Annotated in this window: 53 protein-coding genes, 1 tRNA gene and 6 pseudogenes; 30 read left to right on the top strand and 30 right to left on the bottom strand. The window is 72.3% G+C overall.

Annotated elements, in window-relative coordinates:
- Positions 1-295: 295 nt before the first annotated feature.
- Complete coding sequence (locus O1G22_RS36060) at positions 296-1,174, top strand: hypothetical protein (RefSeq protein ID WP_270085126.1); 879 nt, start codon at positions 296-298, stop codon at positions 1,172-1,174.
- Between the two features lie 171 nt (positions 1,175-1,345).
- On the opposite strand, the gene O1G22_RS36055 is transcribed toward O1G22_RS36060, so the two are convergent.
- Positions 1,346-1,528: a hypothetical protein gene (locus O1G22_RS36055; RefSeq protein ID WP_225098959.1), complete on the bottom strand. Its 183-nt coding sequence runs from the start codon at positions 1,526-1,528 to the stop codon at positions 1,346-1,348.
- Between the two features lie 320 nt (positions 1,529-1,848).
- On the opposite strand from O1G22_RS36055, the gene O1G22_RS36050 reads away from it, so the two are divergent.
- Complete coding sequence (locus O1G22_RS36050; RefSeq protein WP_270085125.1) at positions 1,849-4,722, top strand: DEAD/DEAH box helicase; 2,874 nt, start codon at positions 1,849-1,851, stop codon at positions 4,720-4,722.
- Entirely contained in the window at positions 4,719-6,062 is a 1,344-nt protein-coding gene (locus O1G22_RS36045; protein WP_270085124.1) for an SWIM zinc finger family protein, read from the top strand. Before O1G22_RS36050 ends, O1G22_RS36045 begins: the two co-directional genes overlap by 4 nt.
- Before the next feature lie 203 nt (positions 6,063-6,265).
- Here the strand turns inward: O1G22_RS36045 and xylA are convergent, their stop codons facing one another.
- The gene (gene xylA, locus O1G22_RS36040) at positions 6,266-7,432 is read right to left on the bottom strand and encodes a xylose isomerase (protein WP_270085123.1); all 1,167 of its coding nucleotides are present in this window, start codon (positions 7,430-7,432) and stop codon (positions 6,266-6,268) included.
- 121 nt (positions 7,433-7,553) lie between these two features.
- Here xylA and xylB point away from each other — a divergent pair, with 121 nt between their 5' ends.
- From xylB to O1G22_RS36000, 8 genes are all read left to right on the top strand, one after another.
- Positions 7,554-9,008, top strand: a complete 1,455-nt coding sequence (gene xylB / locus O1G22_RS36035) for a xylulokinase (protein ID WP_270085122.1) — start codon at positions 7,554-7,556, stop codon at positions 9,006-9,008.
- Positions 9,009-9,042: 34 nt separating this feature from the next.
- Positions 9,043-10,251 carry an ROK family transcriptional regulator gene (locus tag O1G22_RS36030; protein WP_270085121.1) on the top strand — a complete coding sequence of 403 codons (1,209 nt, stop codon included), beginning with the start codon at positions 9,043-9,045 and terminating at the stop codon, positions 10,249-10,251.
- A gap of 258 nt (positions 10,252-10,509) precedes the next feature.
- Positions 10,510-11,994: an APC family permease gene (locus O1G22_RS36025; RefSeq protein ID WP_270085120.1), complete on the top strand. Its 1,485-nt coding sequence runs from the start codon at positions 10,510-10,512 to the stop codon at positions 11,992-11,994.
- A 90-nt stretch (positions 11,995-12,084) separates the two neighbouring features.
- On the top strand, positions 12,085-13,098 hold the full coding sequence (locus tag O1G22_RS36020; RefSeq protein WP_270085119.1) for an acetamidase/formamidase family protein: 1,014 nt from the start codon (positions 12,085-12,087) through the stop codon (positions 13,096-13,098).
- A gap of 61 nt (positions 13,099-13,159) precedes the next feature.
- Positions 13,160-13,819 carry an N-acetylmuramoyl-L-alanine amidase gene (locus O1G22_RS36015; protein ID WP_270085118.1) on the top strand — a complete coding sequence of 220 codons (660 nt, stop codon included), beginning with the start codon at positions 13,160-13,162 and terminating at the stop codon, positions 13,817-13,819.
- Positions 13,820-13,933: 114 nt separating this feature from the next.
- Entirely contained in the window at positions 13,934-15,241 is a 1,308-nt protein-coding gene (locus tag O1G22_RS36010) for a GAF domain-containing protein (RefSeq protein WP_270085117.1), read from the top strand.
- A gap of 57 nt (positions 15,242-15,298) precedes the next feature.
- Positions 15,299-16,822, top strand: coding sequence for an aldehyde dehydrogenase (gene adh, locus O1G22_RS36005; protein ID WP_270085116.1), 1,524 nt, complete (start codon positions 15,299-15,301; stop codon positions 16,820-16,822).
- 43 nt (positions 16,823-16,865) lie between these two features.
- A complete protein-coding gene (locus O1G22_RS36000) occupies positions 16,866-17,291 on the top strand; it encodes an IS5 family transposase (RefSeq protein ID WP_270085115.1) in 426 nt (141 codons plus the stop codon).
- A gap of 121 nt (positions 17,292-17,412) precedes the next feature.
- On the opposite strand, the gene O1G22_RS35995 is transcribed toward O1G22_RS36000, so the two are convergent.
- The 5 genes and pseudogenes from O1G22_RS35995 to O1G22_RS35980 all read right to left on the bottom strand — a co-directional run bounded on the left by O1G22_RS35995 (position 17,413) and on the right by O1G22_RS35980 (position 21,265).
- On the bottom strand, positions 17,413-17,883 hold the full coding sequence (locus O1G22_RS35995; protein WP_270085114.1) for a pyridoxamine 5'-phosphate oxidase family protein: 471 nt from the start codon (positions 17,881-17,883) through the stop codon (positions 17,413-17,415).
- A 474-nt stretch (positions 17,884-18,357) separates the two neighbouring features.
- On the bottom strand, positions 18,358-19,596 hold the full coding sequence (locus tag O1G22_RS35990) for an IS256 family transposase (protein WP_270079380.1): 1,239 nt from the start codon (positions 19,594-19,596) through the stop codon (positions 18,358-18,360).
- A gap of 300 nt (positions 19,597-19,896) precedes the next feature.
- Positions 19,897-20,325 (bottom strand): thioesterase domain-containing protein, encoded by a 429-nt coding sequence (locus O1G22_RS44575; protein WP_333492431.1) that lies wholly within the window; start codon positions 20,323-20,325, stop codon positions 19,897-19,899.
- A 159-nt stretch (positions 20,326-20,484) separates the two neighbouring features.
- Positions 20,485-20,529 (bottom strand): annotated as a pseudogene (locus O1G22_RS44570) (hypothetical protein); the annotation flags it as partial.
- Between the two features lie 271 nt (positions 20,530-20,800).
- Positions 20,801-21,265, bottom strand: coding sequence for an EamA family transporter (locus O1G22_RS35980; protein ID WP_428986436.1), 465 nt, complete (start codon positions 21,263-21,265; stop codon positions 20,801-20,803).
- A 303-nt stretch (positions 21,266-21,568) separates the two neighbouring features.
- On the opposite strand from O1G22_RS35980, the pseudogene O1G22_RS35975 reads away from it, so the two are divergent.
- Positions 21,569-21,927 (top strand): annotated as a pseudogene (locus tag O1G22_RS35975) (DoxX family protein); the annotation flags it as partial.
- A gap of 659 nt (positions 21,928-22,586) precedes the next feature.
- On the opposite strand, the gene O1G22_RS35970 reads toward O1G22_RS35975, so the two are convergent.
- The 5 genes and pseudogenes from O1G22_RS35970 to O1G22_RS35955 form a co-directional block, all read right to left on the bottom strand.
- Positions 22,587-23,129, bottom strand: coding sequence for a DUF488 domain-containing protein (locus O1G22_RS35970; RefSeq protein ID WP_270085113.1), 543 nt, complete (start codon positions 23,127-23,129; stop codon positions 22,587-22,589).
- A gap of 22 nt (positions 23,130-23,151) precedes the next feature.
- Positions 23,152-23,484, bottom strand: a complete 333-nt coding sequence (locus O1G22_RS35965; protein WP_270085112.1) for a cupin domain-containing protein — start codon at positions 23,482-23,484, stop codon at positions 23,152-23,154.
- A gap of 787 nt (positions 23,485-24,271) precedes the next feature.
- Entirely contained in the window at positions 24,272-24,589 is a 318-nt protein-coding gene (locus O1G22_RS35960) for an SLAC1 family transporter (protein WP_270085111.1), read from the bottom strand.
- 100 nt (positions 24,590-24,689) lie between these two features.
- A pseudogene (locus O1G22_RS44965) lies at positions 24,690-24,992 on the bottom strand (SLAC1 family transporter); the annotation flags it as partial.
- Positions 24,983-25,321 (bottom strand): SLAC1 family transporter, encoded by a 339-nt coding sequence (locus O1G22_RS35955; RefSeq protein WP_270085110.1) that lies wholly within the window; start codon positions 25,319-25,321, stop codon positions 24,983-24,985. The pseudogene O1G22_RS44965 and the gene O1G22_RS35955, both read right to left, overlap by 10 nt.
- Positions 25,322-25,770: 449 nt before the next feature.
- Here O1G22_RS35955 and O1G22_RS35950 point away from each other — a divergent pair, with 449 nt between their 5' ends.
- Positions 25,771-27,087, top strand: coding sequence for a PP2C family protein-serine/threonine phosphatase (locus O1G22_RS35950; RefSeq protein WP_270085109.1), 1,317 nt, complete (start codon positions 25,771-25,773; stop codon positions 27,085-27,087).
- 260 nt (positions 27,088-27,347) lie between these two features.
- Here O1G22_RS35950 and O1G22_RS35945 read toward each other — a convergent pair whose 3' ends face one another.
- The gene (locus O1G22_RS35945; protein WP_270085108.1) at positions 27,348-27,710 is read right to left on the bottom strand and encodes a DUF488 domain-containing protein; all 363 of its coding nucleotides are present in this window, start codon (positions 27,708-27,710) and stop codon (positions 27,348-27,350) included.
- Between the two features lie 193 nt (positions 27,711-27,903).
- Between O1G22_RS35945 and O1G22_RS35940 the strand changes: the two are divergent.
- Together O1G22_RS35940 and O1G22_RS35935 are read left to right on the top strand one after the other, a co-directional pair.
- Positions 27,904-28,218, top strand: a pseudogene (locus O1G22_RS35940) (uracil-DNA glycosylase family protein); the annotation flags it as partial.
- Between the two features lie 58 nt (positions 28,219-28,276).
- A complete protein-coding gene (locus O1G22_RS35935; RefSeq protein WP_270085107.1) occupies positions 28,277-28,513 on the top strand; it encodes a hypothetical protein in 237 nt (78 codons plus the stop codon).
- Between the two features lie 54 nt (positions 28,514-28,567).
- Here the strand turns inward: O1G22_RS35935 and O1G22_RS35930 are convergent, their stop codons facing one another.
- On the bottom strand, positions 28,568-28,816 hold the full coding sequence (locus O1G22_RS35930) for a hypothetical protein (protein ID WP_270085106.1): 249 nt from the start codon (positions 28,814-28,816) through the stop codon (positions 28,568-28,570).
- 215 nt (positions 28,817-29,031) lie between these two features.
- Between O1G22_RS35930 and O1G22_RS35925 the strand changes: the two genes are divergently transcribed.
- A complete protein-coding gene (locus tag O1G22_RS35925; RefSeq protein WP_270085105.1) occupies positions 29,032-29,190 on the top strand; it encodes a hypothetical protein in 159 nt (52 codons plus the stop codon).
- A 419-nt stretch (positions 29,191-29,609) separates the two neighbouring features.
- Here the strand turns inward: O1G22_RS35925 and O1G22_RS35920 are convergent, their stop codons facing one another.
- Entirely contained in the window at positions 29,610-30,056 is a 447-nt protein-coding gene (locus O1G22_RS35920) for an SPW repeat protein (protein WP_270085104.1), read from the bottom strand.
- Positions 30,057-30,937: 881 nt separating this feature from the next.
- Between O1G22_RS35920 and O1G22_RS35915 the strand changes: the two genes are divergently transcribed.
- Complete coding sequence (locus O1G22_RS35915) at positions 30,938-31,267, top strand: hypothetical protein (protein WP_270085103.1); 330 nt, start codon at positions 30,938-30,940, stop codon at positions 31,265-31,267.
- A 559-nt stretch (positions 31,268-31,826) separates the two neighbouring features.
- Positions 31,827-32,027 (top strand): annotated as a pseudogene (locus O1G22_RS35910) (hypothetical protein); the annotation flags it as partial.
- Between the two features lie 99 nt (positions 32,028-32,126).
- Here the strand turns inward: O1G22_RS35910 and O1G22_RS35905 are convergent.
- The 6 genes from O1G22_RS35905 to O1G22_RS35880 all read right to left on the bottom strand — a co-directional run bounded on the left by O1G22_RS35905 (position 32,127) and on the right by O1G22_RS35880 (position 38,013).
- The gene (locus O1G22_RS35905) at positions 32,127-33,314 is read right to left on the bottom strand and encodes a vWA domain-containing protein (protein WP_270085102.1); all 1,188 of its coding nucleotides are present in this window, start codon (positions 33,312-33,314) and stop codon (positions 32,127-32,129) included.
- An 11-nt stretch (positions 33,315-33,325) separates the two neighbouring features.
- Positions 33,326-34,549 carry an AAA family ATPase gene (locus O1G22_RS35900; protein ID WP_270085101.1) on the bottom strand — a complete coding sequence of 408 codons (1,224 nt, stop codon included), beginning with the start codon at positions 34,547-34,549 and terminating at the stop codon, positions 33,326-33,328.
- Positions 34,546-36,339, bottom strand: coding sequence for an ankyrin repeat domain-containing protein (locus tag O1G22_RS35895; protein ID WP_270085100.1), 1,794 nt, complete (start codon positions 36,337-36,339; stop codon positions 34,546-34,548). Before O1G22_RS35895 ends, O1G22_RS35900 begins: the two co-directional genes overlap by 4 nt.
- Positions 36,336-37,469, bottom strand: coding sequence for a leucine-rich repeat domain-containing protein (locus tag O1G22_RS35890; protein WP_270085099.1), 1,134 nt, complete (start codon positions 37,467-37,469; stop codon positions 36,336-36,338). Before O1G22_RS35890 ends, O1G22_RS35895 begins: the two co-directional genes overlap by 4 nt.
- A gap of 109 nt (positions 37,470-37,578) precedes the next feature.
- Positions 37,579-37,651 (bottom strand) — tRNA-Arg (locus O1G22_RS35885).
- On the bottom strand, positions 37,642-38,013 hold the full coding sequence (locus O1G22_RS35880; protein ID WP_270085098.1) for a hypothetical protein: 372 nt from the start codon (positions 38,011-38,013) through the stop codon (positions 37,642-37,644). Before O1G22_RS35880 ends, O1G22_RS35885 begins: the two co-directional genes overlap by 10 nt.
- A gap of 131 nt (positions 38,014-38,144) precedes the next feature.
- On the opposite strand from O1G22_RS35880, the pseudogene O1G22_RS35875 reads away from it, so the two are divergent.
- The 4 genes and pseudogenes from O1G22_RS35875 to O1G22_RS35860 form a co-directional block, all read left to right on the top strand.
- A pseudogene (locus O1G22_RS35875) lies at positions 38,145-38,458 on the top strand (MFS transporter); the annotation flags it as partial.
- Positions 38,459-38,625: 167 nt separating this feature from the next.
- Positions 38,626-39,222 carry a hypothetical protein gene (locus tag O1G22_RS35870; protein WP_270085097.1) on the top strand — a complete coding sequence of 199 codons (597 nt, stop codon included), beginning with the start codon at positions 38,626-38,628 and terminating at the stop codon, positions 39,220-39,222.
- 97 nt (positions 39,223-39,319) lie between these two features.
- Positions 39,320-40,246 (top strand): hypothetical protein, encoded by a 927-nt coding sequence (locus O1G22_RS35865; RefSeq protein ID WP_270085096.1) that lies wholly within the window; start codon positions 39,320-39,322, stop codon positions 40,244-40,246.
- Between the two features lie 500 nt (positions 40,247-40,746).
- Positions 40,747-41,373, top strand: a complete 627-nt coding sequence (locus O1G22_RS35860) for a DedA family protein (RefSeq protein WP_270085095.1) — start codon at positions 40,747-40,749, stop codon at positions 41,371-41,373.
- Between the two features lie 14 nt (positions 41,374-41,387).
- On the opposite strand, the gene O1G22_RS44960 is transcribed toward O1G22_RS35860, so the two are convergent.
- A complete protein-coding gene (locus tag O1G22_RS44960; protein ID WP_428986435.1) occupies positions 41,388-41,495 on the bottom strand; it encodes a hypothetical protein in 108 nt (35 codons plus the stop codon).
- 182 nt (positions 41,496-41,677) lie between these two features.
- Here O1G22_RS44960 and O1G22_RS35850 point away from each other — a divergent pair, with 182 nt between their 5' ends.
- Entirely contained in the window at positions 41,678-41,926 is a 249-nt protein-coding gene (locus O1G22_RS35850; RefSeq protein WP_333492430.1) for a hypothetical protein, read from the top strand.
- A gap of 6 nt (positions 41,927-41,932) precedes the next feature.
- Here O1G22_RS35850 and O1G22_RS35845 read toward each other — a convergent pair whose 3' ends face one another.
- Complete coding sequence (locus O1G22_RS35845; RefSeq protein ID WP_270085094.1) at positions 41,933-42,655, bottom strand: DUF2625 family protein; 723 nt, start codon at positions 42,653-42,655, stop codon at positions 41,933-41,935.
- Positions 42,656-42,679: 24 nt separating this feature from the next.
- Positions 42,680-43,168: a hypothetical protein gene (locus tag O1G22_RS35840; RefSeq protein WP_270085093.1), complete on the bottom strand. Its 489-nt coding sequence runs from the start codon at positions 43,166-43,168 to the stop codon at positions 42,680-42,682.
- Between the two features lie 155 nt (positions 43,169-43,323).
- On the opposite strand from O1G22_RS35840, the gene O1G22_RS35835 reads away from it, so the two are divergent.
- Together O1G22_RS35835 and O1G22_RS35830 are read left to right on the top strand one after the other, a co-directional pair.
- Positions 43,324-43,683, top strand: a complete 360-nt coding sequence (locus O1G22_RS35835; RefSeq protein WP_225098930.1) for a DUF779 domain-containing protein — start codon at positions 43,324-43,326, stop codon at positions 43,681-43,683.
- Between the two features lie 131 nt (positions 43,684-43,814).
- Positions 43,815-45,005: a phosphodiester glycosidase family protein gene (locus O1G22_RS35830; RefSeq protein WP_270085092.1), complete on the top strand. Its 1,191-nt coding sequence runs from the start codon at positions 43,815-43,817 to the stop codon at positions 45,003-45,005.
- A gap of 11 nt (positions 45,006-45,016) precedes the next feature.
- On the opposite strand, the gene O1G22_RS35825 is transcribed toward O1G22_RS35830, so the two are convergent.
- The 6 genes from O1G22_RS35825 to O1G22_RS35800 all read right to left on the bottom strand — a co-directional run bounded on the left by O1G22_RS35825 (position 45,017) and on the right by O1G22_RS35800 (position 50,224).
- Positions 45,017-45,211: a hypothetical protein gene (locus O1G22_RS35825; protein WP_270085091.1), complete on the bottom strand. Its 195-nt coding sequence runs from the start codon at positions 45,209-45,211 to the stop codon at positions 45,017-45,019.
- A 101-nt stretch (positions 45,212-45,312) separates the two neighbouring features.
- On the bottom strand, positions 45,313-46,176 hold the full coding sequence (locus O1G22_RS35820; RefSeq protein WP_270085090.1) for a phosphatidylinositol-specific phospholipase C/glycerophosphodiester phosphodiesterase family protein: 864 nt from the start codon (positions 46,174-46,176) through the stop codon (positions 45,313-45,315).
- Positions 46,177-46,337: 161 nt separating this feature from the next.
- A complete protein-coding gene (locus O1G22_RS35815; RefSeq protein ID WP_270085089.1) occupies positions 46,338-47,411 on the bottom strand; it encodes an acyl-CoA dehydrogenase family protein in 1,074 nt (357 codons plus the stop codon).
- A complete protein-coding gene (locus O1G22_RS35810) occupies positions 47,408-48,589 on the bottom strand; it encodes an acyl-CoA dehydrogenase family protein (protein ID WP_270085088.1) in 1,182 nt (393 codons plus the stop codon). The genes O1G22_RS35815 and O1G22_RS35810 overlap by 4 nt, the downstream gene beginning before the upstream one ends.
- Positions 48,586-49,551 (bottom strand): NADPH:quinone oxidoreductase family protein, encoded by a 966-nt coding sequence (locus O1G22_RS35805; protein ID WP_270085087.1) that lies wholly within the window; start codon positions 49,549-49,551, stop codon positions 48,586-48,588. The genes O1G22_RS35810 and O1G22_RS35805 overlap by 4 nt, the downstream gene beginning before the upstream one ends.
- 97 nt (positions 49,552-49,648) lie before the next feature.
- The gene (locus O1G22_RS35800; RefSeq protein WP_270085086.1) at positions 49,649-50,224 is read right to left on the bottom strand and encodes a helix-turn-helix domain-containing protein; all 576 of its coding nucleotides are present in this window, start codon (positions 50,222-50,224) and stop codon (positions 49,649-49,651) included.
- A gap of 64 nt (positions 50,225-50,288) precedes the next feature.
- Here O1G22_RS35800 and O1G22_RS35795 point away from each other — a divergent pair, with 64 nt between their 5' ends.
- The 5 genes from O1G22_RS35795 to O1G22_RS35775 all read left to right on the top strand — a co-directional run bounded on the left by O1G22_RS35795 (position 50,289) and on the right by O1G22_RS35775 (position 55,181).
- Positions 50,289-51,233, top strand: coding sequence for an NAD(P)/FAD-dependent oxidoreductase (locus tag O1G22_RS35795; RefSeq protein WP_270085085.1), 945 nt, complete (start codon positions 50,289-50,291; stop codon positions 51,231-51,233).
- Positions 51,234-51,452: 219 nt separating this feature from the next.
- Entirely contained in the window at positions 51,453-52,991 is a 1,539-nt protein-coding gene (locus tag O1G22_RS35790) for an ATP-dependent DNA ligase (RefSeq protein ID WP_270085084.1), read from the top strand.
- Positions 52,988-53,461 (top strand): NUDIX hydrolase, encoded by a 474-nt coding sequence (locus O1G22_RS35785; protein ID WP_270085083.1) that lies wholly within the window; start codon positions 52,988-52,990, stop codon positions 53,459-53,461. Before O1G22_RS35790 ends, O1G22_RS35785 begins: the two co-directional genes overlap by 4 nt.
- A 75-nt stretch (positions 53,462-53,536) precedes the next feature.
- Positions 53,537-54,922, top strand: coding sequence for an NADP-dependent succinic semialdehyde dehydrogenase (locus O1G22_RS35780; protein WP_270085082.1), 1,386 nt, complete (start codon positions 53,537-53,539; stop codon positions 54,920-54,922).
- A gap of 25 nt (positions 54,923-54,947) precedes the next feature.
- Complete coding sequence (locus tag O1G22_RS35775; RefSeq protein ID WP_225098918.1) at positions 54,948-55,181, top strand: DUF6213 family protein; 234 nt, start codon at positions 54,948-54,950, stop codon at positions 55,179-55,181.
- Positions 55,182-55,397: the final 216 nt, after the last annotated feature.

Genomic DNA, 55,397 nt, shown 5'->3' with positions numbered 1-55,397 from the left:
CCGAAGGAGGCTCAACTCTACGGTGAGTGACGACATGTGAATCGTCGGCGACGGCGGCCCTGGGCTCGATCAGGGCAGCGGAAGGGGCGTGCGCACAAAGTGTTCGAGGCAGTGCTGCTGGGATCCGTGCTCTCCTCGGGCCGTCCACACGCCATCGGACACCGTGCGTCCATCATGGACGTTTCGCCCCCGTCCAGGCGGAAACCTGCAGCTCCGCGTGGTGTGGGGAGTCGTGACAACGGGCTTCCGCTCGCACTAGGGTGCGCGCCGTTGGACGAACCACTGGGAGGCTGGGATGGCCGGGACGGATGATGAGGCCGTCGCCGCCGCAGACGATGCGCTGTACGTGCTGACGGCGGTACTGCTGACGCCGGCGCAGTTTCCGAGCGTTCTGGGCGACGACTATCCGGAGGCATGTGCCGCACTGGGACTCGCGCCCCGTGCCGACGGGTACGGCCTGGTGCTGGGCCAGGACGGCGCCGGTGCCCGCTGGACGGTCGTCATCGACGACGTCTCGCTGGTCGCCGTGGCGATCGCGTCCTGGGACTGCGGCATGGAGTACGAGCTGTCGCCGGACGAGCGCGCGGTCGTGGCCGCCCTGCCCGGCTGGCCCCTGGCGGTCGCCGTCGCGGCACCCGGCGTCCCCGCACCGCACGACCCCGCTCCCGACGTGGCCGACGGACCCCCGCTGAGCCCTCCGGACACCGGCATCTGGGGGCCGGCCCAGCGCCGTCTGGGCGCCGACGAGATCGCTCTGCAATGGGCGGCATGGCGGGAGCAGATCAACGACGAGGAGTTCACCACGCCAGGCCCGTCGGCAAAGGCCGCGGAAGCCTCCCCGCAGAGCAGGGAGACCGAGGAGACCGCCGAGCCCTTGGTGGAGGGCGGAAACGTACCGCACAGTGGCCATCGAGGGGTCCGGCGGGTGCTCGCGGAGGCGCGCGCCTACGTCGACTCGCCGCCGCCGCTCGGCCGGGTGCGCTCGTCGTTCGCCCCGGGTGACGCCCGGACGCTGCGGGCCGACGGCCCCGGCTGGTCGCTCGTGGCCCGAACCGACGACATCGCGTTCGTCCTGCTGGACGACGAGCCGGGCGAGGTGCTGCCGGTGGGCCGGGGCCCCGAGCTGCCAGGGCTGCTGGAAGCCCTCGACAAGATGGCTGTCCGGCCGAGCTGAGACCTGGCAGCCCTCGGCTGCCACCGGTCGCGCGCTCACCCGCCCCGTGGCCGCGCTGCGGGACAGCGCGGCCACGGGGCCGTCAGGGCCGCGCTGGGGGTCCGTGCAACCCGCCCCCGCCGTCCGGCATCCGTGCGAGCCGGTGCCGCGGACCGTCCGCCGCCGAACGCCTCAGCGGCCGAGTTCCTTGCGCGTCACCCTGCGGAGCCTGCGCCGCTGTGAGGGGTCCAGGGCCAGATACGCGGCCACCGGGACTCCGACCACGATCAGGAACGCCACCCACCAGGGCAGCCATATCAGCAGGATCAGCCCGACCGCCACACCTCCAGCGGCGATCTTCGCGTTCTTGGACATGAGCGTCGCCTCCTTCGCGGCCACTGCCGCTCTCTGCTCAGAAAACGGCCCCGGGCTCCCCGCGGTTCCGGGCCCCGACCCTGAGACATCCCCGAGGCCCGCCCCCTAATGGTCGCGCCTGGGCTCTGCTCGCAGTATCGCTCCGCCACGAGCCAGTTGTCGGCCGCGCGATGCGATGTCGTCCGCTGACGACGGCCACCGGTCGAACAGATTGTGAAGTGGCGCGGATCACGGCATCGGCACGAGGGGCTGTGCTCGGCGTTCCTGTACCCTCGGCGACTCCGAGACAGGTAGTCAAATTTGAGGAGTGCGCCATCCCTGTGCAGACTCTTCCCACGGAGCCGCCCTCCGAGCTGGCCGAACTGGCCTGCTGCTGCGCCGTGTTCCTGCCGTCCGACCCGGCTCGCTCGGGCCGGTTCGCCTTCTGGCGCCGGGACGGTGAAGCCCTGCCCGCCGTCGCCGACGGCTCCACGGCGGAGCTGGACATCGTGCTGCCCGCGGCGGACGGCGATGTCGAACAGGTCCGTACGACCGCGCTTCTGCTGCCCATACCCAGTGCCCTGTCGATGCTCACGCGCACGCGTGCGCTGTCACAGGGGCACCGCTCGGCCCGTTTCTGGCACGCCGCCTGCGAACTGGCCCTGCATTTCCTCGCCCGGGGCCTGCTTCTGCCGGGTCTCTCCCCGGGCGATCACGACGCCTGGCGGGTGGGCCCGCTGTCCGCCCGGGACGCGGAGTTGGTCCGCGAACTCGCCGCCGCCATGCCACCGGAGGCTCACGCGGTACCGCTCACGGCCGCGGAGCCGACCCGGCTGCCCGACCCGGAGCGGCTGCTGCGCGCCTTCCTTGACGCGCTCGCCGACGTGCTCCCGCGCTCGCCCGCGGCCCCCTTGGTGACCGGCGGCCCCGCGTACGCGGCGACCGAGCCGCGGCGCCTGCCCGAGCTGCGGGCCTGGGCGGACGACATCGCCGCCGGCCACGACGCGGGCGTACGGCTGTCGCTGCGCATGGAGGTCTCCGGTCTCGACGTGGACGCCACCGCGCGGGACGACGGCGGAGCCCGGTTCCGCGCGGTACTGCAAGTGCACGGTCCGAGCCGGGCGACGGACGTCCTCGACGCCGTAAGCCTGTGGACCGGTGCCGGGCACACGCACGAGACGTACGGTGCACGCGCGCGTGCGGACGCGCTGCTGGCGCTGCGCCGCGCGGTCCGCGCCTGGCCGCCGTTGACGCCGCTGCTCTCCTCCGCCGTACCGGACGCTGTGGACCTCGCCGACGACGAGATCGCCGAACTGCTGGGCGAAGGCACCCGGGCGCTGACCGCGGCGGGAGTCGACGTCCACTGGCCGAAGGAGCTGGCCCGCGACCTCACCGTGCACGCGACGATCGGACCGCGGGACGACGGCACGGCCGGTCCCGGAGAAGCCCCGGCTCCCTCGGCGCTCCTGTCGGCGGACACGACGGTCGCGTTCTCGTGGGGCTTTTCGCTGGGCGGGCGGGAGGTGTCCCGGGCGGAGCTGGACCGGCTGGCGGAGGCCAAGCGGCCCCTGGTGCGGCTGCACGACGGGTGGGTCCTGGTCGACCCACGGCAGGCGGACCGCGCCCGGATGCGGCAGGACCGTCCCGTCACGGCCGTCGAGGCGCTGGCCGCCGCTCTGACGGGCTCGGCGGAAGCCGACGGACAGCAGGTCGGCGTGCGCTCGACGGGCTGGCTGGAGCGGCTGCGGGAACGGCTCACGGACAGCGAACCGGTGCGCGTCGTCGGACCGCCGCCGAGCCTCGCCGCCACACTGCGGGACTACCAGCTGCACGGTCTCGACTGGCTGGCGCGCATGACGTCCCTCGGTCTGGGCTGCTGTCTGGCCGACGACATGGGTCTCGGCAAGACGGTCACGCTGATCGCTCTGCATCTGCACCGGCAGACGGACGCCTCGGCCATCGGTCCCACGCTCGTCGTCTGCCCGGCCTCCCTGCTCGGCAACTGGCAGCGCGAGATCGAGCGGTTCGCCCCGGGCCTGCCGGTGCGCAGGTTCCACGGGCCCGCGCGCGATCTCGGCTCCGTCGCGGCCGGGGAGTTCGTGCTGACGACGTACGGCACGATGCGTCTGGACGCCGGGCGGCTCGCCGGGGTGCCCTGGGGCCTGGTCGTGGCCGACGAGGCGCAGCATGTGAAGAACCCCTACTCGGCGACCGCGCGAGCGTTGCGTTCCCTCGGCGCACGCGCGCGCGTGGCGCTCACCGGCACTCCGGTGGAGAACAATCTCACGGAGCTGTGGGCGATCCTCGACTGGACGACCCCCGGCCTGCTCGGCCGCCTCGGCGCCTTCCACGCGCGGTACGCGCAGCCGGTCGAGGGCGGCCTCGACCCGGCCGCCGCGCGGCGGCTGTCGAAGCTCGTGCGACCGTTCCTGCTGCGACGGCGCAAGTCGGACCCCGGCATCGCCCCCGAGCTCCCGCCGAAGACCGAGAGCGACCGTCCGGTCCCTCTCACACCCGAACAGGCAGGCCTGTACGAGGCGTTGGTCCGCGAGACGCTGGACCGGATCGCGGCTGCCGGCCCCATGGTCCGCCGGGGCCTGATCGTGCGACTGCTGACCGGCCTGAAGCAGATCTGCAATCACCCGGCGCAGTTCCTCAAAGAGGACGATCCACGGCTCGCCGGCCGTTCGGGAAAGCTGGAGCTGCTGGACGAGCTGCTCGGCACGATCCTCACGGAGGGTTCGGGCGTGCTCGTCTTCACGCAGTACGTGCGCATGGCCCGCCTGCTCGAACGCCATCTGGCCGCCCGCGGCGTACCGTCGCTGCTGCTCCACGGCGGGACCCCGGTCCCTGCGCGCGAGGCGCTGGTACGGCGTTTCCAGGACGGTGAAGTGCCGGTGTTCCTGCTCTCCTTGAAGGCCGCCGGGACAGGCCTGAACCTCACCCGGGCCGAGCATGTCGTGCACTATGACCGCTGGTGGAACCCCGCGGTCGAGGCGCAGGCGACCGACCGTGCGTACCGCATCGGGCAGACCCGTCCGGTGCAGGTCCACCGGCTGATCGCCGAGGGCACTCTGGAGGACCGGATCGCGGACATGCTCGCCCGCAAAAGGGAGTTGGCGGACGCGGTGCTCACCACCGGTGAAGCGGCGCTGACGGAGCTGACGGACGCGGAGCTGGCGGCACTGGTGGAACTGCGCGGGGAGGCGCGATGAGCCCTTACGACGACGAGCACACGCGCGTGGCCGGCCGCACGTTCGCCGCGCAACCGCCGGTGCGTGGGGGCGGATTCGCGCGGAGCTGGTGGGGGCGCGCCTGGCTGCGGGCCCTGGAGGACGCGGCCCTGGACGGCGCGGCGGTCAAGGCGGGACGCCGGCTCGCGCGCGCGGGCGGCGTCGGCGCGACGACCGTACGTCCGGGCCGGGTCACGGCAGTCGTACGGGAGCCCGGAGGTGCCGCCCACCGGGCCGACGTCCTGGTGCCGGTGCTGTCCGAGGAGGAGTGGGCGCGGTTCCTGGACCTGGCCGTGGAGGAGGCCGGGCACATGGCCGCGCTGTTCGACCGGGAGCTTCCCCCGCACCTGATCGAGGACGCCGCGGTGAGCGGGATCGAGCTGCTGCCGGGCCTCGGGGAGCTGGAGCCCGCCTGCGACTGCGGAACGTGGGACCACTGCGGACACACCGCAGCGCTGTGCCACCAGGTCGCGCGCCTGCTGGACGACGATCCATTGCTGCTCCTGCTGCTGCGCGGGCGGGAAAGGGACGTGCTTCTGGCGGAGCTGCAGGTGCGCAGCGTCGCACCCCGCGCCGAAGTCACCCCGCCCGGACCCGAGGGCGTGGACGCGGCGGAGGCGTGGGCGGCCGGGGACATCCTGCCACCGCTGCCCGAGCTGCCCGGACTGCCCCGGACGCCCGGCACGCCGCCATCCTTCGACACCGGTGCGGCAGAGCCACCCGCGATCGATCCTGTGGCTCTGGGGCACCTGGCGGGCCGCACTGCCGTGGAGGCGTACCGGCTGCTCGCCGAGATCCTTCGCGGCGACCCGCAGGACAGCTCCACCACAACCGCCGCAACCGCCGCAACCGCCGAGCAGGACGCCGTACGCCTTGCCTGCGAAGCGCCCGTCGGTGCCGTCACCGAGCGGCTCGCCGAAGGGTCAGGGCGCGGCCGCGAAGGGTTGACGGCCGCTGTCCGGGCCTGGCGCGCCGGAGGTGCGGTGGCCCTGGCCGTGCTCGACGAGGAGCGGCCGGTGGAAGGCGCGGCGCTCGCACGCGCACGCGTGGTGCTGGACGCGGCCTGGGAGGAGGGCGAGGAGCCGTCGTTCGACCGGAGCGGCAACCGGTGGACCGTGGCCGGCGAAGGCGTTCAGCTGCGCCTGGACGCCGACGGGCACTGGTGGCCGTATCGCGCCGAGGCCGGCCACTGGATCCCGGTGAGCGGGCCGGACGACGACCCGGCCGCCGCTCTCACCGTGGCTCGTACCGGCACGGATCCGGAGGCCGCTCCGGCCGTGGCGCCGTCTGGCACGAAGTCGGAGGTGGACAACGAATTCTGACTGGTCGTCGCCGGGCTGCCTTCGCGCGTGCAGGTCTCCGCGCGGGCGAAGGCGCTTAACCCGGCACGTGTCCGAGGGGCTGTGACCGGTTTTCCGGCGGCTCCGCGGAACTCGATGAGGGCCGGGAGCGAGCGGCTCACGTCACCGCCGTTCGCCCCGGCCCCTTCTCACGCTCCGGTAACGGCACGCGCGCGTGGGGCCGTTCAGCCACGCGCCCCGAGCAGGTGGTCCATCGCCAGCTGGTCGAGCCGTTCGAAGGCCATGCCGCGTGCGGCGGCCGCCTCCACGTCGAAGTCCTCGAAGGCCGTGCGGTCGGCGAGCAGGGCCTGCAGGCCGTCGGCGGCGGTCGGCTGCGCCAGCTGGTCCAGCCGGGAGGCACGCAGCGCCTCCTGGACCTCCGGGTCGGCCCGGAAGGCGGCCGCACGCTCCTTCAGAATCAGGTAGTTGCGCATGCAGCCCGCCGCCGACGCCCACACGCCGTCGAGGTCCTCGGTCCGCGGCGGCTTGAAGTCGAAGTGCCGGGGACCCGCGTAGCCGGCGCTCTCCAGCAGGTCGACCAGCCAGAACGCCGCCCGCAGGTCACCCGCGCCGAACCGCAGGTCCTGGTCGTACTTGATGCCGGACTGGCCGTTGAGGTCGATGTGGAACAGTTTGCCCGCCCACAGGGCCTGCGCGATGCCGTGCGGGAAGTTCAGGCCGGCCATCTGCTCGTGCCCGACCTCAGGGTTGACGCCGTACAGCTCGGGGCGCTCCAGCCGCTCGATGAAGGCCAGGGCGTGTCCGACGGTGGGCAGCAGGATGTCGCCGCGCGGCTCGTTCGGCTTGGGCTCGATGGCGAAGCGGAGGTCGTAGCCCTGGGCGGTGACGTACTCGCCGAGGAGGTCGAAGGCCTCCTTCATGCGATCCAGGGCCGCGCGTACGTCCTTGGCGGCGCCGGACTCGGCGCCCTCACGTCCGCCCCAGGCGACGTAGATCTTGGCGCCCAGCTCGACCGCGAGGTCGATGTTGCGGATGGTCTTGCGCAGCGCGTAGCGGCGTACGTCGCGGTCGTTGGCGGTGAACGCGCCGTCCTTGAAGACGGGGTGTGTGAAGAGGTTGGTGGTGGCCATCGGGACGGTCATGCCGGTGGCGTCCAGGGCCTGTCGGAACCGCTTGATGTGCGACTCGCGCTCGGTGTCCGAGGCGCCGAAGGGGATCAGGTCGTCGTCGTGGAAGGTCACTCCGTGGGCGCCCAGCTCGGCCAGGCGCTGGACCGTCTCGACCGGGTCGAGGGCGCGTCGGGTGGCGTCGCCGAACGGGTCCCTTCCCTGCCAGCCGACGGTCCACAGGCCGAAGGTGAACCTGTCCTCGGGGGTGGGCTGGTAGCTCATGCCGCGGCTCCTTGCTGCGTTGCGACTATTTCGTCATGGCCGTTTACAAATTAGTATGCCCGCGCACCGCTGGGAAGAGACAAGATGCAGATACCGCACATCCGCGGAAGAGGAGAGCCCGATGTCAGCAGCCGAGGGTCCGCTCGTCGTCGGCGTGGACACATCCACCCAGTCCACGAAGGCACTGGTCGTCGACGCGTCGACCGGGCAGGTGGTGGCGAGCGGCCAGGCGCCGCACACCGTGTCCTCGGGCGCGGGCCGGGAGAGTGATCCGCGTCAGTGGTGGGACGCGCTGTGCGAAGCACTCAGCCAGTGCGGTGACGCCGCGCACGAGGCGGCGGCGGTGTCCGTCGGCGGCCAGCAGCATGGCCTGGTCACCCTGGACGAGCGGGGCGAGCCGGTGCGTCCGGCGCTGCTGTGGAACGACGTCCGCTCGGCGCCGCAGGCCCGCCGACTGGTCGACGAACTGGGCGGGCCGAAGGCCTGGGCGGAGCGCACCGGCAGCGTGCCCGGCGCGTCGTTCACCGTCACGAAGTGGGCGTGGCTGGCCGAGCACGAGCCGGAGGCGGTCCGCGCGACCCGGGCGGTACGGCTGCCCCACGACTACCTCACCGAGCGCCTGACCGGGCAGGGCACGACCGACCGCGGCGACGCTTCGGGCACCGGCTGGTGGGCGTCCGGAACGGAAGGCTACGACGAGGAGACCCTCGCGCACATCGGTCTCGACCCGGCGCTGCTGCCCCGCGTGGTGCGGCCGGGCGAGGTGGCCGGCACCGTGCGTGACAGCCATGACCTGCCCTTCTCCAAGGGCACGCTGGTCGCCCCTGGCACCGGCGACAACGCGGCGGCGGCGCTCGGTCTCGGTCTGCGCCCGGGCACCCCGGTGCTCAGCCTCGGCACGTCCGGCACGGTGTACGCCGTCTCCACGCACCGCCCGGCCGATCCGACGGGCACGGTGGCGGGCTTCGCCGATGCGCACGGGGACTGGCTGCCGCTGGCCTGCACCCTGAACTGCACGCTCGCCGTGGACCGCGTCGCGGCGCTGCTGGGGCTGGAGCGCGAGGCGGTGGAGCCGGGCGGCTCGGTCACCCTGCTGCCGTACCTGGATGGCGAGCGCACCCCGAACCTGCCGCACGCCTCCGGGCTGCTGCACGGCCTGCGCCACGACACGACCGGGGGCCAGCTGCTCCAGGCCGCGTACGACGGTGCCGTGCACGCGCTGCTCGGGGCCCTCGACCTGGTCCTGGACGAGGACGCGGACCGCAGCACCCCGCTGCTGCTGATCGGCGGCGGGGCCCGGGGAACGGCCTGGCAGCAGACGGTACGGCGGCTGTCAGGACGGCCGGTCCAGGTGCCCGAGGCCCGGGAACTGGTCGCCCTCGGGGCCGCCGCGCAGGCCGCGGGGCTGCTCACCGGCGAAGATCCGGCCGCGGTGGCGCGCCGCTGGAACACAGCCGCGGGTCCGGTGCTGGAGGCGGTGGAACGGGACGAGGCCACGCTGGAGAGGATCACCGGGGTACTCTCCGACGCGGCCCCGCTGCTGGAGCGGGGGACGGACACCGGGCCGCAGGCGTGACGCCGGGCGGCGGACACCGAGGATTGACGCAGGCATGACCGCACCGCTGCACACGCCACGCCCGCCGGGCGCCGGCCGCGCCCTGCCGGACACCCAGCAGGGCATGCGCCGGCGCAATCTGGCCCGCGTGATGCACGCGGTCAGCGCCGAGGGTTCGCTGTCCCGGGCGGCGGTCGCCTCGCGCATAGGGCTGACTCGGGCGGCCGTGTCGACGCTGGTGGACGAGCTGATCCGGTGGGGTCTGCTGGAGGAACTGGGCCCGGAGCGGCCGGGCCGGGTGGGCCGGCCCGGGTCGGCGCTCGCGGTGAGCGGCCGCGGTCCAGCGGGGATCGGCGCCGAGATCGGCGTCGACCACCTCGCGGTGTGCGCGATCGACCTGCGCGGCACGGTCCGCACCCGGGCCGTGCGGCGCGGGGCGAACCGGGGCCGGGCGCCTGAGGCGGTGACGGCGGAGCTGACGGCACTGGTGCGCCGCGTCGTCGCCGAGGCCGAGCGAGAGGAACTGTGGCCCGCCGGGCTCGCCGTCGCCGTCCCCGGACTCGTGGCCCGGGACAGCCGTACGGTCGTCCGCGCCCCGAACCTGGACTGGCACGACACCGACATCGGCGCCCTGCTGCCCGGCGAGTGGCCGCTGGCCGTGGACAACGAGGCCAACTACGGCGCCCTGGCGGAGCTGTGGCTCGGTGAGGACACCCCGCGCGACTTCCTGCATGTGTCGGCCGAGATCGGCATCGGCGCCGCGGTCGTCGTGGACGGCGGACTGCTGCGCGGGACCCGGGGCTTCGCGGGCGAGCTGGGTCATGTGCCCGTACGGCCGGACGGGCCGCAGTGCCCGTGCGGCGGCCGCGGCTGTCTGGAGCAGTATGCGGGCGAGGAGGCGGTGCTGCGTGCGGCGGGGCTGGAGCCGCGCGAGGACAGGGTGGGCCTGCTCGCGGGGCGCGCCGAGGAGGGCGACGAGAGCGTGCGGGCGGCCCTGCGCGACGCCGGCGCCGCGCTCGGCATCGCGCTGACCGGGGCGGTGAATCTGCTCGACCCCGAGACGGTGGTCCTGGGTGGCGCCCTGGCCGGCCTCTCCCCCTGGCTGCTGCCGTCCCTGGAGACGGAGCTGACGGGCCGTACGGCGGGCCCAGCCTGCCCGGTGTCCGTGTCCCGGCTGGGTCCGGAGGGCCCGCTGCTGGGTGCGGCGCACTCGGTCGTCCGGTCCGTGCTGGACGATCCGGCGGTCGTGGCGGAGCGGTCCTGAGGCTGCTCGTGGGCTTCCGACGGCCCGTACTCCCCCCGTCGATGCCCTGAAGTCACCCGATCGGGTGGCCGAGTTTTCCACAGGCGGCGGGCTGTCCACGGATCCTCCGCACACCCTTCTGCCCGACCCGCCCGCGCCGTACCGTGAATTCACGCGAGGCGCTGCCGACGGGCCGTCATGGACGCTGGCACGCTGGCGAGATGACGGTCTTTCACACACGTCGGGTGGCAGTGGACCGACACGTATCGGGGGACGGGTATGCACGGGGAGACGAGCGGGGCGTTGCGACGCGACGCGATCGGGTTGCGCGAGGTGCTGTTCCAGAGCGTCACGGCGATGGCGCCGGCCGCCGCGGTGGCCGCGTCGATCCCGTCCGGCGCCGCGTTCGCGGGCGGCAGCCTGCCGCTGGCGGTACTGATCGCGCTGGTGGCCTGCCTGTTCACCGCGTCGTGCGTGGCCGAGCTGGCCCGGGAGTTACCGGCTGCGGGCTCGGTGGCCACATACGCGGCACGGGGGCTGCACCCGGCCGTCGGCTTCCTCGTCGGCTGGGGCTACGTCTTCGTGGAGATGCTCGTCCCGCCCCTGCTGCTGTTGCAACTGGGCTTCACGGCATCCGGCACGCTGCACGAGGAGTGGTCCTCATATCCGGCCGGCCTGTGGTGGCCCTGGGCCCTGGCGGGTGCGGTCGTGATCGCCGTCACCGGTTACCTCGGCGTGCGGGCCTCGGCCCGCTTCGGGACCGTCCTCGGCATCTTCGAGATCGTCGTCCTCCTGGTGTTCGCGGGCCTGCTCATCGGCAAGGCGGGCAGCGCCAACGCCCTGTCGGTGTTCGGCACTTCACACACCGCTGACGGTTACGCCGGGTTCAGCGGCGTGTTCGCCGGTTCCGTCTACACGGTCCTGGCGTTCGCCGGGTTCGAGGCGGCGGCGCCGCTCGCCGAGGAGACCCGCGACCCCCGCCGGACCATGCACCGCGCGGTGCTCGGAGCGGCTCTGGGGATCGGCCTGTTCTATGTGATCACGACCTATGCGATGACCGTCTACTACGGCCCGGACCGCTTCGCGAAGTTCGGCGCGTCGGGTGCGGCGTCATGGGAGGGCGTCGCCCGGGCCTCGTTCGGTCTCTTCTGGGTGCTGGTGTTCCTGGCGGTGATCAACTCCACGATCGCCAACGCCAACGCGTGCGCCAACGTCTCGACCCGCACGGCCTTCGCCCTGGCCCGCATCCGGGTCCTGCCAAGCCTCCTCGCCACCCTCCATCCCCGGCACCGCTCCCCCGTGGCCGGTATCGCGGCGCAGACGGTCGTGGCGGTCGGAGCCGTGGTGGGGCTCGGCTTCGCCTATGACCCCATGACCGCGTTCCTCCTCCTCGCCACCGTGATCGTCACGGTCGTGGTCGGTGTCTACATCGTCGTGAACCTCGCCTGCGCGGGCTATTTCCTGCGGGCCGGCCGGGCCGCCATCAAGCCGGTACGGCATCTGCTCTTCCCGTTGCTGGGCATCGCCGCGTTCGTCCCGGCCCTGCTGACGGCCGCCGGCCTCCCGGTGTTCGACTTCGTGACCGCGCTGACGGCTCCGGTGTCCTACGCCGGTCCCGTTGTCGGCGTCTGGATGGCGACAGGCATGGTGGTGCTGCTCCTGCTGATACGGCGTCACCCCGAGCGAATAGCGCAGACCGCGCGGGTCCACCTCGACCAGTACGACCCGGGCGGCCACCGGCAGGAGGGGACTGTGCCCAGCTGACCCGCAACGGGCCGCTTCTCTTCACCGGCCGAAGCCTCCTCGGCTCCCCGTTCCCACGACCGCACCCTGTCAGAAGGGACCACCGCCACGATGACCGAACCCCGGATTCTCACCGTGCGCCCGGAACCGGACCAGTACGCCTGGACGTTCGGCGGAGCGGCGCCCGTCGCCCGGATCGCGCCGGGCACGGTGCTCGACCTGTTCACGGAGGACTGCTTCGCCGGCCGGGTCCGCTCCGAGAAGGATCTCGTCTCCGAGGTCTGTGAGTTCCCGTTCCTCAATCCGCAGACCGGCCCCTTCCACATCGAGGGCGCCGAGCCCGGCGACACCGTGGCCGTGCACTTCGTGTCGATCGAACCGGCCCGTGACTGGGCGGCGTCGACGACGGTGCCGCTGTTCGGTGCGCTCACCTCCACCCACACGACGGCCACACTCCAGCCCCCGCTGGCGGAGCAGGTGTGGATCTGGCAGCTGGACCGCGCTCGGCGCACCGCACTGTTCCAGGCGCGGGACAGTGACATCGAGGTGGAGCTGCCCATGGACCCGATGCACGGCACGGTGGGCGTGGCCCCCGCCAACCTGGAGGTGCGCTCGGCCCTGGTACCCGACGCGCACGGCGGGAACATGGACACGCCCGAGATGCGGGCGGGCGTCACCTGCTACCTGGGGGTCAACGTCGAGGGCGCGCTGCTCAGCCTCGGTGACGGACACGCCCGGCAGGGCGAGGGCGAAACCTGCGGGGTGGCCGTGGAGTGCGCCATGAACACCGTGGTGATCGTGGACCTCCTCAAGGACGTCGCCACCCCGTGGCCCCGGCTGGAGTCCGACACGCACCTCATCTCGACCGGCTCGGCCCGCCCGCTGGAGGACGCGTTCCGGATATCGCAGCTCGACCTGGTGCGCTGGCTGGTCCGCGACTACGGATTCAGTGAGCCGGACGCGTACCAATTCGCAACCCAGGCGGTCGAATCACCGTTGGCCAACGTGTGCGACACGAACTACACATGCGTGGCCAAGCTGCGTAAGGAATGGCTGCCCAAGCGCGAGACATACCGCGGCGTGCACGCGCGGCTGCGGGAGACCGCGCGAGCACTGCGCGGCTGACACCGGCGCCGCCCCCGACCGGCCTCTCCCCGCTCTTCCGACTCCTGAAAGGCATCCGACGATGGACAAGGCTCCGGCCCGCCCGGCAGAGCCGGACAAACCAGCACGGCCAACACCCCCGGCCCGCCCGGCCGCGTCGCTCCTCAGCCGGCGCCGGCTCCTGAGGGGCGCGGCGCTCGCCGCCGTGCCCTACGCGCTGCTCCCGGATCCGCGGGCCGGCGCACAGACCGAGCCCGTCGACTACCCGCCCGCCGAGTGGCAGCCTGCGAGCAGTTCCAACTACACGTCGTCCGACCGGCCCGGCAGCTATGCGATCGACCGTGTGATCATCCACGTCACGCAGGAGACGTACGCCAACACGCTGGCGATCTTCGCCAACCCGGCGAAGAAGGTGTCCGCGCACTATCTGGTCCGCTCGGCGGACGGGCACGTCGCCCAGTGTGTGCACGAGGCCGACATCGCCTGGCACGCCGGCAACTGGGACTACAACACCCGCAGCATCGGCATCGAGCACGAAGGGTGGGTGGACCAGCCGTCCTATTTCACCAACGCCCTCTACGAGCAGTCGGCCAGACTGACCGCGGCAGTCTGCGACACGTACGGCATCCCCAAGGACCGGGAGCACATCATCGGCCACTACCAGGTGCCGGGCACCGACCACACCGACCCGGGGCCGTACTGGGACTGGGTGCGTTACATCCGACTGGTCAACTTCGCCTAGCGGAGAGCACCGAAACCAAGCCGAACCAACGACGGACAGGTTGTCCGCAAGAACACTGCGAGTGACGATGGTCCCAGCCGTATCACCGCCCTTTCACTGTCCGGGGAGGCCGAGTTGACCGATCCGTGGGTGGCCTTGGAGCCGGGGACCGACCCCGCCGAGCGGGTCCGTGCGCTGCGCCGGGCGCACGAGACGTTCACCACCGTGGGTACAGTGCCCCGCCCGGTGCGGTCGGTGGTGGCGGAGTCGTGGCGGCGCAGCGCCCGGGCCGGTGTCGGACCGGACGGCGCCGCCAAGGTGGAGCTGGCCGACGGCGATCTCGGCGCCTACCGCGCGGAGCACCCGCTGGCCCGGGTGATGCCGCTGTTCCGTGAACTGATGGGCACCTTCGCCGCCGACGGCGAGCATCTGCTGGCGGTGTGCGACGCGCACGGCAGGCTGCTCTGGGTCGAGGGCCACCGGGCGACGAGACGCCGGGCGGACGGGATGAACTTCGTGCCGGGGGCGCGCTGGTCGGAGACCGCGGTCGGCACCAACGCGCCGGGTACCGCGGTCGCCGTGGACCGGCCGGTGCAGGTGTTCGCCGCGGAGCACTTCATACGGCGGGTGCAGCCGTGGACCTGCGCAGCCGCTCCGGTGCACGATCCGCGCACCGGCCGTGTGCTGGGCGCCGTCGACATCACCGGTGGTGACGGGCTGGCGCATCCGCACAGTCTCGGGTTCGTCCAGGCGGTGGCGCGGGCCGCCGAGGCCCAGCTCGCGCTGCTCGCGCCGCCGCGGAGCAGCACGGACGCGCCGATGCTCAGCGCGCTGGGCCGGGACGAGGCCGAACTCGTCCTGGACGGCCGCCGGACCCGGCTCAGCCGCCGGCACAGCGAGATCGTCGTTCTGCTCGCGCGGCATCCCGAGGGGCTGAGCGGTGACGAGCTGCTGTGTGCGCTGTACGCGGACGAGTCGGTGACCCCGGTGACCCTGCGGGCCGAACTGGCCCGGCTGCGCAGGCTGTTGGGGCCGGGGCTGCTCGCCTCACGGCCGTACCGGCTCACGGCCGCGGTCGAGTCGGACGTCATCGTCGTGGAGCGGCGGCTGGAGACGGGGGCGCTGACGGCGGCGGCGGAGGCGTACACCGGTCCGCTGCTGCCCGGTTCGCAGGCGCCGGCGATCGTACGGCTGCGGGAGCGGCTCGCCGACGGGCTGCGCACGGCGCTGATCGCGCACCGCGACCCGGACCTCTTGGCAGACTGGGCGCACGCGCCGTGGGGTGAGGACGACGTGGTGGTGTGGAGGGCGCTCGCCGCGGTGCGACCCACGGCTCCGGTGCGGGCCCGGCTGGCGGCGCTGGAGGCCGAACTGACGGCACCCGGCACCCGGCTGTCCCCGCCGGCCTGCGACGCAACGTACTTGCAACGTCGGCTTGCCTAGCCTCGCGCCCGACAGCTGCCCAACGGCGGGCAGCGCTGCACCGGGAGGCAGACCAGCATGACTCGTTACGCGGCGCCGGGCACCGAAGGCGCGATCGTCTCCTACCAGGCGCGCTACGACCACTTCATCGGCGGGGAGTACGTGCCGCCGGTGCGCGGGCAGTACTTCGAGAATCCGTCTCCGGTCAACGGGCAGCCGTTCACCGAGATCGCGCGCGGTACCGCGGAGGACGTCGAGCGGGCGCTGGACGCGGCACACGAGGCCGCGCCCGCGTGGGGCCGTACACCGGCGGCGGAGCGCAGCAACATCCTGCTGAAGATCGCCGACCGTATGGCGGCCCATCTGGAGGCGCTGGCCGTGGCGGAGAGCTGGGAGAACGGCAAGCCGGTCCGGGAAACGCTGGCGGCCGACATCCCGCTGGCGATCGACCACTTCCGGTACTTCGCGGGGGCGATCCGGGCGCAGGAGGGCTCGCTCAGCGAGATCGACGACGACACGGTGGCGTACCACTTCCACGAGCCCCTCGGGGTCGTCGCGCAGATCATCCCGTGGAACTTCCCGATCCTGATGGCGGCCTGGAAGCTGGCGCCGGCGCTCGCCGCGGGCAACGCGGTCGTCCTCAAGCCGGCCGAGCAGACCCCGGCGTCCATCCACTACTGGGTCGGCCTGATCGCGGACCTGCTGCCGCCGGGGGTACTGAACATCGTCAATGGCTTCGGTGTCGAGGCCGGCAAGCCGCTGGCGTCCAGTCCGCGGGTGGCGAAGGTGGCGTTCACCGGGGAGACCACGACCGGGCGGCTGATCATGCAGTACGCCTCGGAGAACATCAAGCCGGTCACCCTCGAACTCGGCGGCAAGTCCCCGAACATCTTCTTCGACGACGTGTGGGCGCACGACGACGACTTCCGGGACAAGGCGCTTGAGGGCTTCACCATGTTCGCGCTCAACCAGGGCGAGGTCTGCACCTGTCCGTCCCGGGCGCTCATCCAGCGCGGCCACTACACGGACTTCCTGGAAGCGGCGGTGGCCCGTACGCGGCAGATCAAGCCGGGGCACCCGCTCGACACCGACACGATGATCGGCGCCCAGGCCTCCAACGACCAGCTGGAGAAGATCCTCTCCTACCTGGACATCGGCCGGCAGGAGGGCGCGAAGGTCCTCACGGGCGGTGAGCGCATCGAGTACGACGGCGAACTGAAGGGCGGTTACTACGTCCAGCCGACCATCTTCGAGGGCGACAACCGCATGCGGATCTTCCAGGAGGAGATCTTCGGCCCGGTCGTCTCGGTGGCCTCCTTCGACGACTTCGACGACGCCATCAAGATCGCGAACGACACGCTGTACGGGCTCGGCGCGGGCGTGTGGACCCGGGACACGAACACCGCCTACCGGGCGGGCCGCGCGATCCAGGCCGGCCGCGTATGGACCAACTGCTACCACGCCTACCCGGCACACGCGGCGTTCGGCGGATACAAGCAGTCCGGGATCGGACGCGAGACGCACAAGATGATGCTGGAGCACTACCAGCAGACCAAGAACGTTCTTTGCAGCTATTCACCCAAGAGGCTTGGATTCTTCTAGGGTGCGTCTCATAAGTGGATCTTGATGTGTCAAGATCCACTTCATGGGGAGGCGCGATCTGACGAGCGCGCAGTGGGCGAAGCTGGAGCCGCTACTCCCGGTCGGGAAGAAGCCCGGGCGGCCACCGGTGCACACCAAGCGGCAGTTGATAGACGGCATACGCTGGCGCACCCGCGCTGATACTCCCTGGCGGGACGTGCCTGAGCGGTACGGCCCGCGGGGGACGGTCTACGGCCTCTTACGGCGTTGGCAGCGGGACGGCACCTGGCACCGCATCTTCGAGCAACTGCAGGCCCGAGCCGACGCCGAGGGGCTGATCACCTGGGACGCCTCGGTGGACTCGACCATCGCCCGCGCCCACCAGCATGCGGCCGGTGCCCGCAAAAAGGGGATCTGCAGGTCGAGCCGCCAGGCGGCGTCTTCACCGAGCCCGTCGACCATGGGCTCGGCCGCTCCCGGGGCGGACTGACGACCAAGCTCCACCTGGCGGTCGAGCAGGCCCAGAAGCCGACATCAAGCTCGCGGTCCGCTATGAGGCGACCATGCTGGTCACGGTCATCAATGAGTGGCTGTGACCCGTTCGAGACCCGCTAGACCAGCCACTTCCCGTCTCGCATCAGGGTCCGGCCGGCCATCTCGGGAACCGTTCCCCACGCCTGCAGCACCTGTGGGGTGACCCGGAAGAAAACATATGAGGGGTGGTCCTCGCGAGGGTCCCAGCCGTCCTTGGCGGCGAAGGCGTCGCCAACCTCGGCCGGAAGCTCTTCACGGGTCAGCATGCGCGCGGTGCCATGGATCAGGACCACGTCCCGGCTATGGCCGAAGCTGAGCCGGACCCTGCCCGAGGAGCACAGGTTACGCCCAGTCGGGTTGGTGTCGCGGGTGGACAGCCACACTGCCTCGCCGTCCCACCAGAAGGCCAGCGGAACGAGGCACGGCTCGCCGGTGGTGTCGGCCGTGGCGACCCATACGTCGTTGTCCCGTGCAAGCCGTGCAAGCGCCTCGCGCTTGCGCTGCTCCGAGCTACGGGCGCCGCTGGGATGAGAGTCAACTGCCGTCATGTGGGGAGGTTATGGCCTGCGGCGCTCGGCCACATCCGGCGGCGGACCTACGTCGCACGGCGGAGGGCCGCCCTTGTGCTGGGCGTACTCAAACAGCCCGACGCGGCAGCGGGCGCCAGCAGGATTTTCGATACAGGCCCAAGGGCGTTCGAAGTCGGCGCTGGCTGGGAATTCCCCCCCCGGACCAGTTACGGACCAGACAGCGGGCCAGACACAGGAGCTCGCTGACAGACTTGGAGACATCGCACACCGTATCCAAGCCGCCGACGCAAACAAGAAGGAGTCCTTCTACGAAGCTCTGATGGTCGTTGCGGTGGGTCTGACCCAGATATGCCCGGGCTCAGGATCACCCGGTACCTGCTCGACCGGGAGGGCTGCGGGCTTGCACCGGTCAGCTATGACGCGTCCGGCGCGGCGGGGTCACGTCCGCGGGAGTGGTGTATCGACGGCCACTCGGTGATCTCTTCTTTGAGGCTATGCGGTGAGTTCCGTCGGGATGACTGTGTCGTCGGTTTCTGACTCGATCGGGTGGAGGCGGGCCTTGGCCAGCAGGTCGAGTCCCATGTAGCGGCGGGCTTCGGTCCACTCGTCGTTCTGCTCGGCCAGCACCGCGCCGACCAGGCGGATCAGGGCGGTGCGGTCGGGGAAGATGCCGACCACGTCGGTGCGGCGGCGGATCTCCTTGTTGAGCCGTTCCTGCGGATTGTTCGACCAGATCTGCCGCCAGATCTCGCGCGGGAACGCGGTGAACGCCAGCACATCGCCCTGAGCGGCGTCCAAGTGGGCTGCCGCCTTGGGGAACTTGGCCTCCAATGCGTCCAGGACGTGCCGCATCTGGGACTGGACTGCATCGATGTCGGGTTGTTCGAAGACGGTCCGCAGCAGCGTGGCCACCCACGGCTGGGCCGACTTGGGCACCTGGCTCAGCAACGCGCGGGCGTAGTGAGTACGACATCGCTGCCAGCTCGCGCCGGGCAGGGTGGCCCCGATCGCGTTGACCAGGCCCATGTGCGCGTCTGAGATGACCAGTTGGACGCCCGATAGGCCGCGGGCGATCAGGGAGCGCAGGAAGGCCAGCCAGCCGGCGCCGTCCTCGGCAGTGGCCACGTCCAGGCCGAGAATCTCACGGTGCCCATCGGCGTTGACGCCGACCGCGATCAGCGCGTGGACGTTGATGATGCGGCCGCCCTCGCGAACCTTCTGCGTGAGCGCGTCCACCCAGACGAACGCGTAGGGGCCGGCGTCCAGGGGCCGGTTGCGGAACGCGGCGACCTGTTCGTCGAGATGCTTGGCCATGGCGCTGACCTGGGACTTCGACAGCTGGGTGACGCCCAGGCTCTCGGCGAGCTTCTCCACTCGGCGGGTGGAGACGCCGAGCAGATAGGCGGTGGCGACCACGCTGATGAGGGCCTGCTCAGCCCGGCGGCGACGCTCCAGCAGCCAGTGCGGGAAGTAACTGCCCTGACGCAGCTTGGGAACGGCGAGTTCGACGGTGCCCGCGCGGGTGTCCCACTCGCGAAGGCGATACCCGTTGCGATGGTTGACTCGCTCGTCGCTGACCTGCCCGTATTCAGCATTGCAGAGGGCATCGGCCTCGGCGGACATGAGCGCGTCCGCGAACGTCTTGACCATCGCGCGCAGCAGATCGGGACTCGCCGCTGCGAGGTTGTCCTCCGCGAGGGCGTGCAGGGGCAGACTGTCGGGTGCGGTCATCGTGCTGATCTCCTTCGTGACTCGACATCTCGAAGATCAGCCGGTGGCCGTTCATCTATGCGGGCGTCACCCCGACGCGGGAGCAAACCCCCGGATCAGGTCGAACCCGTACACCACTTCCCAGGACGCAACCCGCGGCGGTCAAGAGGAACAACAGGGTTGCCTGGGGCGAGTGGACGGCTTGACGACCCTCCGCTCACTCGGCACCTCGGGACAGCCGTCATCAGGTCTCCGCGCCGATATGAGTGATGCGGCTGATCAACTGCTGGCCGAGGCAGGGCAGTCGGTCGTGGACGAAGCTCACGAAGCTGTCCTCGTCCCGCGTGGCCGCGAGGCAGGCATCCACCTCCGGACCGCCGGCGGTGCCGGTGAAGACCGAGTACAGGATGGCGACGTCCACGGGTTGCGGTAGGTCGCCTCGCGGCCGAAGCGGTCCGCGCCGTCCGTGCGGACCTTGGGGTTGCCGGGGCAGATCAGCAGGAGGTGATCGACCTGGCGACCGGACTGCTTCAGCTGCCAGGCGGCCTCGAAGGCGACACGGGCACCGAAGGAGTAGCCCCAGAGGCTGTACGGGCCCTCGGGCTGGATGAGCAGGATCTCGGCCACGTCGGCGGCCGCCATCTCGCGGATGGTCGGGTGCGGTGTCTCGCCGGCGTTGATGCCGTGCGCCTGGATCCCGAAGGACGGCCGGCCTGCGCCGCTCTCGCGGGCCAGCAGGCGCAGGTTCATCGGGTAGCCGCCGAGGCCCGGCCGGCAGAACGCCGGGCGCCCGGTGCCCTCCGTGTACAGGGGGACGAGTCTGGCGAAGGGCGCGGCGCCGTTGTCCTCGATGCGGGCGGCGAGGTCGGCGAGCTTCGGGGGTTCGAAGACGATCTGGAGCGGCAGGCGCAGGCCGAACTCGCGATTGGCGCGGTTGACGAGCGCGACCGCGATCAGCGAGTTGCCGCCGGAGGCGAAGAAGTCGTCCCCCCACGGACACGGCGTCGTACCTCAGTGCCTTCGCCCACGCCTCGGCCAGCCACCGCTCCCGCCGGGGTGGTGGGCGCGACGTAGGGCCTGCCGGTGTCGGCGGACCGTACCTGCTCGGCGGCGGCCAGGGCCTTGGCGTCGGCCTTTCCATTGGCGGTGAGCGGCAGACGGTCGAGCACCAGGACACGGTCCGGGATCAGATAGTCCGGCAGTCGCTCGGACAGGTCGTCCCGGATCAGCTCAGACAGGCGGGGAGCTGCGCCGGGCGGATGGGCTCCTTCAGCAGCGCGGCGCCGAGGAGCAGTACGACCGTGGGCTGCACGGCGACGACCAGCGGCGCCACTCCACCGGGCAGGTGGTAAGCGGCCACGAACAGCAGGTAGAAGAAGATGCCTGTGTTCAGCGCGCCCAGGACCAGAGCCCGCAACCACCACGCGCCGCACGGTAGTTCGCGGCCGATCGCGAGCAGCACCGGCCCGGCGGGCAGCGACCGCATCGTGGAGGCCAGCAGCGGTCTGCCGGGCGGCAGCAGTTCCGTCGTGACCAGGTAGGTGCTCCCCCACACCGCGGGGCCGGCGCTGTGAGCGCGGCGTCGAAGGTCCGTGTCGGTCCGGGAGCCGGTGGGGATGCGCGCAGTGCAGAGGGCATGCGTGCTGGTGAGTGCCCGCTCGTCGGCAGGCAACGCCCTGCGGTCCGACACCAGCGTCCGATCACTCTTTCCCGCCGCACAACACAGGTGCCCGATCATCCCGTCCCTCCATAGCTGGGGTCTGCCATGGCCCTCGGACAATGGCATCGGCGCAAGAAATCCGCCGGTGGCGGTTTGCCCGAGTGGGGAGGCCTTTTGCAGTTTGGACGGGGCGGTTGCGGCTCACAACGACCCGTTGGTCAACGGGCGAGGAACCACGCATTCGACCAGGTCAGACTGGTAGCCGGTGATCATCGTGACAACCCGGCCCGAACGCCGGCGAGATGATGGAACACTCTCATGGACCGCTCTGACGGAGTGCTGGGCGGAGCCGTCGGAACGCACAGCGGGACGGTTCCGTCCGGCGCCTGGCCCGGATGGTGGGCGGCCGTCATCCAGCTGATCGCGGTGTTCTGATGGTCCTCGGCCTGCTCGCGCGGCCGGCGGCACTGATCTGCTTCGGATCGATGGCGTACGCCTACTTCACCGTGCACCAGCCGACCGGCCTGCTGCCGATCGAGAACAGTGGTGAGCCCTCTGCCCTGTACGCCTGGACGTTCCTGCTGCTTGCCGTCTTCGGCCCGGGTCCGTGGGCGCTCGAACGGCTCCTGCCGACCGCGCGGCGGGAGCCGCAGCCCTCGGCCTTCGCCGACCGGGTCGGGGCGAACGTGTAGCGGGCCGACCGGTTGCCGTGCGCCGGCTGCGGGCGCGGGCGCACGGCACCGCCCCTCTGATCCAAGACCGCCGTGTGCTGGTCCAGGCGGTCTTGGCCCAGCTGAATGGGCGTGGGGCGATTGGCGCACAGCCGCTTCGGCGTCGAAGGCACGGCACCGGTCCGTCTCAAGACCGCCGTCGCGTCCAGCCGTTCCGCCACCGCCGACGACCTGGCCCATGTCGGGGCATGAGTGTGAAGGAGGTCCAGCCACCTCGGTGTCCGGCCCGCAGCGCCCGCCTGCGCGAGGGCGCATTCGCCGGCTCGGATGGTGCCGGCGATCTCCTCCCTGGCTCAACCTCGTCGAGGCGCCGCCCTCGCCGCTGTCGTGATGACCGCCGTGGCCACCGGTGCCCCGTGGCCACCGGCGCCCCGTCCGGGACCGTCATCGCACTCGCCGCTCTCGCCGTGGCCGTACTGGCGGCCGCCCAGCTCACCGCCGTCCGACCACGGCCGAACCGGCGTTCCCATGCCGTGCTCGGGGCGCGGACCCGGCTCGGCACACCGCTCCCGCATCCACCTGTGCTACGTCGCGCTGGAGCTGGTGAAGGTCCGGATCCGCCTCTCGCTGGGCTGTCCGGTTCTGGCCGGGTGAGCCGAGCGTCGCCGGGCCCGCCTCGGTCAGTGCCGGTCGTACACCAGAAGGCCGTCTTCGCGGAGCCTGGCACCGGCCGTGGCCGGGTGCGGCGTGAGCCGACCGTCATGGGCCAGGTGCAGCACCGGTGTGCGGCGGGCCAGGACGGCGAAGTCGGCGATGATTCGCCGGTGGCAGCGCCACCATACGGTCTCGGCGCACATCACGGCGGTCCGTACCTGCGCGGCCTGCCGCAGGAGATCGTCCATCGCCGCAGTGAACTGAGGGTCGCGGGTGTAGCCGGCGTAGCCGCGGAAGGAGGCGTTCTCCCAGAACGTGTCGGGTGATTCCGGCGCGGCCCTGCGGAATCCGCCGAGCCGCGATTCCCAGCGGTAGGCGATCCCCTCCCGTGGCAGCCATCGCTCCAGGGCGCTGCGGAGCGCGTCCGGGTTGTGGCGGCTTCCGGGAGCGGTGCGCACATCGACCACGGCCTGGACGCCCGCGCCGTGCAGCAGGGCAGTCAGTTGCTCCCGGTCGGCCGTCCCGTGGCCGACGGTGAGCAGCGGCGCGGGACCGTCGTCGTGGATCATTTGGCGCCCTCGCGTGCACCGGTCACGGGTGGGTGGCGACGGTGAGCAGGACCGCCGCGTCCTCGACCGCTTGGAGGCTGTGCCGGGCCGGCGGGATGGCGATCAGGTCGCCGGCCCGGCCGTCCCAGGAGTCCTCGCCACTGGTGAGCCGTACGCGGCCACGCAACACCAACCACGTCGCCTCGCCCGGGTTCTCGTGTTCGGCCAGTGACGTCCCGGCGGTCAGGGCGAGGAGGGTCTGGCGCAGGGTGTGTTCGTGGTCACCGTAGACGGTCACGGCGCTGCGGCCCGCGGAGCCGGCGGCAGCGCGTTCCAGGTGTTCGCGGGCCTGGGCGTCGAGGGAGAATTTCTGCATGGGCTCCAGGCTTCAGTAAACGGTGTCCTGCCGCATGCCGGGCAGGAGCAGCCAGTAGCGCACGCCGATACGCCGCCGACGGCGGCCGCTCGATGCCGGGTCCGGTGGGGTGGGCCGCGGTCCGGGAGCAGTGGAGGACGAACGGGCGCCACAGGTACGACAACGGGACGCTTCAGGCGTGGACCAGCCGGGTGAAGGACTCGGGATGAGAATCCCCTGCACGGGGCCGGCGACGACCGCGAAGGTGCCGTGCAGGAAGAGTGGCAGGGGCTGCAGAGCGTGCCGAAGATGCCGGCCGACGGGGTGGAGTGGCCGTGGAGCGCTGGCGGAGGCGTTCGAGTCCGGCCCGGCACTGCGGCAGGATGCGGTGACCCGGCTCGGGAGCGAGGCCGGCGAAGTCCCGGACCCGCAGCCGAAGTCGGGCAGTCCCGCCTCAGGCGGTTCCTGGCCGGCCTTGACCTACTACCGGCACGGTGAGACCCGCGCCCGCGGTACGGTCCTGCTCGCTCTCGAACACGTCTACCGGCAAGCGATCAGCCTCCGCCGACTTGACAGCGCAGGTGAAGGGCTGGTGGGGGTGCAACGGCAGCGCCAGACGACCGTAGAGCGAGGAGATCGTCCCGCCGATCATCGACGGGTACCGTGCCGGTCCGCGTAGGACGGTGGCCCGAACCGCCGCTGCCGTGGCGGCACAGGGTCGACGTCGCGATCCGGGCACGTTCCGTCTTGGGGCCGACTGCCCGAACCTCAACCGGCCGATCGCACACACCGCCTCTCCCCTATCCCGTCACTCGGCTCCCGGCCGCTGGGAGCGAAGCAGCTCGGTGACGGGCTCGGCGAGCATGCCGGCGAAGCCCGCTGCCCACGCCGCCAGCGCCGCCCAGGCCTCGCCGGTGCCGGTCGCGGTCATCCATCCCCAGCCTGCCGCCTCGCCCGGCTCCCGTGTCGCCACCCCGTACATGCCGATCGGGAAGACCATGCTCCACAGGCTCGTCTCGTACCGCAACGGAACGCGGTGCAGCACGTGCCGCCACACGCCCAGGGCGAGCAGGAGCGGGATCAGCCAGGTGCAGAACGACCACGCCACGACCAAGACACCCAGCACGAACGCCCCGGTCAGCAGGGCGTCCGCGGGCGGGACGGAGGAGCTTCGCGCCGGTCAGCACGCTGATTGCGGCGGCGCCCATGAACACCCAGTAGGGCGGGATGAGTTCCGTCGCTTCGACGGGCTCCAGCAGGAGCCGGGCCAGTGCCAGCGCGGCCACCAGCAGGTACTGCAGCAGTCCGACGCCCCAGCACACCCACGCCAGGACGCCCGGGGCCGGGCCGCCGGTGTGCGGGGCGAGTGCGGTGATGGCGACCGCGACGGACTGCGTGCCCACCACCCAGATGAACCAGGTGCCATTGACCTGACGCAGCGACAGGGCATGCCTGGAGCAGACCAGCAGCAGCGGCTCGCCGTAGCCGAGCACCAGCCAGCCGGCAGCGCCGATCACGGTCAGTGCCATGGTGGCGCCGTAGTGCGGTCGAGGGCCGGTCGGCCGGCCAGCACGTCGGAGGCGGCGACAAGGGTGAGGAAGGCAAAGCCGCGCGGCCCGGCGAGGTCGGTACGGAAACGCTCCCATCGGAACACCATGCGCCACAGGTAACCAGCCCACAGCACGGCGTATCCCGCGATCGCGATCCACAGCAGGGCCGTCGAGGAGGCCGACGCGCCGTGCTCGGCCGGCGCGGTGGACACGATGCCTGTGGCCATGACGAAGGCGAACGCCCCGGGGCTGAGGTCCTCCGCCGCACGGCTCCACGTGCGAGTCGGTCTGCTGGACTCCGGGCTCACGCCTTCACCTCCGTCTCGGCTTCCAGGTCGCAGGGTCGCCTCGTGCCTTGCCGCCCCCGACCGTGGCCGACGCCGCTCGCCGGTTCTGGGCCGTTGTCGTGACGTTCCGTCGGTGAGCGCCCGGTGCCCAAAGGGGGATGATCAGTATGAGGTCGGGTGTGTCGCCGTCGAGTGTGTGAACGCGGCCGTGACCGGTGAAGGTGAGCAGGGACGACGAGCGCCCGCTGCTCCGGCGCATCCTGTGGTGGTGGACTGCGGCCCGTGAGCCATCGTGGCCTGACCGTGCCTGATGTGCGGTCGGCACGGCAGGAGAGGCCGGACGCCACTGGCTCCAGGGACAGGCACAGGGACGGCACACCGATGCGGCCTGCTCCCGGCCAGGTGAGCGCGTAGTGTGACAAAGCAGGGTGGCGTGATGACGGCGCCCGACCGCGCCGGGAGGTACCACCATGGCGCACAGCCCGTGGCAGAAACGGGGAAGGGGCCAGGCCCGGGACGGTATGGCCGCGCGGCCGCCGCAGCGTGCTCTGGACCGGCACCGACTGCGGCACCTGCTGGACGCGGTCGTGGCGGTCAGCGCCGACATGGACACCCGAACTGTGCTGCACCGCATCGTGGAAGCGGCCACCGACCTGGTCGCCGCGCGTTACGGGGCACTGGGTGTGCTCTCGGAGACCGGAGAGGTCATCGACCTGATCACCGTGGGCGTTGACGACCCGCACTTGTGCGCCGCCATGGGCCTGCCCCTGGGCCATGGCCTGCTGCGCACCATGGTGGACGACCGGGAGCCATTGCAGGTGGCGGATGTGGCCGCACACCCTCGTTCGGTCGGCTTTCCGCCCGGGCATCCGGTGATGCGGACGCCGCTGGGAGTTCCGCTCATGGTGCGCGGCACGGTCTACGGCGACCTCTACCTCGCCGACAAGCTGGACGGTACGCCCTTCGACGATGACGACGTGGGCCTGCTGACAGCTCTGGCCAGTGCCGCGGGCGTCAGCCTTGAAAACGCCCGCCTGTATGAGCAGCTCAAACGCGCCGCCGAGCACTTCCAGCGCCGTATGCTGCCCGCGCTTCCCGACCTTTCGCCGCTCAAGGCCGCGGCCCGGTACGAACCCGCCTCCGAACTGCTCAGGCTGGGCGGCGACTGGTACGACGCCATGGCTCTGCCCGACGGCGCCACCTGCGTCGTCGTGGGTGACGTGACCGGCCACGACGTCGAGGCCGCCCCGCTGATGGGACAGATCCGCAACATGCTGCGGGCCATCGCCCTCGACCGCGACGGGCCGCCCGGCCTGATCATGTCAAGACTGGACCGCACGCTGACGATGCTCACCGATCCGCCCACGGCCACCCTGGTGCTCGGCCGCATCGAGCGCGGCGGTGGAGAGGGTGGGGAGTACACCTTCGGCTGGAGCAACGCCGGGCATCTGCCACCGCTGCTGGTCGGCGCGGACGGCAGCACGCGCTACCTGGCACCCGCCCGTCACGGGATCCCGGTGGGCATCGACGCGTCCGTCTCCCGGTTCAGCCACGAACACCCCTTCCCGCCCGACTGCACCCTGCTGCTGTTCACCGATGGGCTGGTCGAGCGCCGCGGCGAGGACATCGACACCGGACTGGGCGACCTGGCCGAGCAGGCCGCTCGCCTGGCCGCGGCACCGCTGGAGGAGCTGTGCGACACCCTGATCAGCCGAAGTCGGCAGGTGTTCGACGACGACGTGGCCCTGCTGGCCCTGCGCACACCCTCGGACGGCCCGGCACGGTGAGAGACATGTGCCCGGCCCTTTGCGGTCAGGTCGGCAGGGGGTGCGCGGGGCTGGGCGCGCGGCAGTTCCACTGCGTCCTCGCACGCGCAGCAGGGCGGCGTCGAGGAAGGCGGTTGCTCCCCGTCCGGGCAGGTGGCAGGTGGAGCCGTCCTCGGCGCCGGGGCGGGCAGGTTGGGCAGCCGGATGTCGGCGAACGTGCCGCGGATCATCACGGTGCGGCGGAGACGGTCACCCGTACCCGCCGGCGTCCCGCGTGACGGTCACCGGCTCTTGGTCAGCCACTCGGCGAGGACAGCGGCCTGGCTGTGGTCCACATCCTTGGTGGCGGTCAGCAGCATGAGCTTGTCGTGTGCTGCCAGGTCACGCAGATGTTCGGCCGCCTCGCGGTGCCCGGCGTCGCGCAGTTCTGCGAGGTAGCGGCGGCGGAACTCGGTGAAGCGGCTGGGCTCATGGCCGTACCACTTGCGCAGTTCGCTGGATGGGGCGACATTGCGCAGCCACTCGTCCAGATGTGCGTCCTCCTTGCGCATGCCTCGGGGCCAGACCCGGTCGACCAGCACGCGCTTGCCGTCCTTCGGCGCGGTCTCCTCGTAGACTCTGCGGTAGGTGATCTGTTTGGCCATGGCGGTGCCCTTCCAGATCGGTCGGCCGCTTCGGCCCGCCGGCGGGCGGACGACTTCGCCCTCCGCTGCGAAGCGGATGTTCCCGACTCCCCCATTTTATCGGGGCCACCTCATGCGAACCCGTCAGGACTGTGTCCGGTCTGCCACCACAGCCGCCGCCTGGTGCGGTCCGGCGTAGTGATGAGGAGCGCGGCGTGCCGTGACGTGGCGGGAGGAGGCCGCACGGGTCAAACGCAGGGCGTTTGCGGACTGGGAGTACTGGGCGCGCCCCGCGCCCGGTTTCGGCCCGGCGGAGGCGCCGCTGGTGATCGTCGGTCTGGCTCCGGCCGCGCACGGCGGGAACCGCACCGGGCGCATCTTCACCGGTGCCCCGTCCGGCGACGCGTTGTACGCCGCCCTGTACGACCTCGGGCCGGCCTCCCAGCCCACCGCCTCGCACCGGGGTGACGGGCTTGGGCTGTACGGGGTGCGGATCAGGGTGCCGGTGCACTGTGCCCCGCCCGGCAACCCGGCCGTGTAGATGTCGGGCTGTGGGGAAGCTCGTCCGCGACAACACAGTTGCCCACTTGGAGCCCGGCATCGGCGGTCGGAACGGTGTCGGGGGCGGCGCCGATGCCGACCACGACCGCGTCGGCCTCGACGAGCGGGCCGCCCACGAGCCGCACCCCGGCCGCCTTCCCACCGCCCCCATCGACGATCTCGCTGACCTGTGCCGACAGCCGCGGATCGACGGCGTGCTCGCGCTGCAGGTCGGCGGATGTCTGGCGGACGTTCAGCACCGAGCGCGGGGGCACGGGGCATGACAGACGGACGTGCTCGCTTGCACGTCCGTCAGGTTCGCGCAGCGATGGGTACGGTCACAGAGGCGCGGGGTGGGCGGAGCGGACCCGCCCTGGGCGCAGGATGCGGATCTTACGCCCCAGGCATACTCGGCAGGTGTTCTCCGTGAGCGGCGACGGCACCTTGATGCCGTGTTTCACGTAGTACTCGGCACGCGGACGCCCGTCGGCGCCCCGGGCGTGCCGGATCTCGTACTCGCCCTCCCATGAGTGCCCGCAGCGCAGGCACACGAAGGAATAGGCCTCGTGTATCGGTTCGGTCATCATGGTCATCACCCTTGGCGGCGGAGCCATCGCGCCCGCAGGGCCCGCGTGCAGCCATCTTATCATTGCAGTCTGCAATGGTCACTGTGGGTGGCCGATGAAATCCCGAGCGCTGCCAAGAGGAATGACATACCCAAGGGCTTGCACAAGGCGATCGGGAGGGGTCCTCTTCCGATCCCGGGCGAGGGGAGGTGAACCTGGACCGCGAGGCAGAGGACGTGACTCTCGCCATGATGGCCGCGTCCCGGCTGGTCGTCGCCCTCTCCGCCCGCACCCTCGCTGCGGTCGACGTGTCTCTGACGCTGCCCCGACTGTGCTCCCTCGTAGCCCTGCACACCTGCGATCCCGTCAGCCGGCCGCGACGGCTGCCACCCTGAGGGTCACCCCCTCCACAGCCCTGCGCATGGCCGGACGCCTCGAATCCCTCGGGCTCATCGACCGGCGCGTCGACCTGATGGGCCCTACGCGCCCGGTACGCGGAGGCCTCGGCACCGCCCGCAGTGCAGGCCACCGAGGCCCCGCCGGCCGTCAGCAGAACGATCGCTGACGATGGTCGCGGGCTGATGCAACCACCCCGACATCGCGGCTCGACGGCGGTCTTCTGCGTGCGATGCGGCACTACTGCCCGCCGACGTCACTTTCGGATGGGGGCTGCAGCTCGGCGTGCAGATCCCGCCGACCGCCCAGGCCCAGTCGATCTTGAACCGCCGGCGGACGGGCGCCGACCGGGATGCTCGTCCCGTCGCCAGGCGATCACCTGGCCCTGGCCGGCGTTTGCTGCGTAGTGCTCTTGGATTCAGCGACGGGTTCCGCGGGTGATCCCAATGGTGAGGCCCATCGCGGCCAGCCCCAGCAGGATGGTGACAGCGCCGAGCCAGCAGTTGTTCCAGATGATGCCTGCCCGGGCTCCGTGCGTGGCGGTGACCACCCAGGGGGAGATGAGAAGCCAGACACCGAGGGGCACGATGGTCCATGCCAGGCGGAACATCCGCTCCGGAACGAGGGTCAGGCCGAGCCCGATCACGCCGACGGCGATGCCGACGATCAGGTTGCTGACAGCGATATCGGGCTGTGCCGAGAAGTGGACGACCCAGGGCGAAATCGCGGCGTACACACCGGCCAGGAGGATCAGCCCCTCAAGGGCGATCGCCCTGCCCGTGGAGGCCGTGCGTTCCAGTCGCTCCCGCATCTCTGCAATCTCGGGGTGCCCCGTCATGCCAGTGGGTTGCTGTGGATACGACATTGCTGCCGTCCTCCTCTCCGCGAGAGGGATTTATGTGTCTTTTATGGACTTTCCCCCCATTAGGCCCATTAGTCGGCTCTGCCCGGCGGTACAGTGTGAGCTTCGTCACCAGATCCCGATCCGGGGCGATGTCGAGTTCCCGACAAGCCGGCGACGGGTCGCGTCCGCTGCTGTGTCGATCAGGTATTCGGTCTGCCGGAAGTCGATGGGAAGGATTTCCGTGGCACGGCGCCGGCAGCACATGCGGCCGACGGAACATTCATCGTGTACCCGGAGCGCACGCGGCGACGGCCACACCGAAATCCGTAGGCCACCGACGACGTCGCCCCCAGCCCCGCGGTGGCCTTGGGAGGAATGGCACGGACAACTATGTGAGAGCGATTGTTCGCCCAGGACGGGGAACCCCGGAAGAAGCGGGGGTGGTCGTCGGTGCTCTCGTACGAGGGGGTGTCAGCCGATGACATGGAGACCCCGCAACAGTGCGCTGGTCGCACAGATGTGGACCACCGCGAAGGCCGGTAACCGGGTCACTGTGGCTGGACACGCGTGGCCGCCTCACCGCCGGGCCCTGGCCACGCCCGGGAGCGATCGCAAAGTCGGTTCTGCTCGGAGCGTCGGCAGCCGCAGGAGCGGGTTTGACGGCGCTGGGGACTGCCGGGACTGTCCATGCGCTGCTGGATCGTCGGCGTCTACGCCAGTGGGAGGAGGAATGGGAGCGCACCGATTCGCGAGGGCACGGAAAGATCGTCTGACCGACTTCGCCAACGCCCCACTGCCTGGTCGTAGGCGTCCTGGCGGTTTCCCACACATCATTCGGGAGGGCGAGAACTGTGGCTCATCCAGCCGACGTCATCCTGGTCTTCGACCGGGATGGGGAACTCATGGTGTTCGACTCGTTGCAGGTGGCAGAGGAACGGCTTGAACCAGCGGACGTCGCGAGCAGCGCCTACGCGGCGTACACCGCCGACGGCCGAGTCGTGGACCTGCTCACGTCGGAGGAGGCCAACGGCCCGGTTGTCGCCTTGCGAACCGAGGCCGACGACCGGCGGGAGTTGGAACGCAGACTCGCCCATTACTGGGACCGCCATGGCAGCCGAACAGTCCTGAGCCCTGAGGAGACTGTTCGCCTGCTGCTGGCCGGCGAATTGCCGCCGCTTCGGCGGCGCAGTTGGCTGGCCAGGATCCTCCACCACGACGCATCCGCCGCGTGACAGGACCTGAGTACGGGGGACTCCGCGCCCATCATGGGCTGCTGCTTCGACTGCGGCAGCGCCGAGACCGACAGCCGGGACAACGTCAACCAGCACTGCAACGCGAACGACCCCTCCCTCAGCCACCGCTACCTGACCGCTGTCGTCAAGGGCGAGCCCAACCACCGGGCCATCGCCCTCCCCGTTCGTGCGATCGTCTCGCGGCCGTGTGACATGCGCGGAAGGATCACTCCTCGTACCGGAACTCGGTCGTCGCGGGCCCCGCGACCTTCGTATGCAGGGTGCCGTCGGGGCCGCCCGTCCGCAGCCACCAGGGGTACGGGCTGTCGGTCGTGACGCGGACGCGGTCGCCACATCGGCCTCCTCGGCGGCGGCCCGCGCCTCGGCCGTGCCGTCGCGCAGCAGTTCACGCTGCCAGCGCTCGGCCGTCTCGGGGCTCTCGGCGGTGACGCGCACCTGGCCGTCGGCGGGATCGAGGGCGGCGTAGCGGCTGCTGCGCACATTGCGGAGCGGACAGGTGTCGGCCTCGCCGTCCGGGTCGGGCTCCAGACGGAAATGCCGCACCCTCGCCGAACACGAGGCGATCTTCTCGGCCCTCTCCACCCGCGACGCCTTCCTGAGCCAGGCCGCCGCCCTCCTGCACGTCAACAGCACCGAGCAGTGGTTGAGGGAACACCTGCGCTCCTCGGAATCACCCGTCACCGGTACAGCGGCGCGTCGACCAGGCGCTCCGGCGAAGCCTCGCCACGGGGAGGGGTGAGGAGTTCCCGGCGACCGGCGTCCGGCCGGCCGCACCCGGTGGGTCAGGAGGCCGTCCGGGGCAGTGACCGCGACCCGTGGGGGCCCTGCATCGGTGGCGTCAGGTGGGAATGCGTACCGTCTCCACCCAGCCGGGCGGCTGTGGGGCGGTGGAGCCGATCAGGGCCGCGATGACGCGGCAGGGCGGGGGCTCGTCGGGCCAGGGGGTGTGGCCGTCGGTGAGGACGACGACGATGCTCGGGCGGTCAGGTGCGGCGAGCGCCGCCTCGATGCCTACGCGCATGTCCGTGCCGCCACCGCCGCCCAGGGTGATCTGCTCGGTGGCCGTCACCCGGGACACGGCGTGCACGTCGGCGTCGCAGGCGAGCACGGTCACGCGATTGCCCCGTACCCCCACCTCGCGCAGCACGCCCGTCACCTCCGCGAGGGCGGCGGCCAGTTCGGCGTCGCCCATCGAACCGGAGGTGTCGATGACGACCGCCACCCGCGGCAGCGGCCGGCGCAGGCTCGGCAGGACGACGCCGCGCAGCGCCGAGGTCCGGCGCGAGGGACGGCGGTAGGTGTAGTCGACGGCTCCGCCGGCCCACGCGGCGGCTTCGCGGACCGCGCCGGACAGCGCGCGCCGCCAGTCCACGGTGGGCTCCAGCGTCTCCTCGGCCCAGCGCTGCCAGCCCGCGGGCAGGGTGCCGCGGGTGCGCTGATGGGCGCGCATCGCCTCGGCGGTCTGCCGCCGCAGGGCCTGCGCCTCGACCTCGCCGAGCCGGGCGGGGCCGGCGGAGTCGGGGAGTTCCCAGGGCGAGGGCCGGCCGTGGGCGCCCGATCCGCAGTCCGGCGCCCGCACCTGCGGCGGCAGCCGGTCGAGGTAGACCTCGAACAACTGGCCCTCGGGGAGGCCGAAGAGGCGCGGCTCCATGCGGCCTTCGGGCAGGCGCAGGCCGTCGGCGAGCAGGTCGTCGTTGATCTCGCAGTCCTGTGCGACGTTGACGCGGTGCCGGTCGCGCTGGGCGGCGGCCGGGAGCCGGTCCGCCCGGCCGTGATGGTCGCGCAGCAGGTGCGCCACCTCGTGCACCCAGACGCCCGCGAGCTCGGGCACCGGCGTCGCGTCGACGAAGCCGGGGGACACATAGCAGCGCCAGTGCCGGTCCACCCCCATCGTCTGCACCTCTGTGCTCGGTACGACGGTCAGGGCGTACAACGCCGACGCCAGGTACGGCCGGTCGTTCGCCGCCCGGTAACGGGCGGCGAGCAGTTTGGTCATGTCCAGGGCGCGGCGGGAGTCGTCCGTCATCCGCGCCCCTGTCACCTGCTGCCGCCGGGCAGCGCCCCGGACATCTGCAGCAGGTCGAGGAACCCGTCGATGCCGGGCGGTACGGGCCAGTTGAGGTGCCGCATCGCCGCGAGGTCGGTGGCGGCCCGGGCGGCCACGTCCGGTACGCCCGCGTCCACGGCCTTCGCCAGCACCGCCCAGCCGGCCTCCCACCGGGGCCGGGTGAGGTCGCTCTGGATGGCGGCGACCACGGCGATGAGGAACGCCAGCTGCCGGTCGCCGCGGTCGGGCAGGGCGAAGGCGTCCGGGTCGGCGAGGACCCGGTCGGGGTCGGGCAGATCGAGGTGTTCGAGGTAGGACAGCAGCTCGATGCCCGCGCCGTCCCCGACGGCGCCGGTGAGCGCGGCGGCCAGCGCCTCGCGGCCGGCGCCGGCGGCGTATCCGGTGGCGAGCAGCCGGAGTGCCATCTCCCAGGTCCGGGGGGACGGCCAGGACCGGCCCCGGCTCTCGGCGTCGCCGGGGATGTGGTGGACCAGGCCGGGCCGGGCCGTGAGGAAGCCGGAGATCGCGCCGCGGGCCCGTGCGACCGCACCGGGCACCTTGGCGGCGGCGACGACGGGCACGGTCACCTCGGGCCAGGTGCCGGCCATGCCGCGGGCGACCGTCCGGGGGTCGTGGGTCCACGCGAGGTGCACGAAGCGGTTGGCGAGCGGCGGGCTGAGATGCCAGCCGTCCGCCGCGCTGGACGGCGGGTTGGCGGCGGCGACGATCCGCACCGCCTCCGGCAGGACCAGGCTGCCGACCCGCCGTTCGAGCACCACCCGCAGCAGCGCCGCCTGCACGGCCGGCGGTGCGGAGGACAGCTCGTCGAAGAAGAGCAGGCCCTGCCCGGCCCGGGCGAGGCGGACCGCCCAGTCCGGCGGGGCCATCGGCACCCCGGTCACGGCCGGGTCGTCACCGACGACGGGCAGGCCGGCGAAGTCGGACGGCTCGTGCACGCTGGCGATGACGGTTTCCAGTGGCAGGCCCAGCCCGGCGGCGAGCTGCTCCAGGGCGGCCGACTTGCCGATGCCGGGCTCGCCCCACAGCAGCACGGGCTGATTGGCGGTCACGGCGAGGGCGAGCGCCTCCAGCTGCGGGTTCGCGGCGGATTCGGTCCGGTGCGTCCGCAGCCTGCGGTTGAGGTCGTCCGCGGCCGCCAGCGGGCCGGCCGGCGCGGTGGGGGCTGCGGTGCGGTCGGTGCGGTCGGTGCTCAAAGGGACAGCTCTTCCTCGTCGTCGGCGTCGTCCTCGGCGTACTGCTCCTGCTCGTCCAGGTACTCGTCCCACCACTCGGCGCCGACGCCCGGATGCTCCGCCTCGACGCGTTCCCGGAGGAAGGCCAGGTCGGGCCGCTTGTATCGGCGCACGAGCTGGGCCAGGGACAGTTCGTCCTGGTCGGTCACGTCGAGCCGTGCACCGGCGGCGACGAGCGCCTCCACCAGCGCCTTCGAACCCAGGTCGTTGACCGCCACGAACAGCGGGGTGCGCTCCCGCCGGTCGCGGGCCTCCAGATCGAGTCCCTCCGCCAGCAGCCGGGGCAGCAGCGTCTCGTGGTCGAGGAGGTTCAGTACGTGCAGCAGGGTGCGCCCGGAGGCGTCCCGTACCCGGGGATCGACACCGGCGTCCAGAAGCTCCAGCACGCCGGGGGTGTCACCGTGCTGGGCGCGCAGGAACAGTTCCTGGCGCCCGGCCCGCAGCGCCTTGGGCAGGCGGCCTTCGCCGGACATCCACGTCTGTTCCACGGCGAAGCACCCCGCGACGGCACCGCCGAAGGCGCGCATGGCGCGTTCGCGCTGCTGTTCCTCGTCGCTGTGCGGCATGCGCAGCAGGTTGCCGGGCCGGAAGGCCACCTCGTGCCACTCCCCGCGGCACCGGACCCGCACGGGCGGCGGAACCGCCGGTCCGGGCGGGCCGACCGGGCCCTGCGGGACCTGGAGGGCGGGGAACAGCGCCTCGCGGACGAGCGGATGCAGATCCTGCGCCGCAACGCCTCCGGCACGCATCAGGTCGAGGTCGGGAAGCCTGCGCCACAAGGCCTCGGCGAGGAAGGGCTCGCCCTTGACGTCGTCCCGGTCGACGGCTCGCACCCGAAGCCCGCCGGCGTCCCTCGGCTCCAGCAGGATGAGGGTCCGCCAGTGCGCGCCGATGAGGAGGCGGTCACCGCCGCCCTCGGCCAGCTGCCGGCGGACTTCCGGCTCCAGGCGGGTGTGGTCGAGGGCGAGCCCCCTCAGGAGCTGCTCCGGGTCCGCCTGGTGCCAGCCCGATTTCGGCGGGGGTGTCAGGTCCAGCTCGATGCCGGCGGCGGCGAAGGCGGCCTGTGTCTCGCCCCTTTGGTGCAGCAGCGTGGCCCACTCGGCCCGCGCCGCCGGGTCGCCGTCGCCGGGGTCGGCCGTCGGCAGCTCGTCCGTGCCGCGCGGGGTGGCGTCGGCGTGGAAGAACGGCGGCCGGTCCGCGCCGCCACCGCATCGTTCGCGCAGCTCGGCCGCGTGCCGTGCGTCCCACAGGTGCCGCGCGGACCGCCAGTCCTGCGTGAACTGCCCGAAGACGCCCGCGGTCTGCTCGCTCTCGACCGTGCTGAACCGCAGGGCGATCCGCTGCGGGCCGTCGACCATCGCGGGAGTGGTGACGTGCAGATACGGCGTGGCCAGGCGGCCCTCGCCCGGTGCCTTCGGGCGGTAGCGCGCGAGGACGACCGTCGTCTGCGTGGCGAGCGTGGTCCGCCCGCCGAGTATGCGCGGCAGGTGCCAGCGCAGCAGGTCGGGGGCGACATGACGGAGGTCGTCCACCAGGGCCGCGGCGACGTCGTCGCCGCAGTGCTCGGCGACATCGGACAGATCGAAGGTGACGTCGACGTTCGCCGCCGCGCAGGCCCCCTGCCAGTCACCGGCCAGACGGCAGGCGGTCGCACGCTCGATCATCCAGCGGGGCACCGCGTACCGGCGGATCCGGCGCCTGCTCGCCGCCTCGTCCCGGGGGAAGCAGCGGAGTTCACCACGAGCGCTCAACGGTAGACACTCCCTATCGCGCGCAGGTCGGGATGCGTCCTGCCGAGGGGCCGCAGCCGCCGGCTGAAGGACCGCTTCACCTTGCGGGGCAGGCCGGGCCCCAGACCGACGTACTCCAGGGGCGAGTTGTCGGTCACCGCCGCCAACAGTGTCTTCGCGCCCCGGCCGGTCAGGCCGGTGTGGCGCAGCTCCAGCCGGCGCAGCGGGCTGCCCGGCAGGGCGGCGGCCAGCGCGTGGGCGCCTTCGTCGCCGGTGGTGTTGCCGGGGGCACCGAGGCTGCGTTCCGACAGTGGCCGGCCCAGGTCGAGTGCCTCGATCCCGTCGAGGGAGCCGGCGAGGGCCCGGGCACCGGCGGGGCCGATGCCGTTGCCGCCCAGGCCGAGACGCACCGGCCGGGCGGGGTCGGCCGCGGCGGCGAGGATCGCGGCGCCTTCGTCGCCGAGGTGGTTGGCGGGAAGGTACAGCTCGCGCACGCCCGCCTCGCGGATCAGCGCGGCCAGCAGCGGGGCGGCGTCGGCGGTCAGGCCGTTGCCGCCGAGGAAGAGGCGTTCCACGGGGCTGGGCCGACTGGTGAGGGCGTCGCACAGGGCCCGCAGTCCGTCGGTGGTCAGGCCGGTGTTGACCAGGTCGAGGGTGCGCAGCGTGGTGGTGCGGCGGAGCAGCGCGGCGAGCGCGCGGGCGCCGTCGTCGCCCACCGGGTTGCGCTTGAGCCACAGGGCGCGGACGGTGCCGTCGGTGGTCAGCGCGTCGGCGAGCGCGGTGACACCTTCGGGGCCGATGCGGTTGCAGCCGAGGTAGAGCGTGTGCAGGCCGTGGCCGTCGACGAGCGCGTCGGCGACCGTGCGGGCGCCGTCGTCGCCGATGGCGTTGGTGCCGAGCAGGACATGGGCGGCGTGCGCGGAGGCGGCGGCCACGGGCATCAGGCGGGCGGCGCCGGCCGGTCCGAGGCCCTGCTTGCACAGGTCGATACGCCCGTCCGCGCGCACGGTGCCGAGCGGGAAGGTCTCGTCGGCCTCGACCGGCTGGGCGGACCGCAGCCGGTCGAGCAGCGGCTCCAGCGCGGTGGGATCGCTGAGCGGGATGTCCGGGTGCTCGATCGCGGGGCAGCGTACGGGTGTCGGCTGCGTCATCACCACTCCACCGGTCCATCGCCGGTGCCCGGCTCGCCGAGGGCGGCATCGCCCTCCGCCCGCCCAGGACGAACCGACGCCAATCGACTTTCCTCCACGACAAGGGCGGCAAGACTGGTCGGATTCGAACCGACGTCCTCCAGCTCGATGCTTGGGCGCGACGACCTCTGCGCTACAGCCTTGCCGCGGAGATCATAGCGGCTCTCGCCCCTGCGTTCGAACGCCAGTTGGCCGCGACCGGAGGGCGCACTCCGGGCGGTGCCAGGCCGTGGTGGTCACGCGCCCATGAAGACGATCCGCCGCAACGGCGTGGCGCCCGCTCGGGGTTGACGCGACTCAAGGGCACCGTGTTCGCGAAGGCGTCGAGCAGGAACCGGTCCACCTGCTCCGGCTCGAGGTCGGCCTTCGGCCAGCGGCCGGAGGAGAGCTCGATGATCTCCTTGCGATCCACGCCGTCCGGCAGGTCGGCGAAGAACACCTCGCCGCACCGGCCCTTGCGCAGCAACTCGGGCGGGAGACTGCGGATGCCGTCGGCGGTGGCCACGACGAAGGCCCTCGACCGAGCGTGCGCTTCAGCCACTGCCGCGGGCTGGTCAGGCCAGTCGATGCACCCGGCCTCGGTGACGCTGCGGCACCTCCGCGACGGCTCGTCACTTCACGTGCCCGTAGGGCTGGGCGGGCTTCCTGCTGCGCACGGTCGGCTTCGGGCTGCTCGGCTGGGGCGACTCCCTGCCCGCCCTGATCATCGCCTCCGCCGCGACCGTTTTCGCGGGCGCTCTGTTCAACCCCGCCGTGCGCGCCTACCTGGCCACGGAGCCGGTGAACGGCGTGTCGACGCGTTCGCCGTCTTCAACGTCTACCACCAGCCGGCATGCTGCTCGGTCCGCTCGTCGGACTCGCCCCGCGGGCGGCCGCCTTCCGTCTCGTGTGCACGACGGCCGCGGCCGTCTTCGCCGCGCACCCTGCTCCAGTGGCAGGCCCTGCCCGCTCTCAGCCGTGGCCGCGCCGGCGCAGAGCGGCCGGCTGACGGTACGGCGGCCCGAGCCGGTCGCGGCCTGGGTCCGGGCCCGGCGGGTCCGCTCCGTGCGGGCCACGGCCGCGGACACCGGAGCAGCAGTACCGCGTGTCGGCGAAGTGGCCCAGGTAGGGTGATGCCGTGCTTGCCCCGCAGTCCGCCCCCGGTGCAGCCGGCCCCCGCCGGCGGCTGGTGCGTCCCTGCGTGCTGGTCGCGGTGCTGCTCGGGCTGTTCCTGATGCACGGCGGCCCGGCCGCGGCCGACGGCGGGTGCCACGGGGCCATGCCGGACACGGCACCCATGCATACGGCCATGACGCATGCGGACGTGACGCGCACGGCAGGGACGCGCACGGCACTCACGCATACGGCCGTGACACACAGGGCAGTAACGCATACGGCCGTGACGCACACGGCCGTGACGCGATCGGCGCCGGACGCGACGGCCGCGAACGCGGCTGTCATGCCGTCGACGCCCGCCGCGCACACCCCCGGCGCTCCCGGCGCGGTGGCCGCCAAGGCAGGCGCGCACCCCGCCGAGTCCATGCGGGGCGCCCTGTGCCTCGCCACCACCCCTCGCTCCACGTTCCCGCTGCCCCCGCTCAACGCGCTCGCCTGCGCACTGCCCGCCGCCGCCCTGCTCCCGTGGGCCCGGCGGGTGTACGGCGAGGCCCGGCGGCGGGGACCGCCGGACGGCGGACGGGACCTCCTGCTCCAGGTGTGCGTCGCGCGGACGTGACGTGTCCCCCGGGCCCCGGTGCGGCGAGCGCCGCGGCCCGGCCAGGACCTACGTTCACCCGCGCCGCAGCACGGCGCCCACCTGGAAAGACACACCCATGTACAAGGCTCTCCGGACGACTCGTCACGCTCTCGCGGCGGCCGCCACCGCGGCCCTCGCCCTCACCCTGACCGCATGCGGTTCCGGATCCGGCTCCGGAACCGACAACGGCTCCATGACCGGCATGAACCACAGCGGCACCCCCTCCCCCTCCTCCTCGGCGTCGTCCGGCGACATGTCGAACATGCCCGGCATGAACAGCGCCGCGACCGGCAACGGGCTGGCCGACGCGAAGGACGGCTATCGGATGGCCTCCTCCGCCGCGACCCTCACCGCAGGCAAGGCGACCGGCTACCGCTTCACCGTCACCGGTCCGGACGGCAAGCCGGTCACCGCGTTCGCCGTCGACCAGACAGAGCGCATGCACTTCTACGCCATCCGCTCCGACCTCTCCGGCTTCCAGCACGTGCACCCGGCCATGGCCCCGGACGGCACCTGGACCGCGCCGCTGGCCGCGCTGCAGCCGGGCACCTGGCGGCTGTACGCCTCCTTCGTCCCGGACAGCGGCTCGGGCAAGGGCAAGGACTTCGTCCTCAGCCGGACCGTGAAGGTGCCCGGCATGGCGATGACCACGCCGTTGGCAAAGGCGTCCGGCACCACGACGGTCGACGGCTACACGATCACCGTCAAGGGCGCCCCGATGGCCGGCATGGCCCATCAGCTCACCGCCACCGTCACCAAGGACGGCAAGCCGGTCACCGACCTCCAGCCCTATCTGGACACCTACGCCCACCTGACCGCGTTCCACCAGGGCGACCTGGCCTTCGCGCATCTGCACCCGGAGAGCAAGGTCGACGGCGACCACGGCGGGCCGACGCTGACCTTCCACGCCGAGTTCGCCCAGTCGGGGAACTGGCGGCTGTTCCTGCAGTTCCGGACGGCCGGCCGGCTGCACACGGCGGCGCTCACCTTGCACGTCGGCTGAGCGCCCGGCGGGCATGGACGAAGGTGCGGGTCAGGGCTCGTGGCGCGTGGCCGGCGTGGTGCTCCAGCGCGGGGTGTCCACCAGCATCGCGGCGGGGTCGTCGGAGTCGATGACGAAGGTGTCCCCCTCCTGACCCGGCACGACGGCGGCTCCCGGCCCGCGCCGCAGCAACGCGCAGGAGAGTGGCCGTAGTTCGGCGGCGCCTGGGAAGGCGTCCGCCGCGTCGAGGCGAGCCCGGCGACGGCGGCACCGAGCCCGGTCCGAAGGTCTCCTTCACGGCACGGCCGCGTTCGCGGTCCACGCGGACGGCGCGACGGCCGCCGGCGAGACACCCGGGTCCGGCCACACGGAGAGCGGCGGTCACGCGCTGACCGGAGCCGGAGAGGAGGGCAGACACCGCCCGCGTCCGAAGGGACGCGGGCGGTTTTCTGCCGGGCGGGCGATCCTGGTGAGCAAGCGGCCCGCGACGAGGCTGCGAGTAGGCCAGGAGGCGCGCCCAGGTGATCGCCGTCAATCCGTTGAACAGCGCCTCGGTGCTGGCCGCCTTCGGCGCGCTCGGCGTCCTGGTGGTGATCTTCGCGGAGTCCGGTCTGCTGGTGGTCGGCTTCTTCCTGCCCGGCGACACCCTGCTGTTCCCGGCCGGAGTGCTGTGCGCCGGCGGCGCGCACCAGCCGCCCCGGCTCGCGCTGTGGCAGGTGCTGCTGTGCGCGGCCGTCGGGGCGGTGGCGGGCGGCCAGGTCGGGTATCTGATCGGGCGGCAGGGCGGCCGGGCGCTGCTGGCGCGCACCTCCAGTCGCCGGGTGAAGGCCGCGGCCGCCCGCGCCGAGGAGCTGCTCGCGCGGTACGGCTACGGGAAGGCACTGGTCATCGGCCGGTTCGTGCCACTGCTGCGGACGGTGTTGCATCCCGTGGCCGGTGCGCTGGGGGTGCCTGTCCGCACCTTCACCCTGTGGCAGACCGTGAGTGGCGTGCTGTGGTCACAGGCCCTCGTCCTCGCCGGGTACAGCCTGGGGTCGTCGGTTCCGAACGTCGACGACTATCTGCTGCCGCTGGTGGCCGCGGTTGTCGTGGTGTCGATGCTGCCGTTGCTGATCGAGGCGTGGCGCCGACGACGGGAACGCCGCTGAGAGTGCCGGGGGCTTTACAGCCCCGTCCCCTGATGAGTGACCCGGCCCCCGACCACCGTGAGTACGACCGGCACCGCCGCCAGATCCGTGTCCGCCACCCTCAGCGGATCCTCCGCCAGCACGGTCAGGTCGGTCCGGTACCCGACGGTGATCCGGCTCGCGCGGTCCTCCTCCCCCGCGGCTGCACCGAGTCGAGCACGTGGCGCACGGCCGCGTCCCCGATTGCGTGCGTGGCCGTCGGCACACCGGCGCGGTGCAGGGCCGTGGTCACCTGGGTGTAGCGCTGCGGGTCGGGCGAGCAGGCGTGGACGGACTCGCCCTCGGCGACGAGTCCCGCACGAGTCCCTTCTGGTACACCGGCGGGGTCAACCGGTCCGGGGCGCCGGCCCTCGGGGCGGGCGTCACCGCCTCCGCGCTCTGCGTCGACACCGTCTGCACCGGGCCCGTGGCCGCGGCCCTGGGCGGCGTCGACGGCCTGACCCTGCCGGCCGGTCTGCTCGTGTCGGCGGCGGCATACGCGCTGCTGATGTGCCGGATCCGCGTCACCGGCTGAGGGCGCTCACACGTCACCGAGGAACCCGGGCTCGCCCGCGCCCAGCTGCCGGGCGGAGTCGGCGGCGACGCCGAGGACCTCACGCATCGCCACCGGCCGCCGGGCGGTCCCGGCCAGGTCCGCGTGGGCCTGCTCGGTCCACAGAGGCGGGAAGACGGTGATGCCCTGGGCGAGGTCCAGAGCCGCCGCCTCCTCCCGCCAGGCCGGCCAGCGCAGCCCGTCGTAGAACGTCTCCAGCCGGCCGGACAGCAGCCAGCCCACCCAGGCGGAGTGGCCCATGTCCAGCGCCTCCCACTCCAGGGTGTCGGGTGCGAAGTACGTCATCTGTCCGGGCGCACCGGGTCGCCCGGCGCGGGCGGGGTCGTGGCCGTTCAGGCAGAACACCCCGCCGAGCACATCGTGGCCGACGACCAGACCGTGCGCCGGGTACCAGTCGGGGTCGGGGTCCGCGGGGAACCCGTTGACCCGGCCGAGGCCCGGCATTCCATCGGCGGCCGAACCCGCGCCGTACACCCGCACCCAGCCGTCGTCCAGGACGAGCCCGCCGCAGTGCAGGGCCAGTGCACCCAGCGTGGAGCGTGCCGTGACCTGGAGCTGCGTCAGGCAGCGGCGGCCCTCGTCCGCGTCGGCGGGCAGCACCTGTACGGGTACGGCGCTGTCGGCGAACGCCCGCCGCAGTTCCGGCCAGGCCGGGTCGGCCACCTGTGTCAGCTCGTCGATGTCTCGCACCGGAGGATGATCGCAGACCGGATGTCAGCGTGGCCTGCGGGTCTTACGGCGTCTGCGGTTCGGGCGGCGGGGCGGGTGGAGGGTGTCCAGGTCCCCGATCGCCGCCCGGATGTGGGCCGGATCGCCCTTGCGGGAGCCGCCGGCGCACCACCAGGACGGCGTCCCGTCGACGTCCCTCGCGTGCATGCCGAGGTCGTGGACGGTGCAGACCGGCCAGGCCCGCCAGAGCCGCTCCGTCACCGTCTCCTGGGCGGCATCGGCGACGGCCGTCATGGCTTCGCCGGCCCACTCGGCCGGTATCAGGCAGGTGCCGTGCGCTTCACCGTCGGAAAGGGCCACGTAGACCTGCTCGTCCAGGTCGTCGGCGTCCGGACAGACGATCAGGCGCAGGGCAGGCAGGCCAGGGACGGTGACCGCCAGGTCCCGGTTGACGGCGGCCAGTGCCTCGTCCCGGAGCGGGTGGCCACCGGCGAGCACGAGGCGCGGCTCGGGCCGGCCGGAGGAAGCGCGCATCTGTGCATCCTCTCAGGCCCACGGCCGACCGATCCGGCCGCCGCCCGCCACCCGTTCGGGGGACACAACACCGCCTTCTGGACGCCTCGGTGACGAGCCGTGAGACTGGACCGGGTCCGGCGCCCCCGCGCCCCCGGCTCTCCAGGACGGTGACCATGGAAGAGGTAGTCCCCCGCGTCGAACTCACCCCGCGGGCCGCGGAGCTGGTGCGGAAGCTGCGCGCCGAGCACGGTCCGCTGATGTTCCACCAGTCCGGCGGCTGCTGTGACGGCAGCGCGCCCATGTGCTACCCGGACGGCGAGTTCCGCACCGGCGGTTCGGACGTGCTGCTGGCGGAGCTGACGGTGGACGGCGTGGCGGAGCCGGTCACCTTCTGGATGTCCCGCAGCCAGTACCAGGCGTGGAGCCACACCCGGCTGATCGTCGACGTCGTACCAGGGCGCGGCAGCGGCTTCTCGCTGGAGGCACCCGAGGGGGTGCGTTTTCTCACTCGTTCTCGCGTAGTCGACGCCTAGTCGGCCCGCCGTGCGTCCCCGTCTGCTCAACTGCCCCCTAAGCCCTTGTCGCAGGGACAGTTGACGAGACATCAGGGGGCACGGTGACAGGACGAAGCAGGCGTACGGCAGCGGCGAGAGCGGTTCTCACGGTGGTCACTGCGTTCGGAGTGCTGGCCGGTGCGGCCCTGGCGGGGGCGGCGCCGGCCGGTGCCGTACCGGCGGGCCGGCGGATCGCGCCCGGGGTCACCTACCGGCAGTTCGACGTCGCCGCGGCCGCGGGCCCGGCGCACGCCCATCTCCTCACGGTCGACCTGGGCAATCCGCATGTCCGCGTCGATCTGCTGTACCCGGGCGCGGTGGCGGCCCGGGCCACCGTCTCCCGGATGGCGGACTCGGCCGGAGCGGTCGCGGGGGTCAACGGTGACTTCTTCAACATCACCGAGACGCAGCATCCGGGTGTGGAGGCCACCGGCGCGAGTGTCGGACCGGCGATCGCGGACGGGCACGTGCTCAAGGCGGCGGTGCCGGACGGCCAGCGGTTCGGGCCCACGCTGCCCCAGGGGACGAACACCCAGGACGTCTTCGGTGTCGGCACGGACGGGCGGGCCCGGCTGGACCGGCTCTCCCTCGCCGGCACCATCACCACCCCGGAGGGCCGGCTCACCCTGAAGGGCCTGAACCAGTACGCGCTGCCGGAGAACTCCGTCGGCGCCTTCACCTCCCGCTGGGGCAGCGCCTCCCGCGAGCGCGCCGTCTGCGGCACGGACACCCGGCGCTCGGCGTCGTGCAGCACCGACACCTACGAGGTGCAGGTCCGGGACGGCCGGGTCGTCTCGGCCGCGGACACCCCGGGCAGTGGCTCGATCCCGGCGGGCACCACGGTCCTGCTGGGCCGCGAGGAGGGCGCGCGGCGCTTGCGCAAGCTCGGTGTCGGGGACGCGGTGACGGTCACGCACACCCTGGTGGCGGCGTCGTCCGGGGTGCCGTACGCGTTCGCGATCGGCGGCTTCCCGGTGCTGCGCGACGGCACGGCGCTGTCCGGCCTGGACGACGGCACCTCGGCGGTGCGCACGGTCGTGGGCTTCAAGGACGGCGGACGGCAGATGCTGATCCTCGCACTGGACGGCGCCGCCGCCTATCGCACCGGGATGACGGTCGCGGAGGAGGCGGCCACCATGCGCTCGCTGGGCGCGTCCGACGCGTTCAACCTCGACGGCGGCGGCTCGACGGAGCTGGTCACCCGGAACGCGGGCACGCGCGCCGTGACCGTCCGCAACCATCCGAGCGGCGGCGCCGAGCGTCCCGTCGCGAACGGCATCGGCGTCTTCTCCGATCGGTGAGGGCGTACGGCTCAGGGCCGCAGACTGCTGACCAGGTCGGCGGTCGCGGTGAGCGTGCTGCTGATGGTGGGCGCCATGCTGGAGCCGGCCAGGAAGAAGCCGAGCACCATGCAGACCAGCGCGTGGGAGATCTTCAGCCCGCCGTTGCGCATGAAGAGCACGGCCAGGATCATGAGCAACAGCACCACAGAGATGGAAACGGCCATCGGGAACCTCCTCCGCCACGCCCTTTGACGGCGTTCGGCCGCAAGTGTGGCGTAGCGGAGGGTTCGTCCGGGCAGCTGACGTGTCCCCCGATCGTGTGGTGTTACGCGGAGGGGTGGGCGTCCAGGAAGGTCTCCGCGCCGGCCAGGTCGTCGGTGTTGAGGTAGTCGACGCCGGCGGAGAGCAGTTCCGTCCACAGGGCGTCGCGGGCCGGGCCCGCGGCGTCCGGGGTGGCCCAGAACCGCACCCGCTGCCCGTGCGCGTGCGCGGCGGCGGTGATGCCACGCAGCTTCTGCCGCTCGGCGTCGGGGAACGCGCCTGCCCCCGTCCAGGTGAAGTTCTGGGTCCAGTTGTCGCTGATCAGCGAGATGAAGGAGGCGGGGGCGGTGCTGCCGAGGTCGGTGAGCCGGCCGTCGTAGAAGGCCCGCCGCTCTTCCTGTGCCGCCATGGGGATCCGGGCGGCACGGTCGCCGGAGATGACGGCGGTGACGGGTCCGCGGTGCACACGGCCGCGGTCGTACCGGGTGAACAGGTGTGGGTAGCGGCGCAGATGGCGGTCGAGTTCGAGGTAGGTCGAGGAGCCCTCGGTCTTGATGTCGATGAGGAGCTGCAGCGGCCTGCGCCAACCCCGGTACACCGAGCCGTGGTTGGCCTTCACGAGCGCGGCCAGCGGGTCGAGGTAGAGGGATTCGAGGGTGCGGGACGGGTCCAGCTCGGAGGTGTCGTGACCGATGAGAAGCTGGTCGCCGACGAGGAAGATGTCGCCCTCGACGCTGTTGAAGCGGTGGCCGAGCGCGTCGAACAGGGGATGCGGGTGCTCGTAGTCGTTGTGGGCGTGGGCGTTCCACAGCGGGTGCGGACCCCGCTGGGAACCGCCCGCCCAGGCCTGTGCCGCGGGCAGCGCGACCGCGCCGGCGAGGGCGGCGCCGAGGGTGCCGAGGGCTCTGCGTCGGGTGGTGAGGGCCATGCTCTGCCTCCCTTGAGGTGCCGGATGGGACCGGGGAGAGTATGCGTGCACTCTCCACTCAACGGAGGCTGTCTCGCGGGGAGTTGGCGCGTTGTTCACCTCCGCGGAGCAGGCACGTGAAGAAGCCCGCCCCAGACGGGGCGGGCTTCGCTCGGGTGACGTCAGGGTGTCTGGAGGTCGACCAGCCCGGCCAGCGCCTCCCGGTGCACGCCCGCCGTGCCGTAGGCGATCGAGTCCGCCTTGGCCCGCTTCAGATACAGGTGGGCCGGGTGCTCCCAGGTCATGCCGATACCGGCGTGCAGCTGCACGGCCTCTTCCGTGGCGTGGACGGCGACGGGAGCCGCGTATGCCTGGGCGACGGCGACGGAGATCTCCGCGTCCTCGCCGGAGGCGAGCGCGTCGGCGGCGGCGCGCGCGGCCGCCCGGAGGTTGACCGTCTCCAGCCACAGCTGGGCGAGCCGGTGCTTGAGCGCCTGGAAGCCGCCGACCGGCCGGTTGAACTGCTTGCGCTCCTTCAGGTAGCGGACCGTCTCGGTCAACGCCCAGTCGGCGACGCCCAGTTGTTCGGAGGCGAGCAGTCCGGCGGCAGCGCGCAGGGCCCGTCGTACGGCCGGTTCGGCGTCGCCGACACGGCGGCCGGGGGCACCCTCCAGCCGTACGGTCGCCAGCGGGCGGGTCAGGTCGAAGGAGACCTGCGGGGTGACGGTCGCCGCGTCGGCGGTGACGGCGTACAGGCCGCCGTCGTCGGCCGGGACGAGCAGCACGTCGGCCACGGCCGCGTCGGCGATGCCGGTCAACTCGCCGTGCAGGACGCCGCTTTCGAGCCGCACGGCCGTGAAGGCGGCGCTCGGTGCCGTGTGCAGTCCGACGGCGAGGGCGCCGATGGTGCGCCCCGAGGCCAGGCGGCCCAGCAGTTCCTCGTCGCCGCAGGCCAGCAGGGCCTCGGTGGCCACGACGGCACTGGTGAGGTAGGGCACGGGGGCGACCGCGCGGCCCAACTCCTCCAGGACGACGGCCACTTCCCGATGCGAGGCGCCCTGGCCGCCCTGTGCCTCGGGCACCAGAAGGCCGGCCAGACCCATGCCGTCGGCGAGCTGCTTCCACAGGGCGAGGTCGTGCGGGGTGTCCGACTCGACGCGGCCGAGGACGTCGGCCGGGGCGCAGTGGTCCGTGAGCAGGTCCCGTACGGCGGCCCGCAGCGCCTCTTCCTCCTCGGAGTAGAGAAGATCGGTCATCGGGCGAGGTCCTTCCAGGCGACGTCCTTGTCGGTTCGCGGCTCGGCGGGCAGGCCGAGGACGCGCTCGGCGACGATGTTCAGCAGGACCTCGCTGGTCCCGCCCTCGATGCTGTTGCCCTTGGCGCGCAGATAGCGGTAGCCGGCGTCCCGGCCGGTGAAGTCGACCAGTTCGGGGCGGCGCATGGTCCAGTCGTCGTACAACAGGCCTTCCTCGCCCCGCAGTTCGACCTCCAGGCCGCTGATCTCCTGGTTGAGGCGGGCGAAGGCGAGCTTCATGCCGGCGCCCTCGGGGCCGGGCTGTCCGGCGACGAGCTGCTGGCGCAGGCGCTCGGCGGTGAGGCGCGAGACCTCGGCCTCGACCCACAGCTTCAGCAGGCGCTGGTGGAGGTCGTGGGTGCGCAGCTCGGGACGCTCGCGCCAGGTCTTCGCGACCGGGCCGATCATGCCGCCCTCGCGGGGCAGCCGCATGCCGCCGATGGCCACGCGCTCGTTGTTGAGGGTGGTCTGGGCGACCCGCCAGCCGTCGCCGATCTCGCCGAGGCGGCGGGAGTCGGGGATGCGGACGTCGGTGAGGAAGACCTCGTTGAACTCGGCCTCGCCGGTGATCTGGCGCAGTGGCCGGACGTCGACGCCCGGGTCGGTCATGTCGCACAGGAAGTACGTGATGCCCGCGTGCTTGGGCACGGCCGGGTCGGTGCGGGCGATGAGGATGGCCCAGCGGGCGTTGTGCGCGCCGGACGTCCACACCTTCTGCCCGTTGACGACCCAGGTGTCGCCTTCCCGGACGGCCCGGGTGCCGAGCGCGGCGAGGTCGGAGCCGGCGCCGGGCTCGCTGAACAGCTGGCACCAGACCTCCTCCCCCGTCCACAGCGGCCGCAGAAAGCGCTGCTTCTGCTCCTCGGTGCCGTACTTGAGGATGGTCGGGGCAGCCATGCCGAGCCCGATGCCGTTGCGGCGCGCGTCGTTGTCGGGGGCGCCGGCGGCCTCCAGCTCGGCGTCCACGACGACCTGGAGGTGGCGGGGGGCGCCCAGTCCGCCGAGGCCCTCCGGGTAGTGCACCCAGGCGAGACCGGCGTCGAAGCGGGCCCGCAGGAACTCCAGCCGGTCGGTGCTCGCGGGCGGGTTCTGGTCGAGCAACTCGCGTGTACGGCGGACCAGTTCGTCGGCGTCGGTCATGCTGCTCCCTCCATCACCACGGCGATCCGGCCGGTGGACCGGCCGTCCGCCACCTTCTGCACGGCCCGGGCGGCCTCGATCAGCGGTACCCGCTCGCTCACCAGGGGCTTGATCGCGCCCCGGGCGGCCAGGTCGGTCAGTTCCTCGTGGCAGTGCGGGATGAGCTTCGGGTTCTTGGTCGCGTACAGGCCCCAGTGCAGGCCGAGGATCGAGTAGTTCTTCACCAGGGCGTGGTTGAGGCCGGGGCTCGGGATGGTGCCGCTGGCGAAGCCGACGACGACGATCCGGCCCTCGAAGGCGACCAGCTTGGCGGACTGGGCGTAGGCCTCGCCGCCGACGGGGTCGTAGATGACGTCGGCGCCGCGGCCGCCGGTGGCCTCCTTCACGGCCGCGATCACGTCCTCGCTGCGGCGGTCGACGACCACGTCACAGCCCAGCTCACGGGCGACGGCGGCCTTGTCCGCGCCGCCGACGACACCGATCACGGTGGCTCCGGCCGCCTTGCCGAGCTGGACGGCGGCGCTGCCGACACCACCCGCGGCGGCGTGCACGAGCAGGGTCTCCCCGGCCTCGATGTGTGCCCGGCGGTGCAGGCCGAACCAGCCCGTCTGGTAGCCGATGTGCAGCGCGGCGGCCTCGGCGTCGTCCAGCGACTCGGGCGCGGGCAGCAGGGCGCGGGCGTCGGCGAGGGCGTACTCGGCGAAACCGCCGTACGGCAGCGCGGGGTTGGCGATCACCCGGCGGCCGTCCTCGGTCTCGCCGCAGATCTCCACGCCGGGCGTGAACGGCAGCGGGGGGCGGACCTGGTACTGGCCCCGGCACAGCAGGGCGTCCGGGAAGTTGATGTTGGCGGCGCGCACCCGCAGCAGCACCTGGCCGTCGCCGGGCGTGGGCGGGTCCACCTCCGCGAGGCGCATCACCTCACTCGGCTCGCCGTTCTCGTGCACTTGCCATGCCTGCATGCGGGGCCTCCACGGGACTGCTTCGTCTGACCGGGTCCGACGGCATACTAAGCGGTCGCTTGCCGATCAGGGAACAGTCGCCCGCGAGGGAACTGCGTCACTTCCGGGACGTCGGCCGGGCCCGTACGTGCATCCGCTCCCCCTGGGGCCCGAACAGGCTGAGGAACTCCACCGGCCCCTCCCCCGTCGACCCGAACCAGTGCGGCACGCGCGTGTCGAACTCGGCGGCCTCCCCCGCCGCCAGCACCACGTCGTGCTCGCCGAGGACCAGCCGGAGCCGGCCCGAGAGCACGTACAGCCACTCGTAACCCTCGTGGGTGCGCGGGTCGGGCTCCTGCTTGCGCTGCGGTTCGAGCACCTTGAAGGCCTGCAGGCCGCCGGGCTGGCGGGTCAGCGGCCAGTGGGTGCGCCCGCCGCGCACGATCGGCTTGGCCCGCACCCTCGGATCCCCCACCGGCGGCGCGCCGACCAGTTCGTCCAGCGGCACCTGATGCGCCTGGGCGATCGGCAGCAGCAGCTCCAGGCTGGGCTTGCGCAGGCCGGACTCCAGCCGGGACAGCGTGCTCACGGAGATCCCGGTCGCCTCCGACAGCGCGGCCAGGGTCACCTCCCGCTCCTTGCGGATGCGGCGCAGCCGGGCGCCCACCTCCGCCAGTACGTCGTCAGTGCTCATGCCTCTATTGCAGAAACGGCAAATACATTTGTCAATACCGCGGCGATCGAGCCACGGTCGCGACATGACCGAGAACAACAGGTACGCGTACGAAGTGGTCGTCGTCGGAGGCGGAGCCGCCGGGCTGTCCGCCGCACTGGTCCTCGGCCGGGCCCGGCGCCGCACCCTGGTCGTCGACGCCGGCGAGCCGCGCAACGCGCCGAGCGCCCACATGCAGGGCTATCTGTCCCGCGACGGCATGTCCCCGGCCGAGTTCCTGGCGGCCGGCCGTGCGGAGATCGCCCGGTACGGCGTGGAGCTGGTCCGGGACCGGGTGGTGGACGCGGCCCGGGACGGGAAAGGCTTCACGGCGCGGCTCGCCGGTGGCCGGACGGTACGGGCGCGTCAGCTGGTGATCGCCACCGGCCTGACGGACGAACTGCCCGAGGTCCCGGGGCTGGCCGACCGATTCGGCCGGGACGTGGTGCACTGCCCGTACTGCCACGGCTGGGAGGTCCGCGACCTGCCGACCGGCGTGCTCGCGACCTCGCCGCTGAGTGTGCACCAGGCGCTGATGGTGACCCAGTGGACGAAGGACGTGCGGTTCTTCCTGCACCAGGTGAGCGAGTCGGAGCTGACGGACGGCGATCTGCGCCGGCTGGCCGCCGCCGGGGTCGCGATCGTGCCCGGCGAGGTGGCGGGACTCGTCGTCACCGGCGACCGGCTCACGGGGGTCCGGCTGGCGGACGGCACGGTCCACGACCGCGAAGTGCTCTACACCGCCCCGCGCGCCGTACCCCGCAACGACCTCCTCGTGCGGCTGGGCGCCGAGCTGCGCGAGACCCCGTTCGGCAGCTACCCGGTGATCGACGAACGCGGACTGACGACCGTGCCCGGCCTCTGGGCGGCGGGCAACGCGAGCGGCTTCGCCGAACAGGTGATCAACGCGGCCAGCCGCGGGTACCGGGCGGGGGCGGCGATCAACGGGGAGCTGCTGATGGCGGACCTCGACGAGGCGGTCAGCGTGTAACGGCGCGGGTACAGCGCCCCGAAGGGGCGCGGGCCGTGTCTGACATGCGGCTACCGCCGCGTGGGCGTGACCGGCCACGATGACGCCGCAGACGAACGCCGACACACCGCGGCCCGCCCGGCGGAGCGCAACCGCGGCGATCAACGGGGAGCTGCTGATGGCGGACCTCGGTGCACGGGCCGAGGTGTAGCCGTCCGGTCCCTGGTGGACCATGGCTCCATGCTGTTTGCCCGGCTCGCCCAGGTGTCCCGGGACGTCGCCGCGGCGGCGGCCCGGTCCCGTAAGACGGAGTTGCTCGCGGAGCTGTTCCGGGACGCGGCGGCGGACGACGTGCCGATCGTCATCCCGTATCTGGCCGGACGGCTGCCGCAGGGGCGGATCGGTGTCGGCTGGAGGGTGCTGAGCCGCGCCGTGCCGCCGGCCGCCGGGCCCGCCCTCACCGTCCAGGAGGTCGACGCCCTGCTCACCGAGCTGGGCGCGGTCTCCGGGCCGGGCGCGCAGGCGGAGCGGACCCGGATCGTCGGCGCGCTGATGGGTGCGGCCACCGAGGAGGAGCAGCGCTTTCTGCGCGGGCTGCTCACCGGCGAGGTCCGGCAGGGCGCGCTGGACGCGGTCGCGGTGGAGGGCCTCGCCCGGGCCACCGGCGCGGACCCGGCCCGCGTGCGGCGGGCGGTGATGCTCGCCGGTTCGCTGCAGACGGTCGCCCGGGCGCTGCTCGCCGAGGGGCCGGGGGCGCTGGAGCGGTTCGGGCTCACCGTCGGCCGGCCGGTGCTGCCGATGCTGGCGCAGAGCGCGTCCTCGGTCGCCGAGGCGGTGCGCAAGCTGGGCGCCTGCGCGGTGGAGGAGAAGCTGGACGGCATCCGGGTGCAGGTCCACCGGGACGGCGACGCGGTCCGCGTGCACACCCGCACCCTGGACGACATCACCGACCGGATGCCCGAAGTGACCGCCATTGCACGGGAGTTGGCGGCTGATCAGTTCGTCCTGGACGGCGAGGTGATCTCCTTCGGCGCGGACGGCCGCCCGCGCTCCTTCCAGGAGACCGCGGGCCGGGTCGGGTCGCGCACGGACGTGGCGAAGGCGGCGGGCCAGGTCCCGGTCTCCCCCGTCTTCTTCGACGTCCTGGCCGTCGCCGGCCGCGATCTGCTGGACCTGCCGTTCGCCGAGCGGCACGCGGAGCTGGCGCGGCTGGTGCCCGAGCCGATGCGGGTGCGTCGTACGGTGGCGCGGGGACCGAAGGACATCGCGGAGGCGGAACGCTTCCTCGCCGAGACGCTGGCCCGCGGGCACGAGGGCGTGATGGTGAAGGCGCTGGCCGCTCCCTACAGCGCGGGCCGGCGCGGCGCCGCGTGGCTGAAGGTCAAGCCCGTGCACACCCTCGACCTGGTGGTGCTGGCCGCCGAGTGGGGCCACGGCCGCCGCACCGGCAAGCTCTCCAACCTCCACCTGGGCGCCCGCACCGCCGACGGCGGCTTCGCCATGCTGGGCAAGACCTTCAAGGGCATGACCGACGTGATGCTCGCCTGGCAGACGAAGCGGCTGCGGGAGCTGGCCGTCGAGGACGACGGCTGGGTGGTCCGGGTCCGCCCCGAACTCGTCGTGGAGATCGCGTACGACGGCCTGCAGCGCTCCTCCCGCTACCCGGCCGGCGTCACCCTGCGCTTCGCCCGCGTGGTCCGCTACCGCGAGGACAAACGGCCCGAGGAGGCCGATACGGTGGAGGCCCTGCTGGCGGCCCACCCGGAGGTCACACCGTGACGGCGCGTGCGACGAAGCGCAGCGCGGGACTGCTGGTGTTCCGGCACACCGACGAGGGACTTCAGGTGCTGCTGGGCCATATGGGTGGCCCGCTGTGGGCGAAGAAGGACGCGGGGGCGTGGACGGTCCCCAAGGGCGAGTACGCACCCGACGAGCCCGCCTTGGAGGCGGCCCGGCGCGAGTTCCGGGAGGAGCTGGGGCTGGCACCGCCCGACGGGGAGGCCGTACCGCTGGGCGACGTCGTGCAGCGGGGCGGAAAGATCGTCACGGCGTGGGCGGTGGCGGCGGACCTGGACCTGTCGGGTTTCGACCCCGGCAGCTTCACCATGGAGTGGCCGCCGAGGTCCGGCCGGGTGCAGGAGTTCCCCGAGCTGGACCGGGTGGCGTGGCTGGGCCTCGACCGGGCCCGGGAGCTGATCATCAGCGCGCAGGCGGCGTTTCTCGACCGGCTGGCGGAGCACTCGGGCTGAGGAGGCGCTCACGCGTTGCGGACAGCACGCCCGCGCGCGAAGGTCGAGACAAGCCCGCTCCCAGGGAGGTCAGCCATGCCCATCGCGACGGTGAACCCGGCGAACGGCGAGACGCTCAAGACGTACGAGCCCATGGGCGAGGAGGAGCTTCAGCGCCGGCTCCAGCTCGCCGAGGCCACGTTCCGCACGTACCGGACGACCACGTTCGCCGAGCGGGCCCGCCTGATGGACAAGGCCGCCGATCTGCTGGACGAGGACCAGCCGGAGATCGCCCGGACCATGACCCTGGAGATGGGCAAGCCGGTCAGGCAGGCACGCGCGGAGGCCGCGAAGTGCGCGAAGGCGATGCGCTGGTACGCCGGGCACGCCGAGGCCCTGCTGGCCGACGAGGAGCCCGCCGCCTCGGACGCCGAGGACTCCGGGGCGTCCCGGGTCCGGGTGCGCTACCGGCCACTCGGACCGGTGCTCGCGGTCATGCCGTGGAACTTCCCGCTCTGGCAGGTCGTACGGTTCGCGGCGCCCGCGCTGATGGCGGGCAACGTGGGCCTGCTCAAACACGCCTCCAACGTGCCCCAGACGGCCCTGTACCTGGAGGACCTGTTCCACCGGGCGGGCTTCACGGAGGGCTGCTTCCAGACGCTGCTGATCGGGGCGGGCGCGGTGGACGACATCCTGCGCGACGAGCGGGTGAAGGCGGCCACCCTGACGGGCAGTGAGCCCGCGGGCCGGGCGGTCGCCTCCACGGCCGGTGAGATGGTCAAGAAGACGGTGCTGGAGCTCGGCGGCAGCGACCCGTACATCGTGCTGCCCTCCGCCGACGTGGACCGGGCCGCCGAGGTCGCCGTCACCGCGCGCGTGCAGAACAACGGGCAGTCGTGTATCGCCGCGAAGCGGTTCATCGTGCACACGGACGTGTACGACGCCTTCGCCGAGAGGTTCGTCGCGGGCATGAAGGCGCTCAAGGTCGGCGACCCGCTGGAGGAGGACACCGAGGTCGGGCCGCTCTCCTCCGAGCAGGGGCGCGCCGATCTGGAGGAACTGGTCGACGACGCCCGGCGCGGCGGGGCCGAGGTGCTGTGCGGGGGGCAGCGGCCGGACGGGCCGGGCTGGTACTACCCGCCGACCGTGCTCGCCGGCATCCACCGGGACATGCGCATCCACCGGGAGGAGGCGTTCGGCCCGGTGGCCACGCTGTACCGGGCCGGTGACCTGGACGAGGCGCTGCTCATCGCCAACGACTCGCCGTTCGGGCTGAGTTCCAACGTGTGGACGCGGGACGAGCACGAGGTGGCGCGGTTCGCCCGCGATCTGGAGGCCGGTTCGGTGTTCGTCAACGGGATGACCGCCTCCCACCCGGCGTTCCCGTTCGGCGGTGTCAAGCGCTCGGGGTACGGCCGTGAGCTGTCCGGGCACGGAATCCGGGAGTTCTGCAACATCACCACCGTTTGGCAGGGGCTGTGAGCGCTGCGGGGCTACCATCCCATTTGTGAACCGCGAAGTGACTCTGCCTCTGATCGTCGACGACCGCGGGACCTTGCAGGTGGCTGCCGCCGATGTGAGCAGGTTGCTGCGGACCGTGGGCGGGCGGTGGCTGCGGCTTGTGGAGGCCGGGGAGCAGGGGCTGGACGAGGACACGGTCGCCGCGCTCACCATCGAGCTGGCCAAGCTCGCGGATCGTATCGACGTGGCGTGCATCGCGCACAGCAGTGGGACGCCGTAGGGGATTTCGACCCCGTACCGGGTGCAGGTGCGCTGTGACTCGTCGCGGCCACGCTCAGGGCTGCCCAGAACCTGCACCGCCGATCGCTGCCCGCACCGACGCCGTCCGTCGGCCGTCAGGTCGGAACCGCGTCCGTCGAGGGCCCGGCGGCCGGCCGGGATCACCCTGTCCGTCGCGCTGTTCTCCCCCGCGCGACGTGCGGCTTCTTCTCCGACC

The organism is Streptomyces camelliae (assembly GCF_027625935.1).
Lineage (GTDB): Bacteria > Actinomycetota > Actinomycetes > Streptomycetales > Streptomycetaceae > Streptomyces > Streptomyces camelliae.
Note: the sequence above shows the minus strand (reverse complement) of the source record. Positions and strands in the feature narration are given on the sequence as shown.

What these genes read in the sequence shown, in the direction of transcription:
- O1G22_RS36060 (WP_270085126.1), top strand. Translation starts at nt 296, where the DNA reads ATGGCCGGGACGGATGATGAGGCCGTCGCCGCCGCAGACGATGCGCTG.
- O1G22_RS36055 (WP_225098959.1), bottom strand. Translation starts at nt 1,528, where the DNA reads ATGTCCAAGAACGCGAAGATCGCCGCTGGAGGTGTGGCGGTCGGGCTG.
- O1G22_RS36045 (WP_270085124.1), top strand. Translation starts at nt 4,719, where the DNA reads ATGAGCCCTTACGACGACGAGCACACGCGCGTGGCCGGCCGCACGTTC.
- xylA (WP_270085123.1), bottom strand. Translation starts at nt 7,432, where the DNA reads ATGAGCTACCAGCCCACCCCCGAGGACAGGTTCACCTTCGGCCTGTGG.
- xylB (WP_270085122.1), top strand. Translation starts at nt 7,554, where the DNA reads ATGTCAGCAGCCGAGGGTCCGCTCGTCGTCGGCGTGGACACATCCACC.
- O1G22_RS36030 (WP_270085121.1), top strand. Translation starts at nt 9,043, where the DNA reads ATGACCGCACCGCTGCACACGCCACGCCCGCCGGGCGCCGGCCGCGCC.
- O1G22_RS36025 (WP_270085120.1), top strand. Translation starts at nt 10,510, where the DNA reads ATGCACGGGGAGACGAGCGGGGCGTTGCGACGCGACGCGATCGGGTTG.
- O1G22_RS36020 (WP_270085119.1), top strand. Translation starts at nt 12,085, where the DNA reads ATGACCGAACCCCGGATTCTCACCGTGCGCCCGGAACCGGACCAGTAC.
- O1G22_RS36015 (WP_270085118.1), top strand. Translation starts at nt 13,160, where the DNA reads ATGGACAAGGCTCCGGCCCGCCCGGCAGAGCCGGACAAACCAGCACGG.
- adh (WP_270085116.1), top strand. Translation starts at nt 15,299, where the DNA reads ATGACTCGTTACGCGGCGCCGGGCACCGAAGGCGCGATCGTCTCCTAC.
- O1G22_RS36000 (WP_270085115.1), top strand. Translation starts at nt 16,866, where the DNA reads ATGGGGAGGCGCGATCTGACGAGCGCGCAGTGGGCGAAGCTGGAGCCG.
- O1G22_RS35995 (WP_270085114.1), bottom strand. Translation starts at nt 17,883, where the DNA reads ATGACGGCAGTTGACTCTCATCCCAGCGGCGCCCGTAGCTCGGAGCAG.
- O1G22_RS35990 (WP_270079380.1), bottom strand. Translation starts at nt 19,596, where the DNA reads ATGACCGCACCCGACAGTCTGCCCCTGCACGCCCTCGCGGAGGACAAC.
- O1G22_RS44575 (WP_333492431.1), bottom strand. Translation starts at nt 20,325, where the DNA reads ATGAACCTGCGCCTGCTGGCCCGCGAGAGCGGCGCAGGCCGGCCGTCC.
- O1G22_RS35970 (WP_270085113.1), bottom strand. Translation starts at nt 23,129, where the DNA reads ATGATCCACGACGACGGTCCCGCGCCGCTGCTCACCGTCGGCCACGGG.
- O1G22_RS35965 (WP_270085112.1), bottom strand. Translation starts at nt 23,484, where the DNA reads ATGCAGAAATTCTCCCTCGACGCCCAGGCCCGCGAACACCTGGAACGC.
- O1G22_RS35950 (WP_270085109.1), top strand. Translation starts at nt 25,771, where the DNA reads ATGGCGCACAGCCCGTGGCAGAAACGGGGAAGGGGCCAGGCCCGGGAC.
- O1G22_RS35945 (WP_270085108.1), bottom strand. Translation starts at nt 27,710, where the DNA reads ATGGCCAAACAGATCACCTACCGCAGAGTCTACGAGGAGACCGCGCCG.
- O1G22_RS35930 (WP_270085106.1), bottom strand. Translation starts at nt 28,816, where the DNA reads ATGATGACCGAACCGATACACGAGGCCTATTCCTTCGTGTGCCTGCGC.
- O1G22_RS35920 (WP_270085104.1), bottom strand. Translation starts at nt 30,056, where the DNA reads ATGTCGTATCCACAGCAACCCACTGGCATGACGGGGCACCCCGAGATT.
- O1G22_RS35915 (WP_270085103.1), top strand. Translation starts at nt 30,938, where the DNA reads ATGGTGTTCGACTCGTTGCAGGTGGCAGAGGAACGGCTTGAACCAGCG.
- O1G22_RS35905 (WP_270085102.1), bottom strand. Translation starts at nt 33,314, where the DNA reads ATGACGGACGACTCCCGCCGCGCCCTGGACATGACCAAACTGCTCGCC.
- O1G22_RS35890 (WP_270085099.1), bottom strand. Translation starts at nt 37,469, where the DNA reads ATGACGCAGCCGACACCCGTACGCTGCCCCGCGATCGAGCACCCGGAC.
- O1G22_RS35865 (WP_270085096.1), top strand. Translation starts at nt 39,320, where the DNA reads ATGTACAAGGCTCTCCGGACGACTCGTCACGCTCTCGCGGCGGCCGCC.
- O1G22_RS35840 (WP_270085093.1), bottom strand. Translation starts at nt 43,168, where the DNA reads ATGCGCGCTTCCTCCGGCCGGCCCGAGCCGCGCCTCGTGCTCGCCGGT.
- O1G22_RS35835 (WP_225098930.1), top strand. Translation starts at nt 43,324, where the DNA reads ATGGAAGAGGTAGTCCCCCGCGTCGAACTCACCCCGCGGGCCGCGGAG.
- O1G22_RS35825 (WP_270085091.1), bottom strand. Translation starts at nt 45,211, where the DNA reads ATGGCCGTTTCCATCTCTGTGGTGCTGTTGCTCATGATCCTGGCCGTG.
- O1G22_RS35820 (WP_270085090.1), bottom strand. Translation starts at nt 46,176, where the DNA reads ATGGCCCTCACCACCCGACGCAGAGCCCTCGGCACCCTCGGCGCCGCC.
- O1G22_RS35815 (WP_270085089.1), bottom strand. Translation starts at nt 47,411, where the DNA reads ATGACCGATCTTCTCTACTCCGAGGAGGAAGAGGCGCTGCGGGCCGCC.
- O1G22_RS35810 (WP_270085088.1), bottom strand. Translation starts at nt 48,589, where the DNA reads ATGACCGACGCCGACGAACTGGTCCGCCGTACACGCGAGTTGCTCGAC.
- O1G22_RS35805 (WP_270085087.1), bottom strand. Translation starts at nt 49,551, where the DNA reads ATGCAGGCATGGCAAGTGCACGAGAACGGCGAGCCGAGTGAGGTGATG.
- O1G22_RS35800 (WP_270085086.1), bottom strand. Translation starts at nt 50,224, where the DNA reads ATGAGCACTGACGACGTACTGGCGGAGGTGGGCGCCCGGCTGCGCCGC.
- O1G22_RS35795 (WP_270085085.1), top strand. Translation starts at nt 50,289, where the DNA reads ATGACCGAGAACAACAGGTACGCGTACGAAGTGGTCGTCGTCGGAGGC.
- O1G22_RS35790 (WP_270085084.1), top strand. Translation starts at nt 51,453, where the DNA reads ATGCTGTTTGCCCGGCTCGCCCAGGTGTCCCGGGACGTCGCCGCGGCG.
- O1G22_RS35780 (WP_270085082.1), top strand. Translation starts at nt 53,537, where the DNA reads ATGCCCATCGCGACGGTGAACCCGGCGAACGGCGAGACGCTCAAGACG.